Here is a 57,671-nt window from a genome sequence, read left to right as displayed (position 1 = left end):
GTCTATGATATTTCTATCTTTGTTTTGATGATAAATGCTTAACCATGAAAATTGCCACATGGAATGTAAATTCACTGAATGTCCGCGCGCCACAGGTACTGGAGTGGCTTAACACCGAAGCGGTGGATGTGCTGTGCGTGCAGGAAACCAAGATTGAAGACCATAAGTTTCCCTATACTGATCTGGCTAATATGGGCTATCAGGCTGTGCATCTGGGGCAAAAAACCTACAATGGCGTTGCGATTATTAGCAGGCATCCCATTGATGAGGTGCAATTTGATATTCCCAATCTGGAAGACACCCAAAAACGTGTCGTGGCGGCAACTATTCAGGGCATCCGGATTATTTGTGTGTATATTCCCAATGGGCAAAGTGTTGATTCAGACAAATATCAGTATAAGCTCAACTGGTTACAGGCGCTCACTGCCTACCTTGAACAACAATTAAAACAATATCCCAAACTGGCTTTGCTGGGTGACTACAATATTGCGCCCGAAGACCGCGATGTCTATGACCCTGAACGATGGAAAGGTAGTGTGCTGGTGAGTGAACCGGAGCGGGCAGCATTTAGACAACTGCACGCGTTAGGCCTGCATGACAGTTTTCGCCTGTTTGAGCAACCTGAAAAACTGTATAGCTGGTGGGATTACCGCATGGTGGCTTTTCGGCGCAATCTGGGCCTGCGTATTGATCATATTTTAATTAGTTCCGCACTGGTGCCAACAGCCAAGTCCAGCTGGATTGACCGTGCGCCGCGCAAACTGGAGCGGCCATCCGATCACACGCCAGTAATATTAGAGCTTGATGTTTAATCGAAAAAGACAATGCAAAATTCTGGCTAAACTAAGTCAAGCCTAGGCCTTGTTTGAACGTTTGAACTAAATTACTGGTCCAGCAAATGATTATCCTTGGGTAAGGTTTTTGCCATATATAAATGCTTTTGTTTGGAGACCAGAATCACTTCGCTGTGCAGCTCAAGCTCACCAAATTCTGGTTCTACTTCTACATAATGCAGGTGGCCATGCTGGTCGCGCACCCGTGCTTGTGCGCTAAATCCTGGCCGGGCATCGCCACGGCAAATGGTGGCAATGCGTCCCAGCAACTCAGGTTGACCAATGACCGGCATGGTGCGATCGCTGTACATGAGCTGGCTTAACCAGTGACCCAGAAATACAGTAAACAGCAGACTAATCAGCAGTACCGGAATAATTATCAGCCAGAGTGAGGCAAAGGCATCAGTCATGGCATAGCAGATAAACTGCAGCAGATAGCCAAATACGCCAGTGCTAAGCAAAAAAAGAATCGTTAGAATAAAAATTGGAAACTGGTTGGCATGCAGGCGTTTTAGGATATACACCACAATTCGCGGCAGACGTGCTTCAACCCATGCAGATGGACTAAATTTTAATGAAGTACCCAGTGTCTCGGTTAGCGCCATAATCAGCATGGCTATTAACGCCAGGGTAAACAGCAAAAATGGGGCTGAAAAAAAGATTGAACCTGTCATGGCTGTCCTCGCCAAACCTGCCAGTTTTATGTTGCGATAAGATTTATCAGTGCTGTCAGCAGGGAAACATTGATTAGGAAAACATGAAGTATTGCGTTATTCCACCAGATAAATGCCACCATCGGAATGCACGCTGATTTCTACTGCTGTCAAATGATCACCCTGACAAGGGCCAAAAATACAGCTGCCATCTTCTACCTGAAATAGCGCCCCATGGGTGGAGCAAATAATGTATTCACGGTCCATATCCAGAAACTGGTTTTCCTGATATTCCAGTTCCGTACCCAAATGTGGACAGTTGTTGAGATAAGCGTAAAATGCCCCATCACGCTGGGTAACCAAGATAGGACCCTTATCGGTATCAAAGCCGCGGGCTTCTCGTTCCGGGATATCTTCAGTATTACACAATCGTTGCATGATGGGTTGCATGGGTTATACCTTTACTAAAAACTTTAAACAGCAGACAGGTGGCGATTTGCTGAGCTGCTAAAAAATTAATCACCAGCAAACGAGCCAGCCTGCAAAATAGCCTGATATTGTTCAACTGACAAGCGCGGGCCGTACTGGCTCACCACTTTGGACGCCGTTGCTGCAGCAAGCTGTCCACAATTTTCTAGCGTATCACCGTTGTTCAGGGCATATAAAAATGCGCCGGCAAATGCATCGCCAGCGCCTAAGGTGTCAATTGCATTACATGGTACGGCATTAATATGCAGGTGTTCACCAGTCTGTGTGGCAATGTACGCGCCTTTTTCACTGAGTGTCACAACAACGGTCTTGCTAAGCTTTAACAGTGCAGCAATGGTGTCTTGCATGGCTTCGGTATGGGTATACATGCGGGCTTCATGTTCATTACAAAACAGCAGGTCTACGCCGTCGTCAATCAGGTCATCCAGCCCGTCGCGTGCATACTGCACCATGGCCGGATCGGACAAGGTAATGGCAATTTGTATGTTGTTGGCTTTGGCAATTTCACGGGCCTGCTTTACTGCAGCACGTGCACTTGGACTCGTGGCCAGATAACCTTCAATATATAAATATCTGGCTGTTTTTAAAGGTTCAAAGTCAATTTGTGCGGCGCTTAATTCTGCCGTAATGCCCAGATAGGTTTGCATGGTACGCTCACTGTCCGGCGTAACCAATACAACGCAGGTGCCAGTTTCCCCGTCACTCATGGAGCTGCTCGAGGTTTGGACATTGGCGCTGCTCAAGCCATTAAGGTAAAACTGGCCAAAGTCATCGGTGCCCACGCGGCAGGCATAAAACGCCGAGCCACCCATGGCGGTAAATGCCACCGTAGAGTTGGCTGCTGAGCCGCCACTGGCCTGTTCCTGCGCATGATAACTCTGGTTTAAGTGGGTAAGTAGCTGCTGCTGTGCAGCCTGTTCGGCCAGTTGCATGGTACCTTTAAGCAGTTGATGCTGTTGTAAAAACTGATCGTCTACACTGTATTCCAGATCAACCAGCGCATTTCCAATAACATACAAATCAACTGACATAAGCCTTGTTCCCTTCTTCCTTTGCTAGCATGGTGGGGTGATAAAGAAGTAAAGATTATCATGCCTTTATAGGGATAAATATATTTTTTGCCTTGAAATTTCTACAACTCAGCTTAACTTAAACTAATGCTGCGTGCTGTTTGAGGAATATTTACTTAATCGCACTAGGCCAAATCTGTACAGGATGCAGCATCGTAACTGATTAGCTGATATTCTTGATAAAATATTCGTTCTACCATTGTCTGGCTGTGCACAGGTTTATTATGCGTTCAGCCCAGATAAGTTAAAAATTGGAGTTTGCATGACTGCCGCGTTTTCAATCACTGATAAAAATCGGGTTCATCCTGCGTTTGAGTTAATCAACCAGCATTATATTCCTGCGCTATCGGCCGAATTTTTACAGTACCGTCACCGGGCAACCGGCGCGCTGCATTACCATCTGGCAGCCGACAATGATGAAAACGTATTTCTGGTGGCGTTTAGAACCCAGCCCATGGATTCGCGTGGGGTCGCGCATATTCTGGAGCATACTGCATTATGTGGCTCACAAAAATATCCGGTGCGCGATCCGTTTTTTTCCATGATCCGTCGTTCACTCAACACCTTTATGAATGCCTTTACCGCAGCCGACTGGACAGCCTATCCGTTTGCCACCCAGAACAAGACAGATTTTTATAACCTGTTGTCGGTGTATCTGGATGCGGCATTCTTTGCCAATTTGAATGAACTGGACTTTGCGCAGGAAGGCATCCGCATCGAGCTGGAAAATGACAAGCCGGTATATAAAGGCATTGTGTTTAATGAAATGAAAGGTGCCATGAGCTCGCCATCCGACCAGCTATATCACACGCTGGCGCATCATTTATATCCAGAAACTACCTATCACTATAATTCTGGCGGTAATCCAGCCGATATTCCTGACCTGTCGCATCAGGACCTGATTGATTTTTACAAGTCACATTACCATCCGTCCAATGCGGTTTTCATGAGCTTTGGCAATCTGTCACCCGTTGAATTACAAACCCAGTTTGAGGAGCAAGCACTCAAGAACTTCGGGAAAGGCGAAACGCTAAAATCGGTGCCTGAACAACGTCTGGCAGCGCCGGTTCATGTTGAAGATGTGTATGCAGTCGACAGCGAAGAGCTGGCCAAAAAAACCTACATCCAGTTTGCATGGCTATTGCCACCCAGCACTGACATTAAAACCCGTCTGGCCTTGCGCCTGATGGAAGGGGTGCTGATGGAGCATTCAGCATCACCATTGCGTCAGTATCTGGAAACCTGTGGTCTGGGTGAATCCACCTCGCCCATTATGGGGCTGGATGACAGTAATTTTGAAATGACCTTTTTCTGTGGGTTGCAGGGCAGCGAAGCCGATAAAGCGGATGAACTGGAAGCCGGGATTTTTAAGGTATTGCAAGATATAGTGAATAATCCGATTGACAGTAACCAGATTGAAGCCGTGTTGCACCAGATTGAGCTGCACCAGCGGGAAATCAGTGGCGACGGCATGCCGTATGGCTTAACCTTGCTGTTAAATGGACTGGGCAGTGCCATTCATGGTGCTGACCCGCTGGATGTTTGGCAGATTGAGCCGCATCTGGCTGAACTGCGTGAGCAGCTTAAAGACCCACAATGGCTGCCGCAACTAATCCAGCAATACCTGATTGATAATCCACATCGCGTGCGCCTGACTTTACGTCCTGATCCGCAAAAAAGTGCCCGTGACCAAGAGGCAGAGCAGGCCAGACTGGATGCTATTGCCCAGCAACTGGATGCTGAAAAACGCCAGCAGTTGCTTGAACAAGCCAAACTGCTGGAAGTCCGTCAGGCACAGGAGGATGACTTATCCTTGCTACCCAAAGTCGGGCTGGCTGATATTCCGGCTGATTTACATATTGTAGAAGGACAAACTACTAGCCTGAATCTGGCTGGGCAGGTCGCACCGTTTTATCAATATGCGGCAGGAACCAATGGCTTATATTACCAGCAGGTGCTAATCCAGATTCCTGAGGATGTATTGCAATCCCCATTGCTGGGAATTTATACCTCGCTGATCGGTGAAATTGGTGCAGGCAACATGAATTATCTGGACATCCAGCAAGCTCAGGCGCTGGTAAGTGGTGGCATACATTTAGGTGCCAGTTTCCGCTCCGATCTTCATAACCCTGAAAAAACCAGTAGCTATCTGGTGCTGGCTACTAAGGCACTCAGCGAAAAAACCGAAGCACTGGACTTGCTGAAAACAGCTTTTGATGAACTGCGTTTTGATGAAAAAGACCGCATTCTGGAGTTATTGCAACAACGCAAGGCACGCTGGCAGTCACGCTTGTCTGGAGCTGGACATAGCTATGCCTTGCAAACAGCCTCACGTCACATGAGTGCGCTAGCTCGCCGTGATTATTACAATACGGGCCTGCCGGCACTGGTCTGGCTCAAAAATCTGGTACAACATGTTGAGCAGAATGAGGGAGCAATGGATCAGCTAATCAATGACCTGCAACAATTGCATCAGCGTGTATTGAACTTGCCCAAACAGTTCCTGCTGGTGGCTGAACAGGAAAAAATGGCAGGCTTAAGTGAGCAACTGGCACAAGTCTGGCAGCAATCGAAAGTCATTACTGATCAAGTGGTATTACCTGTCACTCCACATCCGGTAGAGCAAAGTGATATTGCCTGGCTGATTCAGGCCAATGTGCAGTTTTGTGCTGCTGCGTATCCGGCTGTGGCGGTAGACCATGCCGATGCCTGCCCATTGATGGTACTAGGCCCATACCTGAAAAATGGTTTTCTGCATCGGGCATTGCGCGAGCAGGGCGGTGCATATGGTGGTGGCGCAGGCTATGATGGCAATGCCTGTGCTTTTCGCTTTCATAGCTACCGGGATCCGCGCTTGAGTGAAACCTTTAAGGATTTTTCTGCCAGCATTGACTGGCTGTTAAATGACAAACAGGAAGCATATCAACTGGAGGAAGCCATCATGGGGCTGATTGCCAGCATGGACAAGCCCGGATCACCAGCAGGTGAAGCTATTACCGCCTGTCATGCCCTGTTACATGGGCGTACACCTGAGTTTAGACGGCAAATGCGCAGTAACTTGCTGAATGTCACACTGGATGATCTAAAACGGGTGGCACAGCAGTATATTCAATCAAAAACCCCGGTTCGTGCAGTAGTCGCACCATATGCCAAGTCTGGCGAACTACAAGGCTTAAACTTTAAGGTCGAGCAAATCTAACAGGCTCTTCCAGACGGGTTTTTTAAAATAACCTTGCGGATGAAAAAATTTCCGCAAGGTTATTTTGTCTTATGTGCTCTAATAAAGTATTGCGGAAGGCACAGGATGTATAACAACAAAGGCTTTTGCTTTTTCATCTCATAGCTAGTGCTTTTTTGACACTGCCTGTTTATGCTATGGCCATCCGATAATGGCCTGTTTTTCATGTTTAAACCTGTTCAAGCTTCTACCCTGATGGGTCAAAAAACCTTTAGCAAAAATAAGATTTGTGGCGTACTGGCAATTTCACTCAGCGGAATGGTGCATGCTGAAACTGCAACCATACTGGCAACCGCACCTGCGTCTATCGCCCAGGTTACGCCCGCTTATCAGCCGACCACGCCTGAAAGCTGCATTACGCTAGAAAGCAATGCGGAGCGTTTGGACTGCTATGATGCATTTTTTAAGCGTCCGGCAACGCCTGTAGCCCAGCAGGCTGTCGTTGAAAAAATTCAAACTGAAAACCAGACAGCCACTGCGGCATCAGTTGCCAGTGATTCCCCTAAATCTCTTGGCATTTTGCAAAGCATTAATCCACGTGAGTGGTTTAGGGCAGCAGCACCGTATGATCCCACCATTTCTTTACTGGATCGTCGCTGGGAGCTTAGCCATACGGCCAAACTGGGTACGTTTCACCTCAAAAGCTACAAACCCAGTTATATCCTGCCGGTGTTTGTTACAGGTAATGTCAACGATTTGCCAGCCAGTCCAAATCCTGAAAATCAGGTTAGTGAGACTGAAGATATTAGCCGGGTCGAAGGCAAGTTTCAGCTCAGCCTGAAAACCAAGGCAATGGAAGGGGTTTTTGGCGACTATGGTGATTTGTGGCTGGGCTATACCCAGTCATCGCGCTGGCAATTATATAATGCCGGCAATTCGCGCCCGTTTCGTGAAACCAATTATGAGCCGGAAGCCAGCCTGATTTTTGGCACCAATTATAATTTATTTGGTTTAAATGGCCGTTTGCTGGGCCTGAGCCTGAACCATCAATCCAATGGCCGGGAGCTACCATTTTCCCGTAGCTGGAACCGGGCAATTGTTAACGTGGGCTTTGAGCGTGACAATTTTGCCTTAATGCTGCGGCCATGGTATCGCATTCCCGATAGTGATTCCCATAAGGACGATAATCCGGACATTGAAAATTATATCGGGCGTGGTGATTTGCAGGCATTTTATAAATACAAGCAACAGGAATTCTCGCTCATGCTGCGTCATAGCCTAAAAGGTGGCAAGGATAATCATGGGGCGGTGCAGTTTGACTGGGCATTTCCTATTAATGGCAGCCTGCGAGGCTATTTTCAGCTGTTTGATGGCTATGGTGAAAGCCTGATTGATTACAACCACCGTGCAACTTATGTTGGCGTGGGTGTATCCCTGCTGAACTGGTATTAATGGTTTTTTAAGTAGTAAAAAAGCGCAAGTTGAATGAAGAACCTGCGCTTTTTTTTATATCAAATTACTTTAAAAACAACTGATAGCCAGCATTTTGTGTGATTTCTTCATGCGGATAACCAATGGCATCAAGCGCAGCAGTAAGTTCCTGTGGTTGATGGTTGCCCAGTTGCAGGCCCATGAGTACACGGCCTTCCGCAGCACCATGGTTGCGATAATGAAATAATGAGATATTAAATTGCTGGCCGAGACGCTCAAGGAAGGTCAGTAGTGCGCCGGGTCGTTCTGGAAATTCTACCCGGAACAAATGCTCATCATCCAGACCTGCATGGCCACCAATCAAATAGCGGATATGCAGCTTGGCCACTTCATCATCGGTGAGATCAGTCACCTGATAACCCTGTAAATCCTTTAAAATAGCCTGATGTTCAACCGCCCCATTTTTAAGGCCAATTCCCACAAAAATATGCGCTGCACCATTCCCCTGACCCGACGCTGCCTGATAGCGATAATTAAATTCGGTAATGGCCCGGCCTTTCAGTGCGCGGCAAAAATCCAGATAAGCGCCTTTTTCTTCCGGAATGGTTACCGCAAAAATGGCTTCACGCTTTTCACCAATTTCTGTACGTTCAGCAATGTAGCGTAAGCGATCAAAGTTCATATTGGCCCCACAAACAATCGCCACCATGTTTTTATTTTCAATGCCTTGCTCAGCAACGTACTTCTTGATGCCTGCCAGTGCCAGTGCACCCGAAGGTTCAACGATCGTACGATTTTCCTCAAACACATCCTTAATGGCCGCGCAGATTTCATCGGTTGAACACGTCACTACTTCCGGTTCAATAATGGCGCCTGAACCATCTGATTTTTGCAGACGTAACACATCAAAGGGTAGGGCACCAATTTGTGCTACCGCCGTGCCATCGGCAAAAAGGCCCACTTGAGGCAGCTTGGCACGCTCATTACATTGCAACGCCAGTTTCAGGCAGGCTGACTCATCAGACTCAACAGCCACCACTTTCACATGCGGTGCCACCTCACCCAGATAAGCTGCAACACCGGCAATTAAACCACCACCACCAACGGCCACAAATACATATTCGACCTGCCGCCATTGTTTTAAAATTTCAGTAGCAATGGTTCCTTGTCCAGCAATCACCAGTTCATCGTCATAAGGCGGTACATAAGCCAGACCTTCCTGCTGGGCACGTTGCATGGCATATTGGTTGGCGACGTCAAAGCTGTCACCATGCAATATCACATTGCCACCCAGCCGCTTAACTGCATTAACTTTAATATCAGGCGTGGTGCTGGGCATGACAATAATGGTATCAATGCCCATTTTCTGCCCAGAATAAGCTACACCCTGTGCATGGTTGCCCGCAGAAGCACAGATCACGCCACGTTTTAATTGATCACTTGGCATCTGGCTAATGCGGTTATAAGCGCCGCGTAACTTAAAAGAAAAAACCGGTTGCAGGTCTTCTCGTTTCAAACGAATGTTATTATTCAGCCGCTCGGAAATTCGGGGAGCCAGGTCAAGCGGACTTTCAATGGCCACATCGTACACTGTGGCTTGTAAAATTTGTCTGACCCAACGTGAGAGCATGGCTGGTTTCACCTGTATAATGTAGACCCAACAGAGTATTGCAGCGCTGGCCGGGTTTCAAGGTTTAGCTGCAACAAATTGATTTTTTAAACCAAAGAGAGTGAATTATGGCAATACTGTCAGCTCAGGATCAAAAAAAACGTGCTGTCGCAGAAGCTGCTCTGGCACATTTGCCCAAAGGGGGCATTTTAGGGGTAGGGACTGGCAGTACCGTAAATTTCCTGATTGACCTATTGCCAAGTCTTCAGCTTGAAGCCGCCGTTGCCAGCTCCAAAGCCACGGAAGATCGCCTCAAGGCAATAGGCATTGAAGTCATTGATCTTAACCATGTTGGTAGCCTAGATGCCTATGTTGATGGGGCAGATGAAATTGACCGCCATTTACATATGGTTAAAGGTGGTGGCGCAGCCCTGACACGCGAGAAAATTGTGGCTTCAGTAGCGCGCGAGTTTATCTGTATTGTCGATGAATCCAAATGGGTTACACAACTTGGCCGTGCTTTTCCCATTCCGGTTGAAGTTATACCCATGGCCCGTTCCAGCGTGGCACGTAAAATTGTCGCTCTAGGCGGTGATCCGGCTTATCGGGAAGGGGTCGTGACTGACAACGGTAATGTCATACTGGACGTGTTTAATTTGAATATCTTAAACCCGATTGAAATGGAAACTTTAATCAACAATATTCCTGGCGTGGTTACCAATGGCATTTTTGCCCAGCGCGGTGCCAATCTGGCACTAATTGCCAGTGATCAAGGTGTGCGCACGGTTAAGCCTGAGTAGAAAATTGCTGGCCCGTGCCGATGCATGATCTTCCTGAAATTCAGCGACGGGTAAAAAGTAATGCCCGTCGCCTAAAACTACGTATTGAACATCATCAGATCTATTTGACAACACCGCCGAATACATCCGAGAAAAAGATTCAGGCGTTTTTAAAGGAATCCGAGCAATGGCTCATTACCACATGGAATAATAACTATGCCCATACTGCAAAGAGCTTAATACCCATGAATGGTGAGCAGATTAGTTTGCCACTACTACACAAAACCTATCACATTATTTTAAAAACAGACCAACTGGATAGTACAAAACACAGCCAAAACATGATAGTGCAGGACAATCTGTTGAGCGTAAATGCCCATCAGGCAGGAAGCCTATTAAAAGCATGGGTACGCGAGCAGGCCAGTATTTATTTGCCAAATCAGTTAAACCAACTGGCTATGCAACATGGTTTTATTTATGGTGGCTGTCAGGTAAGACATGCCAAAACCCGCTGGGGTAGTTGTTCCAGCCAAAAATCTATTAGCTTAAATGCCGCTTTATTATTATTGCCAATTGAGTTGGTTCATTATGTCTTGCTGCATGAGTTATGTCATACCCGGCAACTCAATCATTCAGCAAAGTTCTGGCAGGAAATGTTAAGGGTGGATTCTAACTACTTACAGCATCGCCAGCAGCTTAAACACTTTAAGCTGCCAGCATGGTGGTATGCCAATTAATGACGCACGAATATCAAGTCATCATTACGGTTTGATAAAGACAGGCTTAAAGTTTTTGCAGACCAGATCTTCCCGATCCAAGCCTGATTCTCCAGGAAATGGCTTGGCTTTAATATCATTTACAATGCCTGCTGTAGCAGATACAACGTTCTGGTTCGTTACCCGAATCTGGACAAATTCCGGTGGATTACGCTCTGCGGATGCCACATTGAGCAGGTAATCCTGTGTATTTGCCTGAAGACGGATAATGGAATCAGATTCATCGCGATTAATGCTGCTACTAACGGTTTTTTGCCCATTTGTGAGTTGTATATCGCCATTGAAATAAATAGTCAGCTTACATTGATTCTCACCAGTATAAGTACCTACCAGATTCTCGACCGCATTATAATACCCACTATTTGACCCATCAGCATTAGCACCAATTAAGCAATCAATATTTTTATACTCAGGAATATGATCTTTTTCTTCTGCATTTGGATCGCTAAAGCTTACTTCATTGCAACTGGAATTCCTGATCTTTTGTGCTGCTTTGGTCAATTTAATATTGCCGAGGCCAAAGGCATTTTTATAATTACCTGCACCAAGACTTCTAGGTAGCGGTACTGAAGGGATATTTTCATTAATGCTGGAATGTAATCCAGTCACAAAATCGACTTTGGCAAAGTAATCTTTGCCAGCAGCATCAGGATTGTTAAGTCTGGCAAATAAGGCTGCCATTGCCCCACCGAGTTGATCTTTATTAGCATCATTTTCTGCGCCACCCAGCCGTGCAGCATAACTCTCACGAACTGATTTTTGAGAGCTGGCTAGGGCTACCTGTAATTCTTTCTTGTCTGAACGATTATTATAGGTTGGATCATTATTAACAATCTGTTGGCTAATAATCGGATTTTCCAGAAATACTGTGCCGTTTTTACCTGCTCCAGCTAAAGTCATCCCATCCAGACTGCCATCACGTAGATCAGCACTAGCGCGCTTGGCAAAAGTGAGTAATGGTGTAGGGTCTGAAGGGTTTTCTATTTGCTGGAGTTTGATATGCCCCGTTGCATAAAATATATTCAGGTATTCTTCCGTAGTATTTGGTGGATCAATCACATCCTTGGTATCAATAATAAATTTGCTTAAGCTGCTTAGGCTATCAATCGCAGGTACCAGTTTTATAGGGTTAACCCGAAAAGTACTATAAACTTCACGATTGGCACTAGCAAAGCTATTGATGTCAATTTTGCTTAAATTTGGATTGCTGATATCCAGATTGTTGGCACGAACCAAAGTGCGTTGATAGGCAATTTCAGTAAATGGACTAACAATCGTACTGTTTTCTATAGGCAGCATTAAAAACACAGCATGCAGTGGCATATTCAGACTTGCCATTTGTTCTTTAGCAGGGTCAAAATAAAAGCTGGTATTGTCTTTGCCTGAAATTTCTGCAATTAGTAAACGTCCACCATCAGCATATGATGCTTTGATGTCAAAGCTTATTTCACTACCACTACTAATAGTTTTCTGGTCAATTTCCTTGCCAGTAATCGTATCTGTAATTCGTACTACTGCATTTTGTAGTTTGACCGGTGAGGTTACAGTAAGCTTATAAGTGGTTTCAGGCGTTTCTGCGCCGTCATCGGTATTAGTACGGGTAGTTGGCGAATCGCCGCCACAGCCAGTAAATAATAAAGCAGAACCAAGGCCCAAAATAATAGCCTGACCAAGTCTGGTTAAACGGTGCTTTGCTAAGCCATGCTTTACTGAGAAAGAATGAGGTGATAACGAGGGCATCCACGCGCTCCTGAGTTATTGTGTCTTTTGTCCTAGCCGCTATTTAAGAACAAAAAAAGCCATACGTCTACAACAATCGGTAGTTTTGTCGGGACAATCTTCCTGTCATACTATACGCCGTCAGATTTGCATGTGGAGTGATTGAATGATCTCGGTTGGTATTGTAGGTGGAACAGGCTATACAGGTGTTGAACTCGTTCGGATTTTACTGCGCCACCCGCATGTACAAATCAAGGCACTCACTTCGCGTACAGAAGCTGGCATGCGTGTTGATGCCATGTTTCCCAGTTTGCGTGGTCTCACTGACCTTGAGTTTTCCAATGTGGATCAGGATGTTCTCAATCAGTGTGATGTGGTGTTTTTTGCCACTCCGCATGGCGTTGCCATGAAGCAGGCACGTGATCTGGTAGAGGCTGGGGTAAAAGTCATTGATCTGGCTGCTGATTTTCGCCTGAAAAATACCGCAGAATTTGAAAAATGGTACGGCATGCCGCATGCTTGCCCGGATTTGCTGGCAGAGTCAGTGTATGGCTTGCCCGAAATTAACCGTGAAGCCATTAAAGCAGCACGCATTATTGGCAATCCGGGTTGCTATCCGACCACTGTGCAACTGGGCCTGTTGCCTTTGTTAAAAGCCCAAGAGCAATTGGTTCAGTTTGATACCTTGATTGTGGACGCAAAATCCGGTGTGTCAGGCGCAGGTCGCAAGGCAGAAACCAGCTTGCTGTTCTCAGAGGCATCAGACAACTTTAAGGCTTATGGGGTTAAAGGGCATCGTCATCATCCGGAAATTGTGCAGGGACTGGATGCCATGGGGCAGCAAAAAGGCTGGTTTGACCAGATGATTTTTGTGCCGCATCTGGTGCCCATGATTCGGGGTATGTTTACCACCATGTACCTGAAACTCACTGAGCAAGGCAAGCAGACTGACTTGCAAACCCTGTTTGAAACAGCGTATGCCAATGAGTTTTTTGTTGATGTGATGCCGGCAGGCAGCCTGCCAGAAACCCGTTCAGTGCGTGGGGCCAACCAGTTGCGTATTGCCCTATATCGCCCGAACGATGGTGATACACTGGTTATCTTGGTGGTACAGGACAATCTGGTGAAAGGTGCATCCGGTCAGGCTGTGCAAAATATGAACCTGATGTTTGGCCTGCCTGAGACTACCGGTCTGGAAGTGGTGCCTTTATTGCCTTGATTAGGAAGCTTCATCCAGTGGTCTTAAATAAAAATTTAAGCCCTAAAGCTTTTGAATCACTGTAGATTTTCTTGTTTGCTGGAACATCATTTTTTACAAACAGGCATTGATCAGCGCTGCATAACGCGTTTCAATGCCTGCTGTTGTTTTTGTCTAACCCTGTTTTTGCTGAACTATTGAGTAATTCCAAGATGAGTGATGTAGAGCAACCTCTAACAATAGAACGCAAATCGCCTTCTACTTTTAAACGGTTTATCCATTCAAATTTACCGATTGTACTGGGGGGAATCATTGTTGGTGGCGGCAGCCTGATACTGGGCTATTCAATTGGCCACCAGCAGGGTTTAACAGCGGTTGGATTTGCAGCAGATGCAGAGCAACTCAATGAAGTGGTGCAAGAGCAAAAGCAGGAAATCAATATTTTAAATACCACGCTGAACACGACGGTTCAGGAGCGTGATGTTGCACTGACCAATCTCAAGGAAATTACCGAAAGCTACCGTAAGGAAACTGACCTGCGTGAACAGGCCGAACAGCAGCGCGATATTTATCGTGAAATCCTGCGCTTGCGTGGTGGTGTGGCACTAACGGTACAAAATGTTGATATTAAGCCCCTTCCAGAAAGGGCATATGAATACCGTCTTGATTTAATGCAGTTGCAACCCAATAAACGTAGAGCCAGCGGTACTGCCCAGATTCGCCTGATTGGTGATAACAACAATATTCTGGTTGTGCCCATGTCTGACAATTCCTATGGTTTTGACAGTTTTCAGCGCCTGACAGGTCGCTGGACTATGCCTTCCGGTTTTACCCCGGAATTTATTGAAGTTCGTCTTCAGGGCAATGGCAGTCCGGTCATTAAACGCTATGCATGGGAACGTGGTGCACCTGTTAAGGACATGCCTGCAATTTTGTCTGAAATTCCGCAGACTGAAGCCAATGCCGACTAAACAGCAACCTGATGCTGTTAACTTAACTTTATCTGTATCAATGAGGTTCGATTAATGCTGGATGCGCAAAAACTGTTCAGACGCTCATCACGCAGCAAAGCGCAGCGCGACGTTTTGCGTAGCTCCAAAAATAAGTTGCGTGCCAAAAATTTACGTGACAGTAAGCAGGCATTCTTGCAACAGGGGCTGGTGGACTGGCATTTACCTGCATTTGAGGAAAATTTGGGTACTCAGCAGTTAACTCGCTATCCGTGCACGATAAAAGCGATTGATGAAAATGACGATCAGCATCAGGAGGGTTCACAGGACAACCTTGATGTTATGACCGCGCCGCCACAGCTAAAAAAACCGCCTTTTTATGCGGTGGTCTTGTTTAATGATGACTATACCCCCATGGAGTTTGTAATAGAAATATTACAACTTTATTTTGCTCTTGATCTTGACCGCGCTACCGAGGTAATGCTAACTGTGCATTATAGAGGTAAAGGGGTTGCAGGCATTTATCCCCGTGATATTGCCGAGACCAAGGCACAGCAGGTGAACAACTATGCTCGCTCGCAAGGCCATCCCTTACTTTGCCAGATCGAGCCGCAACCAGAATAGAGGTCAACATGCTCAGTCGTCATCTAGAAGTATCGTTACGCTTGGCCGTCAGTATGGCGCGCCAAAAACGCCATGAGTTTTTAACGGTAGAGCATCTGCTGTTATCGCTGCTGGAAAATGATTCAGCAGTCAGTGCATTAAAAGCCTGTGGTGCAGACATTGCCAGCTTAAGACGCGAGCTAGAAGATTACGTTGAGCAACATACGCCAAAACTTGGCGAGAATAATGATCAGGCTCCACATCCAACCGAAAGCTTTGATCGTATTTTGCAACGCGCCATTTTCCATGTGCAGTCTTCCGGCGGTGGTGACCGTCCGGTTGAAGGCGCAGATGTGCTGGTCGCCATGTATTCCGAGCGCGACAGCTTTGCCGTTTACTTGTTGAAAAAACAGCAGATTAATCGTCTTGATCTCACGCAGTACCTGTCACACGGTACACGTAAAGATGAAGAAATGAACCTCAATGAAGAAGAATTGTCTGATGATGAAGGCAAGGAAGATGGCGAAGAGGGCGGTATTAAGCGCGCTCAGGGGCCACTTGAGCTTTATGCGGTTAACCTGAACAAGGAAGCGCAAAAAGGCCGTACCGATCCACTGATTGGCCGTGAAAAGGAAATTGAGCGGACAGCCCAGATTCTGTGCCGTCGCCGTAAGAATAATCCGCTGCTGGTGGGTGATCCTGGTGTGGGCAAGACATCCATTGCAGAAGGGCTGGCCTGGTTGATTGTTAACCAGAAAGCGCCTGAACCGTTGCACGATGCTGAAATTTTCAGCCTTGATATTGGCGCGCTGGTTGCAGGCACTAAATACCGTGGCGATTTTGAAAAACGCATCAAGCAGTTGCTAATGGCTTTAAAGAAAAAGCCGAATGCCATTCTGTTTATTGATGAAATTCATATGATTATCGGTGCTGGTTCCAGCATGGGTAGCACCATGGATGCATCCAACCTGATCAAGCCTGCACTGGCCAATGGTAGCCTGCGCTGCATTGGCTCTACCACCTATACCGAGTATCGCTCTGTCTTTGAAAAAGACCATGCACTGTCACGTCGTTTCCAGAAAATTGATGTGAACGAACCGAGTGTACAGGATACGATTGAAATTCTGCGTGGCCTGCGTAGCCGCTTTGAGGAGTTTCATGGGGTAAGCTATACCGATGCTGCATTAACCTCGGCGGCTGAACTGTCGGCCAAGCATATTCATGAGCGTTTCCTGCCGGATAAAGCCATTGATGTGATTGATGAAGCCGGTGCCCGTCAGCGTTTATTGCCAGAGAGTGACAAGGTGATTGCTGTACCGGAAATTGAAGACATTGTGGCCCGTATTGCCCGTATTCCGCCCAAGACTGTTTCCAAGGATGACAAGAGTACACTTGAGCATCTGGAACGTGACCTCAAGCGCGTGGTATTTGGGCAGGATGAAGCCATTAGTACACTGGCTTCAGCAATCAAGCTGTCGCGTGCTGGCTTAAAAGCGCCCGAAAAACCGGTAGGCTGTTTTATGTTTGCCGGCCCAACTGGCGTGGGTAAAACAGAAGTAACCCGTCAGCTGGCCCGCTTGCTGGGTATTGAACTGGTACGCTTTGATATGTCTGAGTACATGGAACGGCATACGGTGTCTCGCCTGATTGGTGCGCCGCCGGGATATGTAGGTTTTGATCAGGGTGGTTTGCTCACCGATGCCATTAACAAGCAGCCGCATTGTGTATTGTTGCTGGATGAAATTGAAAAAGCCCATCCGGATGTGTTCAATATCCTGTTGCAGGTAATGGATCATGGCACACTGACTGATAACAATGGTCGCAAGAGTGATTTCCGTCATGTGATTCTGGTAATGACGACTAATATTGGTGCCGAAAGTATTGCCCGTGCCAGCATTGGTTTTACCATGCAGGATCATAGCAATGACAACAAGGAAGCCATGAAACGGGCATTCTCACCAGAGTTCCGCAACCGTCTGGATGGCATTATTCAGTTTAAACCACTGCCAGCAAGCATTATTGATTCGGTAGTTGATAAGTTCCTGATTGAACTTCAGGCCCAGCTTGATGACAAGAAAGTGGTGCTTGAAGTGGATGATGACGCCAGAAAATGGCTGGGTGAGCGTGGCTATGACCAGTACATGGGTGCGCGTCCAATGCAGCGCCTGATTCAGGATGAGCTGAAAAAGCCATTGGCCGAAATGATCCTGTTTGGTTCACTGGCCGAAAATGGTGGTTTTGTACATGTGTCGGTTGGTGACAAGGAGGATGGCGTAACTGGTCTGATTCTGGAAGTTGAAGACCAGACCGCAGAGCCCGCTTAATCCTTATTGTAAAAAAACCAGCATAACGCTGGTTTTTTTATATTTGATTGTTTTGATCAGCGAATATCTTGCCTTTAACGATTTCAATAGGCTCTGGAACTGTTTTTGATGGTTAGTGAGCTCGTCGAATTATGGTTAGTGAACTGGTCGAACTAAGGCTTAGGGAACAGGTTGAAATCATGCTTTCGAGCGAACTTTATTAAAATTTTACAGAGCGACAAAACGCATGTTTATTTTAAAAACCTTTGGCCTGTATGTTCTTACTGCATTGGCGGAAATTATCGGCTGTTATTTGCCTTATCTGGTATTAAAGCAAAACAAGTCTGCTTATTTATTTATTCCGGCAATATTGAGTTTAATGGCATTTGTCTGGTTATTGACCTTGCATCCAGCGGCGGCAGGAAGGGTATATGCTGCTTATGGTGGGGTTTATATTGCAGTGGCTTTATGCTGGCTATTTTTGTTAGATCGCGTCCATTTAACAGTATGGGATATTATAGGGGCATTAATTGTTACTTTAGGCGTTGCGGTAATCATGTTACAACCTGATTTTTCACCTTAAAATATTGCATTAAGCAATTGTTTTAAATAAAAATTAAAGTGATAAACTATCATTTAATAAAGTATGATCCAGAAGGAATCAAATCATATGAGCGAGGATGCATTACAGGAAAAACTGGTTAAGGTGGTGCTGGTACAGGAATATGAAGACAGCGATGAGGCAGACACAGAATCACCATGGGCGCTGGACTTGGGCAATCATCATTATCAGCTTAAAAACTTTCCCTTCTTTTTTTATGGCCTGTCTTATGATGATATTTTTGAGGCCAAGCCTTCGGCTGAATATGAGGATGATTCACGGCCTTATTTTACCAAAGTTATTCAAAAGTCAGGTCATCGAACTGCGCGTATCTTTTTAAAAAATTCAATTCAGAAGTCAGATGAAGCAGCACAGGTTTTAACTCAGCTTAGAGCACTTCATTGTGGTTATGAGGGCAATGGCAGTACATTTTTTGTGGTTAATATTCAGCCGCATTGTGATTTTGCAGCGGCTATGCATTTGATTGAAAACAGTACGGAAGTTGAAATGTGGGAAATGGCTGATCCTGTCGATGAGGGTGCTGATTAATCAGCTTCAAATCATAAATAAACTTCTTTCCCAAGTCATCACATTGCCTTCGACCATTTCGACAAGTCCTCGGTATGAGCTTGGTCAAATGCTCAATGACCGTCCTTCGACAGGCTTAGGAATTATGCTTTTGAAAGAAGTTTAATAAAAAAAGCGTGGCCTAAACCACGCTTTTTTATGCTTGAGTAAGCAGAATGAGCAACTGGTTTTAACCGTCTAGCGCGGCCATGGCGTCATCAGAAATATTGGCATTGGTATAGACGTTTTGCACATCGTCCAGTTCTTCCAGCATGTCGATCATTTTGATAATTTGCTTGGCCATGTCCGGGTCAGTAATATCAGCCTGTGTCGAGGGATGCATGGTGACTTCGGCATTGTCGGACTTCAGGCCCGCGTTCGCTAGCGCATCCTGTACATCACCAAAGCTTTCCGGAGTGGTAATAACCAGAATCCCATCTTCGCTGACATCAATGTCCTCAGCACCTGCTTCCAGTGCCACTTCCATGATTTTGTCTTCCAGCGCCACATCGTCAAAACGGATTTCACCACGCTTGGTAAACAGGTAAGCCACTGAGCCGGATGTGCCCAGATTGCCACCAGTTTTGGTAAAGCAGTGACGCACGTCCGGCACGGTACGGTTGATGTTGTCGGTCATGGTTTCAACCAGTACCGCGACACCACCAACGCCATAACCTTCATAGGTGATTTCTTTCAGGTTATCGTTTTCTTCATTGCCGTTACCACGCTGAATGGCACGGTTAATGGTGTCACGGGTCATGTTCACCGAGAGCGCTTTTTCTACCACAGCACGCAGGCGCGGGTTTTTGGCGGGATCAGGATCACCCTGTTTGGCGGCACTCACCAGTTCACGGATGTACTTGGTGAATAACTTACCGCGTGAGGCATCTACACGTGCCTTACGATGTTTGATGTTGGCCCATTTGGAATGTCCAGCCATGGTTGAGCTCCTGAAATCTTGACAAACAGTACCTTAAACACGCAAATGCGTTGTTAGGTTTAACCTGATTTAATTGGAAAAAATGAAAAGTGTAATCATGGCTACAAGTTTAGCATAGGCGCAATTTGGTCGGGAATTGCAATTGCAGCACAACTGCAAAATTTCGCGGTTCTGGATTTTCTTACGTGTGGTTTTTGGCGTTATATCCGGTAGTTTTACCAGCGATATTTATTCCAGTTTTCCGGGTTAGCCCAGTATTTGGAGTTAAGCCAGTCCGGCACTTGCTTATAGGACAAAATATTAAACTGCCAGATCACCAGATTTTGTGGCAACTGTTCAATCTGGCTAAAGCCCAGCGCGTGCAGGGTTGCAGCAAACTCGGGACTGGCCAGCACCAGCACACGTCTTGCCAGCAGGTCACGCAGGCGGGTAATGCCTTGTGCCAGTACCTGCTGGTTTTTGCAGGCATTTGGACTATCTGAATGATTTGTGGGCAGTTCAGGGTTGTTTGCTGTTAAATTATCTTCATAATAACTGCGATACAATGCAATGACAGCCAGATCATAGCGCCGCGTAAATGCCAGTGTTTCCAGCTCATGCAAGGCAATGGACTGCCATTCGCCCGGCCAGTGTGGCGTGGTTTGGTGCTTACCAATTAACAATCCCTGGGCAATGGGTTTTTCCTGTGCCAGGCGATGAATTAACGGCAAAATATCTACTGGCCAGTCTGTCACGGCTTATCCTTAACTCAATCAAAGAAGTTTTTAACAATGGAATATCAGGGCATTTGCCATAAAATGCGTGCCAAGCTGGGTCAGGCATTACCCACCAGCACTGGCGCTATGGCAGCAGCGGTTGAGTATAATCTGGTTTTAAATCCATTTGAATCGCCCTTTACGCAACTGGTGGGTAATTCGGTGGAATTACAATGGACTGGCAAAATTACCTGTGTATCCTGTGGCTCCAAAACCAGTAAGTCATTTGCGCAGGGCCATTGCTATAAATGCTTTAGTACCAAGGCATCTTGCGACTTGTGCATGATGAAGCCGGAAACCTGTCATCATCATTTAGGCACTTGCCGCGAGCCGGACTGGGCTGAAAAAGTATGTTTTAACGCCCATATTGTGTATCTGGCCAATTCCAGTGGGCTAAAAGTAGGCATTACCCGGCATAACCAGATGCCAACCCGCTGGCTGGATCAGGGTGCAACACAGGCCATTCCCATTTTTCAAACCCAGAGCCGTTTTTTATCCGGTGTGGTGGAAGTGTTGCTGGCGCAGCATATGTCAGATAAAACTGACTGGCGCAAGCTGCTTAAAGGCGAGGCTGAGCCGCTTAACCTGCTTCAGATACGTGATGATATTTTTAACCGTTATGAAGCCGACTTACTCAAACTCCAGCATGCTTATCCTGAACAGGTAGAATTGTTGCAGGATGAAGTGGTACGTGAGTTTGTTTATCCGGTAGAAAAATATCCTGTTAAAGTGAGTACACATAATTTTGATAAAACGCCACTGATTAAAGGGCGATTAAATGGCATTAAGGGACAATATCTGCTACTGGATACCGGCGTATTAAATATTCGCAAGTTTAGTGGCTATGAACTGGTGGTTCGTTTTTAGCTTGATTCATTACAATAGCTTTTAAAACAAGGATTAAAACAGGCACATGGCGCAATTTGCAATTATTGGACTGGGTAGTTTTGGCGGATCAACCGCGCGCGAGCTGATGCGCCTGAAGCATGAAGTGATTGGGATTGACAGGGAAGCCAAGCATGTTAACCGCATGGCATCTGTGATTACTTTTGCTGCGATTGCAGATGCAACTGATGAGCAGGTGCTCAAAGAGTTGAATATCCAGAACTGTGATGCCGTGGTGGTGGCCATTGGCGAAGATATTGAAGCCAGTATTTTGTGTGTGGTGCATTTAAAAAATCTTGGGGTCAAACAGATTCTGGTGAAGGCTAAAACCGATGCGCACCATATGATTTTGTCCCATTTGCAAGTAACCCGCATTATTCACCCTGAGGAGCAAATGGGCATCCGGGTGGCACAGGCACTGAATTATCCAATGGTAGACCAGTACATGTCGCTGGGAGACCAGCATTTTATCGTATCGGTTGAGGTAAAAAGCCAGTTGCATCAGGTGAATGCAGCCCAGTTAATAGCAGCGTATGCACCCGTACGGCTGCTAATGATCAAGCGGCAGGGCAAGATTATCAAGGATGTGGATGCAGGACTCATGCTGATGCAGAACGATATTATGGTACTGGAAGGGCATATTAATGAGCTTAACCGGCTGGCCCGCAAATTTGAAAATGACTAATTAGACTTCTTTTGATGATCTTGCCTTCGGCTATGTCGATACGCTCAATGAGCGTCTGTGAGCTTGTCGAGCTATATCAGCACGCTCAGGGAAGAGGTTAAAAGCGGATTGGTGTGCTTTGACAGGCTCAGGAACAATGGCTGGCGAGCTGGAAAAACCATGCGCAACCATAAGTTTGCACATAATCTAAAACAGGCGACATTCATAAGAGGCATGGCACAGGTTTGAAAGTATTTAACCGCTTTACCATTGATTTAAGCCCTCCCATAGTTTTGGCGGTTGGCTTCTTGAGTCTGATCATTATTGGTACTCTACTGCTTAAGCTGCCTTTTGTGAGCCATCATTCCATTTCATGGATGGATGCATGGTTTACTGCCAGCTCGGCAGTGACTATTACCGGTCTCAGCGCCATTGATATTGGCAGTAGTTTTAATCTGGCAGGCCAGCTCATTGTTGCACTTCTGATCCAGCTGGGTGGCCTTGGCTTTATGACCTTTGCTGTAGTGGCTGCATTAAGCCTTCGCTCAAAGATGGGGTTGGGGCAACAGTTGCTGGCACAGGAAGCCCTAGGGCAAACCAGTCTGGCCAGAGTAGGGCAAGTGGCGCGGGCAGTGGTTATTTACAGCCTTTTTTTTGAGCTAATTGGTTTTGTATTGCTGACGCTGGCATGGCAAGGCCAGTTTGGCTGGGGACAATCGGCATATCTGGCATTTTTTCACTGTATTTCAGCTTTTAATAATGCCGGTTTTGCCCTGTTTCCCGATAGCCTAATGAGTTTTGCCCATCATACAGCCATTAATTTTATCATTAGCGGCCTGTTTATTATTGGTGGGATTGGCTTTGTGGTGCTCATGGATGTGCGCCAGCACAGAAAGTGGAACTTGTTGTCACCCAACACCAGAATTGTGCTGATTGCTACACTGATCATCAATGTGGTGGCATTTTTGCTGGTATGGCTACTCGAAGCCCGTAACCCCGCCACACTGGCACAGCTCAGCACCAGCGACCAGATGCTTACTGCATGGTTTCAGGCCACGGTGCCGCGTTCGTCCGGCTTTAATACATTGCCTATTCATGAGCTTAATGATGCCACCACAGTGCTCATGCTATTGCTGATGTTTATTGGGGGTGGTTCGCTAAGCACAGCAGGTGGCATCAAGCTGGGAACTTTTGTGGTGCTGCTGTTTTCAACCTATACCTTTTTGCGCCGGCAGGAAGAAGTACGTATTTTAAAGCGTAGCATTAGCCAGCAAACTGTCATGAAGGCCCTGGCGCTGACCGTCATTACCATGATGATTATTTTTATGGGTATCTTTTTGCTGGCTGCTCTGGAGCACAAAAAAAGTTTTATTGATATTGCCTTTGAGGTGGTGTCAGCAGTGTGCACTGTAGGCTTGTCGCGCGGGATTACGCCCGAACTCGGTGATGTCAGCAAGTTTTTACTCACCTGTATGATGTATACCGGCCGACTCGGGCCACTGACACTGGCATATTTTATTGCCGTTCCGACCAAAAGCCAGTTACGCTATCCGGTAACCAATATTCCAGTTGGCTGATATTCATCGGGTTAAAAATGTTGATTAGCTGCATAAGCACCGCCAGAAATTCGTGCTGTATTTTTGTGCTATAGTAAAGGCGGCTGGACTTGTTGACTGTGTTAAATAAGCCAGTTGATGTTTGATTGCACGCTACATCACTTTACAAGTGGAGAGTACCTAAATGAGTCACATCACTGAAAAAGAGCTGCGTCATCTTGAAGAAGAAATTCCGCAGCATGCCCGCGAAGCACTAAAAAAAGCCCAGCAGGCTGCATTGGCGCGTGGTAGCCGCGTAATGATTGCCCGCCAGGGTCAACTGGTAGAAATTGATGCCCACGGCCATGAATCACTGGTGAAAGAAATTGAACAGCCGCTGCATTTTACGATTGGGCAAAAATTTAGCCGCGCCTGAGTAACGCATGAATGAAATGATTCCGCGATTGCGTATGTTTGCCGGGCCAAATGGTTCTGGCAAAAGCACGGTCATCAAGGAAGTCCTGCACCCAAAACTTCTGGGCATTTATTTAAATGCCGACGATATTGAAAAACAAATTAGGCAAACCCACATTTTTGAGCTGGCAGACTATCCATTTAATGTGAAAGCCAGTGAACTGATTGCGCATTTTAACCAGTCCGATTTTCTGGCCAGTGCCGGCCTGACAGCAGCGATTCCCCTTATTAAAGTGAGTCATCACACTGCACTTGATTTTAGCCGGATTCAGTTTAATTCGTATTTTGCCTCGGTACTGGTGGAATTCCTGCGCCTGCAATGCCTTAAATATCAGGTATCTTTTACCTTTGAAACAGTCATGTCATCCAAAGACAAGGTGCGCTTTCTGGCACAGGCGCAAGCGCTGGGCTATCGTACCTATCTGTATTTTGTGGCAACGGCTGATCCGGAAATTAATATCTCACGCGTTAATTACCGCGTGCTGACTGGCGGTCATCCGGTGCCAGAAGATAAAATCCGTTCCCGCTATTATAAAACCCTGCATCATTTGATTGATGCGATTAACTATAGCAACCGCGCCTATATTTTTGACAACTCGGCGGTATTTGACAGGCTGGCGGTACATGATAAAACTGGCTTGGTAGAACAGCATAGTTTTATTGCCGAAATTACCGAAGGCAAGGAGCTGGAAATAAAATCAGCACAGGTTCCCGGCTGGTTTAAAACCTATGTGCTGGATCGCTTTGTCTAACGTGTCATTCTTACAGAAAATCCTTCTCCAGTATTAATCCTGAGTCATTTTTTCAAAAGTATAGGCATGGGTTCGATACGGCATGTGGATAATGGCCTCGGTGTTATCCAGTTTGACATCTGGAAACAGCAGGATTTTTAATTCATCAACAAAGTGATTTTGCTGGTTTTGATCCAGTTGGGCAATAAAGCTGGTAGATAGCGCGCGATTGATGATTACATCCTGAATGCTGCCCTGATGCTCATGATGAAAAATGGCCTGGTCTTTTAAGCTAAAGCAGGAATTTTCCAGTACCTTTTTCCATGCACCGGACTGATGGCGCGGCGTGTCATTTTCATAGGTATTAATCAGTTGTACCATGCGTGAAACCCAGTCTACCGAGTCATCACGGCTATTCCAGATCAGGCCCAGCTTGCCATTGGGTTTTAGCACGCGTGCAATGTCAGTTAAGGACTGTGTATTGGCAAACCAGTGAAATGACTGGGCGCAAATTACCGCATCAATACTCTGATCAGCAAAGGGCAAGGCTGCTGCCGAGGCCTGATGCGCACTGATCTGTGGAAACTGTTGGCGTAATTGGCCCAGCATGGCTGGAGAGGGTTCTACCGCATGCACCTGACGGGTTAAAGCCAGCAGTTGTGGTAAAAACTTGCCTGTACCGGATCCCAGATCAACCACCGTACTATTGCCATGAATACCCACAGAATCTGTCAGCCATGCCTGTGTTTGCTGCGGATAGTCAGGGCGGCCCTTGCGATAAACCGGTGCGCCCATTTCAAAGCCTGTCATTGCCGTGGGATGAACAAAGGAAAAAGAGTCACCAGAAGTTGTCATAACTTAAGCCCAGCCTTAAATTGAATCAACCGTAAATATTTACATGATAAAGATAAAGTGTTTAGCCATTTTCACTATAGGGGTTTTGCAAAGCCGCGTATGCTTATGTAAAAGGCTAAAACGCGTTCTATTAACAGCAGTCTTGCCGTTAAAGATATAGTGCTTAAACTGTCCTAACAACTCGCCAGCACGATAATGACAGGTTAATAAACAGGCCCATGTTCATAATTTGGGCAAAAGCGCAGGACTCTTGATTGTATTCACAAAACTTAACCCCAAGTATCGGTTTACACCCTCTACAAATAAAGCCAGTGGCGCTATATTTTTCCCCATGTTTTTTTACCATTGGTAAAATACCCAATAAGGATTTTTGAATGAATATTGCCGTCAATCCAGAGCTGAATGAAAACAGCCATCAAACGATTTATCTGAAAGATTATACGCCGCCAAGTTTTGAAGTCCTTAGTATAGACCTGACGATTCAGGTGCATGATGACCACACGCTAGTGCACAGCAAGCTGGTGATGCAGCGTCTGACCAGCGGTGATTTGACCCTGTGCGGGCGTGATCTGGAGTTGCTGAATATTAGCCTTAATGGCAATGTTTTAACGCCAGACGATTACAATATAGACCCTGAGCAACTGATTATTAAAAATGCACCGGATCAGGCAGAGTTTAGTATTAGCGTTAAAATTCATCCGGAAAGCAATACCCAGCTTGAAGGGCTATATCAGGCTGGTAACCTGTTTGTAACCCAGAATGAGCCGGAAGGGTTTCGCAAGATTACCTTTTTTCCAGACCGCCCGGACGTTCTAACTGTATTTACTACCCGCATTGAAGCCGATAAAAAATATCCAACCTTACTGGCCAACGGCAATCTGGTGGAAAAAGGTGATTTGCCTGACAATCGGCATTTTGCTATCTGGCATGACCCTACCAAAAAGCCCAGCTACCTGTTTGCCGCCGTTATTGGTGATCTGGCTGTTCTTAAGGATAGCTTTATTACCATGGAAGGCCGCAAGGTTGCGCTGGAAATTTATGCATTGGCGCAGGATTTGCCCAAGTGTCATGTGGCCATGCAGGCGCTGAAAGATTCCATGAAATGGGATGAAGACGTGTATGGCCGTCCGTATGATCTGGATAATTATATGATTGTTGCGGTAAGCCAGTTCAATATGGGGGCGATGGAAAACAAGGGCCTGAATATTTTTAATACCGTTTGTGTGCTGGCTGACCCTGAAATTACCACTGACCCGGCCATGTTTTATGTGAAATCCACCATTGCGCATGAGTATTTTCATAACTGGACCGGCAATCGCATTACCTGCCGCGACTGGTTCCAGTTGTGCCTAAAAGAAGGTTTTACGGTATTTCGTGACCAGAGTTTTTCAGAAACCCTGCAATCTGCCGCCGTGCAGCGCATTGACGATGTGTCCAGCTTAAAATCGGTGCAGTTTGCAGAAGATGCCGGGCCGCTGTCGCATCCGCCGCGTCCTGATCATTTTGTGGAAATCAACAATTTTTATACCGCCACAGTGTATGACAAGGGGGCTGAAATCGCCCGCATGATGGCAAACCTGCTGGGGCCAGAAAAGTTCCGTCAGGGCACTGATGAATATTTCCGTCGCCATGATGGGCAGGCGGTTACTGTTGAGGATCTGGTGGATAGCCTGAGTGACGGCTCCGGTGTTGACCTGCATCACTTTTTACCGTGGTACAGCCAGCCGGGTACGCCGTGTGTAAAAGGCACGGGTCATTATGATGCCAGCGCCAAAACTTACACCCTGAAGTTAAGCCAGAGCACGGCAAAGCGGCCTAATTATCCAGAGCCGCAAGCATTGCCTATACCGGTTGGTGTTGCCCTGTTTGATAAAAATACAGGTGAACAACTGCAGTTACAGGGCAACGCCTTGCAGCAAAACGGGGTTAAAGATGGCTTGTTTGTGCTGGATCAGGCTGAGCAGACTATTGTGTTTGAGCAGATTCATACAGAACCCGTGGTTTCACTACTGCGCAACTTTTCCGCGCCGGTGCTACTGGATTTTGCGTATAGTGATGAAGACCTGGCATTTTTGCTGGCCAATGAAACCAATGGGTTTAACCAGTGGCAGGCGGCCCAGATGCTGCTAGAACGGATTTTACTGCAAGGTCATGATCCGGCAGTTTATCTGGATGCCATTGCGCAGGCTCTACCACAAGTAGCTGACACAGATGCTTTGTTGGCGTCGCGTTTACTGGATATTCCATCGGAGAGTTATCTGGCCAGCCGCATTGACCAGAATTTTAATCCTGCTGAAGTCCATGAAAAACGTGAAGTATTGCTAAAAGCGCTGGCTGATAAGCTAAAAACTTATTGGGCACAGGCTTATCAGGCGCTCCCAATTGTTGCCTTTGAAGACAACAGCGTGGAAATGGGTAAACGGGCCTACCGCAATGTGGTGCTGGGCTTTGCCGTGCGTGCCAATGTTGAAGGGGCACTAGATTGGGCTAGCCAGCAGTATGACAATGCAGTGTGCATGACTGAACGGCTTGGGGCACTGCGTCAACTGGTCTGGAATAACGCACCCGATGCGCAAGCCCGACTGGAGGACTTTTACAAGCGCTTTAAGCATGAAGACCTGGCACTGGATCAATGGTTTGCGGTGCAGGCAGGCAACCCGAAAGGCAATGTACAGCTAGCCCGTCAACTGATGCAGCATCAGGATTTTGACTGGAGTACACCGAACCGCATCCGCTCAGTGACTGGCCATTTTGCGGGTAATCCTATATTGGTCTGGACACAAGAAGGCATGCAGTTTTATACCGAAATTGCCAAGCGGCTGGATCAGCAAAATCCGGTGCTGGGTTCACGCATTCTGCAATTGCTAAGCCGCTGGTACACACTGGCTGAACCTATGCGTAGCGAGGCCAGAACTATCCTGCAAGCGCTTAAGGGACAGGTGAGTTCCAGCAGTGTTTGTGAAACCCTGAATAACCTGCTAAAGGCTGGTTAATGCAGCGCCAATAGCAGATAGGGTGCTTAAACCCCCTGCTGCTAAAAAACTGGAAAGGCTTATGCTTCGGTATAAGCCTTTTTTATAAAAATACCGCTATAAAAGCACAAGAACTCAACGATATAGCAGGCCTGCGCCGGTTTATCTTCAAAAGATTATTTTAAAAAAATTGAAGATCATTCATGCATCATAACGGTAGCCAGCAGGATAACGACATTGAACTTGAGCGCTCGGCGGATAGCTGGCTAAAGTCCATGGAACCGCGTGAGCCTTCGGAACAAAATCGCGGGGCGACCCCATTGGAGCTACTGTTTGATCTGGTGTTTGTGGTGGCTATTTCCATTGCGAGTAGCCAGTTGCACCATGGTTTAAGTGAGCATCATGTTGCAGAGGTATTGCCGCTATATATCATGGTGTTTTTTACCATCTGGTGGGCATGGATGAACTTTACCTGGTTTGCCTCGGCCTATGACAATGATGACATTGCCTATCGGCTAATTACCTTTATGCAGATTATCGGCTCACTGGTGCTGGCTGCTGGTGTGAATCAGGTTTTTACCGATCATGATTTTTCGGTGTGTGTGCTGGGTTACCTGATTATGCGTTTTGGACTGGTCATGCAGTGGCTGCGCGCCGGTTTTGCTGACCCTAAACGCCGCAAGACTGCATTTCGCTATGCCAAGGGTATTGTGCTGGTGCAAATGGGCTGGATTATCTATCAGCTAAAGCTGGTAACGTTTACTCAGCTAGAGTTTGTGGCGCTGGCTTTTATGGAAATGTGTGTACCAATCTGGGCCGAAAAAGCCAATGCCACCACATGGCATCCGGAACATATGGCCGAGCGTTATGGTCTTTTAACCATTATTGTACTGGGTGAAACGATCATGGCTTCATTTACAGCCATTCATACTGCCATTGCAGACCCCAAGATCAGTATTGATAATCAACTCATCTGCCTGACGGTTGGTGGCATGATTATGATGTTTAGTGTCTGGTGGAGTTATTTTGCCCGTCAGGCTCCGGAAATACTGACCAGTTCCAACAAGGCTTTTTATTGGGGTTATGGTCATTTTTTTATTTTCCTGAGTATTGCTGCCATTGGTGCCGGGCTTGCCGCGGGCGTGGATGTAATTACCGGTCATTCCAAAATTAGTGCCCAGCAGGCCGAATATGCCATTGCTATTCCCTTGAGTATTTATAGTCTGGTGGTGTGGTTGATTCATGACCTGCAAACTGACTATGGCTGGTACAAACTCTGGCATCCCATGACAGTGCTATTAATCCTACTGTTTCCATTGTGGGGCAATGTAGGCCATGTGACCTTGGCCATCGGGATTTTTTATGCGCTGTGCATTGTGTTCCGGCAGGTTTTTTTACTCAGAGGAAAGCCCAGCGGTTAAGCTCTAGTCTGATTGCTGCGGATTGAAAAGAATTTAAATGGCCTTGCTAAACTTGCCTGCATTTAAAATCAGCAGGCTAATAATACCCGCCATCAGGCCCCAGAATGCCGAACCAATACCCCCCAGTGACAAACCGGATGCCGTGACCAGAAAAGTAATCAGGGCAGCTTCACGCTCACGGTCTACAGCCAGTGCATTGGCCAGACTGGAGGCAATGGTGCCAAACAGGGCAAGCCCAGCAATGGCAAATACCAGCGCCTTTGGGAAAGCCAGAAATAGTGTGGTCACGGTGGCGCCAAACAGGCCAATCAGCAGATAAAATATGCCGGCAAATACAGCAGCTACATAGCGTCTGGCAGGATTGGGATGAGCTTCTGGCCCCAATGAAATGGCCGCGCTAATGGCCGCCAGATTAATGGTAAAAGCGCCAAAAGGCGCCAACAGGATCGTGGTAGTACCTGTCCAGCCTACTGCTGATGATGTGGGCGAGCGATAGCCAGCAGCCTGAATCATGGCAATGCCGGGCAGGTTTTGCGAAGCTAGGGTCACCACAAACAAGGGCAGGGCCAGACTGATAATCGCCTGCAACGACCATTGGGGCTGAATCCAGACTGGCGTGGTAAGTTGTAGCGCAACCTGTGTACTGTGCAGCTCACCCTGCATCAGGCTAATGCCAATGCCTACCACCAGCGCCAGCAAAATGGCATAGCGTGGCAGCAGGCGCTTGGCCAGCAAATAAAACAGCAGCATGGTTAACACCAGCAGGGTATTATCTTGCAGGGCCGTAAATACATTTAGGCCGAATTGCAGCAAAATTCCTGCCAGCATGGCCGCTGCAAGGCTTACTGGAATATGTTTTAAAGCACGTTCAAACCAGCCAGAAAAACCTGCAATGGCAACCAGCACACCAGCCACCAGAAAAGCCCCGGTTGCCTGATGGATATTAAATCCATTGGCTCCGGCAATTAAAATGGCAGCCCCCGGCGTAGACCATGCGGTGGCCACCGGAATTTTATAATACAGTGATAACACGATGCTGGACAGGCCAATGCCAACTCCTAGCGCCCACAGCCATGAACCCATTTGCTCCGGTGTGGCTGCAAAGCTTTGTGCCGCCTGAAACACCAGCACAGCCGAGCTGGTAAAGCCAACCAGTACTGTGACAAAACCAGCCACCAGTGCCGAAATGGAAAAATCTTTAAACAGGGAAAAAGGCGGCATCAAATAACAAATATCTGTTTTAAAACAAGGTGCAATAATCGCATAATTTCGTCAGACTCAATAGCTGAAATAATAGGAAAATAATGATGAGCGGGCGTTATCAATATGCAGGGTTTTGGGTGCGGTTAGGGGCGTTGTTAGTGGATACAGTGTTAATACTGCTGATCACCATTCCCTTGCTGATTATGTATTACGGTGTTGATACTTACTGGCAGGCTGCCCAAAATGGTGATTTTCTGGGCGTTGGCGAAGTCATTATTTCATGGCTATTGCCGATAGTAGCCACCATCTGGTTTTGGGTCAAAATGCAGGCCACACCGGGTAAGATCCTGTTTTCCCTCAAAGTACTGGATGAAAAAACTGGTCAGCCCATTAGCTTAAAACAGTCGGTCATTCGCTATCTGGGTTACTTTGTCTCAACCATAGTGCTGCTGTTGGGCTTTATCTGGGTTGCCTTTGACCGTAAAAAACAGGGCTGGCACGATAAAATGGCCAGTACCGTGGTGGTTCGCGATTATGGAATGGACGTGACGCCGGTACTGGTTAAGGAATAAAACCCATAAATGAAGGGGAGAATATTGAAACAACAAGATGATTTGGCTCTTTGATCTAAATAAAAAAGACGCTATCAGTGAGCGTCTTTTTTTATTGCTTGAATTCTGGTTCTAGCCGGGTTTTAAGCCTTGATTTCACCAATGCCAAAACTTTCACGCAACTGGTGCGACAATTGGTCACGTGCCTTGATAAAACCATCAATCCCCGCTTGCAACAGCGCATAGGCCATTTCATCGCGGTTTAAAAATTCTTCAAAGCGGCCTTCATCCAGTTCTACATAATCTACTGGTTCAGCCTGTTTGGCCAGTTCAGCGGAAAGCTGGGGCTGGATATGCTCATGGCGTTGCTGGAGTTCTTGCAAAATGGATGGCGCAATGGTGAGCAGGTCACAGCCAGCCAGTGCCAACACCTGTTCACTGCTTCTAAAGCTGGCGCCCATCACCTGGGTTTTTAGGCCATGCTGCTTGTAATAGTTGTAAATCTGCTTAACGGAATTGACACCGGGGTCTTGTTCAATCGGGTAGGAATCACGGTTTTCCTTTTTCTTGTACCAGTCCAGAATGCGGCCGACAAACGGAGAAATCAGCGTCACTTTGGCATCAGCGCAGGCAGAAGCCTGATGCAGGTTAAAAATCAGGGTCAGGTTACAGTGAATGCCCTGTTCTTCCAGATATCTTGCAGCCTGAATGCCTTGCCATGTGGCGGCAATCTTGATCAGCACGCGGTCTTTATTAATCCCTTCGGCCTCATACAGTTTAAGCAATTCAAGTGCACGGCTAATGGTGGCTTCGGTGTTAAAGGAAAAATTGGGATCAACTTCGGTGGAGACACGGCCTTCGACCAGTTTCAGGATTTCAATACCCAGTTTAACCGTCAGAATATCAATGGTGCGGTTCAGCAAGGGTTCACCGGACAGGCCTTCGTTTCGGGCTTGTTCATAAGCTGCTTCAATCAAATGAACATTTTCGGGCAGGCTGGCTGCGGCTGTAATTAATGACGGATTAGTCGTCGCATCTAAGGGACGAAATTGCTGAATGGCTTTCAAATCGCCGGTATCAGCCACTACGGTGGTCATCTGGCAAAGTTGCGCCAGCGCATTGTTAGCCTGAGCAGAAGTAGCTGTCGTTGCAGAAATGGTGCTGTTCATTTTAAGTTTTTATCCTAAGTTGCTGGTTTTACAAGAACTCTAGATTAGAGAGCTGATGATCAGGGAACGAGTAATCGAATGACTATGGGTTGCGTTACTGATCAAAGGTCTATTCATAACCAAAGGTTGAGGCTAAAGGAGCCAATCCGTTGTAGGCCAATGTAACAAATACAGTTTATGGCAGCATAGGCTTTTTTACGTATCCATAAACAATCTTGTACTGTTTGCTCTTTAATAAAAGGCAAAGTGGCATTTTTATGGACAAAAAATCAAACTGGATTGCGCTGGGTAAAGCTGGAGTGTCACTAAACAGCGGGAGATAAATAAAAAATTTCCAGCTTTTCTCAATCGGTTCAGCATAAGATTTGAGAAAAGCCGGAAAGTCTGGCTAGAGCCATCAGGAATTGACGGTTTTACGCTTTCCTCTAAGCCGGTACATGAGCTGTTGCAGGTCATCAATTAAGGTATAAACCACCGGAATCACTAGCAGTGATAAAAACGTACTGGTAATCAGGCCACCAATTACGGCAATGGCCATAGGTGAGCGAAAACTGGGATCCGTACCAATGCCCAGTGCAATAGGCAGCATCCCTGCACCCATGGCAATGGTGGTCATGATGATGGGCCGCGCGCGCTTATGGCAGGCATCCAGCAGGGCTTCAAAACGTGGCATGCCTTGATCCTTGCGAGCCAGAATGGCGTAATCCACCAGCAAAATGGAGTTTTTACTGGCAATGCCCATCAGCATTAGCAATCCAATTAGGCTGGGCATAGATAAAGTACTATTTGCTATTAAAAGCAATATAAATGCGCCACCTGGAGATAGGACTAAAGCAAAAAGTAAAGTGATAGGCTGTAGGAAGTCCTTAAACAGCAAGACCAGCACTACATAAATACACATTACGCCAGTTAACATGGCCAGACCAAAACTTGAAAACAGTTCAGCCATCACTTCAGCATCACCGATCTCAGTACGGGTAACCGAAGGCGGCAGGTTCTTCAAAATAGGCAGCTGGTCAATTTTGGCGGCAACATCACCCAGTTGCTGGTCATTTAACTCAATATTGAAGTTAACATTGCGCAGGCGGTTAAAACGGTCAATCTGCGATGGGCCGCTATCAATACTAATATCCGCAATACTGCCCAGCATTACAGGCCCACGGCTTCCATTGACCACCAAGCGGCCCAGCAGGCTAATGTCCTGTCGGGCAGAAACCGGCAGCTTGATGACAATGGGAATCTGGCGCTGCGACAGGTTAAGCTTGGCCAGATTCTGGTCAAAATCACCTGCTGTAGCCACACGCAGGGTTTCAGCAATGGCGGCTGAAGTCACGCCAAGGTCTGCGGCTTTGGCAAAATCCGGACGGATCACCACTTCTGGCCGGATCAGGGCCGTGCTGGATGTAATGCTGCCAAGGCCAGGAATTGTGCGCAACTGGCGTTCCAGTGTACGGGCTGTGGTGATCAAGGTATCCGGGTCATCCCCAGACAAAGCCAACTGGTATTTGCTGTTGGCACCAGCCAGACCAACCTGAATCCGCATGCCAGGCAGTACGCTTAAGCGTTCGCGCAGTTCTTTTTCTATTCCTTGCAGGCTAATGTCACGTTCGTTGCGCTCGCTGGTTTGAATGGTTAGCGTGGCCTTACGGGTTTCGGCACTGCTGGGCGAAAATGGATCGGAGCCTGCTGCACCTCCACCAATCGTGGTGTAAATGCTGCGAATTTGGGGGTGGTCCTTAATCAGGTGTCGGGCATATTCAGCTGCTGCCAAGGTTTCTGAAAACTCCGAGCCAGGCACCAGTTCCAGTCGTACCTGGGTTTGGCCTGTATCAGTTGCTGGAACAAACCCAGTAGGCAGTAATGGCACTAACATCATAGAGCCTATAAAAAATATAGTTACTGCTCCCATCACCGTTTTACGATGATGAATACACCATGCCACCGTGCGCAGATAATTGCGCATCACAAAGCCGTCGTTACTCTTGTCATCATACGGGAGGTTTTGTTGTGCCGGATGATCAACCAGCGCAGGCAGTGTATCCGTGTTGTCAGTTTCTTTTGCTACCCAGGGTTTTAGCAAATAAGCCGACATCATGGGTGTGAGCAGGCGCGCCACAATTAGCGAGGCAAAAATTGCCAGTGCTGCCGTCCAGCCAAACTGCACAAAAAACTTGCCGGCTATCCCGCTCATAAATGCAGTAGGCAGGAAGACAGCAATTAAGGTAAATGTGGTCGCAATTACCGCAAGACCAATTTCATCAGCGGCTTCCATGGCGGCTTCATAGGGGGTTTTGCCCATACGCAGGTGCCGGATGATATTTTCAATTTCGACAATGGCGTCATCCACCAGAATACCCACCACCAGCGACATGGCCAGCAAGGTTACGGTATTAAGGGTAAAGCCAAAATAATACATGCCAATAATAGCGGGTAAAATCGACAATGGCAGGGCAGTCGCCGCAATCAGGGTGGCACGCCAGTCACGCAGAAACAGCCATACCACCAGCACCGCCAGAATAGCGCCTTCATACAACAGCGACATGGAACCTTTGTAATCATCCACTACAGGTTTTACAAAGTTAAATGCCTGTGTGATTTTCAGGTCTGGGTGTTCCGCTTTAAGTTGCTCCAGCGCGGCTTTAACGCCTTCTTCCACGTCTACTTCACTGGCACCCTTGCTACGGGTAATTTCAAATCCTACTACTGGCTGGCCATTTAGCAAGGCCGCCGAGCGCCGTTCGGCAATGCCATCGCGCACGGTTGCCACATCTTCCAGCCGGATACGTCGGCCATCGCTCAGGGGAATTTCCATCTGGGCAATATCTTTGGCACTTTTGACTGTTGCCAGCGTGCGAATGGACTGCTCATTGCTGCCAATTTTAGTTTGTCCGCCCGAGGCTTCTTGCTGAACCTGCCGTAACTGGCGTGAGATATCAGCCGCCGAGGCATTTAAGGCCAGCAGGCGGGTAGGGTCCAGTTCAACATTGACCTGCCGGTTGACCCCGCCCACACGTGCCACTGCGCCCACGCCGGGTACTTTCAGCATGCTACGGGTAATGTCATAATCCACAAACCAGGACAGGGATTCTTCATCCAGCCGTGGCGACTGTACGGTATAGGTCAGGATAGGCGCACCCGACAGGTTTACCTTGCTGACAATCGGGTCGCGGACATCGGCAGGCAAATCACTACGCACCTGTGAGACCGCATTGCGTACATCATCCAGTGCTTCCTGTAAGGGCTTTTCCAGCCGGAATTCGGCAGTCACCGTAACCATGCCATCCTGAATGGTGCTGTACTGGTTTTTCAGGCCCTGAATGGTGGCAATGGAGTTTTCAATCTTGCGTGCCACTTCGGTTTCCAGTTGTGGCGGTGCTGCCCCGGGCAGTGCTGCGGCTACGGTAATCATGGGCAGCTCAATATCCGGGAACTGCTGTATTTTCATCCAGTGAAAACACAACAATCCAGTGAGGGCCAGCATGATAAACAGCAAAATGCTGGGTATCGGGTTGCGGATAGACCATGCGGAAAAATTCATGAATCATCCCCTGCGGCAAACTGGCGGTTTAGTGGCGTCTGCGGAATGGCCGTTGCCACTTTGACCGTATCACCATCCGTCAAAAATGCTGTACCACTGGCGACTATCCGCACATTGTTAGGCACGCCCATCACTTCAACCCGGTCACCCACACGGCGACCAGTTTCAATTTTTTGCTGCTGCACGCGGTTTTTTCTGTCTAGTGTAAAGATATAGGCAAAGCCATCACGCAGTAACAAGCTGCTTTGTGGCAGGGTTAGTGCATTTTGTGCTCCCAGTTGAAAAGTGCCCTTAACAAACATCCCCATGCGCAGTGCACTGGTGCGTGGCAAGTCCACATAAACCAGACCATAGCGGGTATCGGTGTTAATGGCAGGGGCAATCATGCGCACGGTGCCCATAATGGGGGGCTGGGCTGGATCAGCCGAAACAACACTGACTTTCATGCCGGGTTTTAAGCGGTACAGTTCCGAGGTGGTCACTTCGGCGCGCCATTCCAGCCGGTTATCACGAATCATTCGAAACAGTTCCTGTCCGGCTTGTGCCAGCGAACCTACTGTGGCTGTGCGGGCAGAAATGACCCCATCATCGGGTGCAACAATGCGGGCCTGTGCCAGACGTAACTGGCTGGATTCAATTTGCGCACGCGCCAGATCAAGCCGGGCCTGTGCCGTTTGCTGAGTGGTTAAATATTGTGCAGCTTCCTGCGCTGAAATGGCACCGGTATCCTTTAATGCCTGAATGCGCCTTGCATCAGCAACCGCATCATTCAGTACAGCCTGCGCTTCAGCAACCGTTGCCCGTGACTGGGCCAGTTCAGCCTGAATGGTATCCGGGTTAATTTGTGCCAGTAACTGACCACGCCTGACCACATCACCTACATTCACATTCACTTGGGTAATGCGCAGGCCAGACAGTTCACTACCAATCACCACTTCCTGCCAGGCTGCAATGTTACCATTGGCTTCGAGCGTTTTTTCCCAGTTCCTGTTTTCAAGCTGGGTTGCCGTGACAGTCAGCGCTGTTTGCGTTTGGCCATTCTGGGTGGTATTGGTAGCCTGTGACGTGTCTTTATCTTTATTGGAAAAAATCACAAACAAAATAACAAGCAAGGCCACTATCAGCAGCGCAGCCAGAATCATCCAGCGTCTGCTCTTTTTTACAGGAGGATTGGGCATGTTGGGTTGCGGGTTGACGGGATCAAAACCTGCATTTGGGGTAGATGACATTATAAGGCCTTTCAACCGGATAGGGACTGAGTGATTTTTATAAGACCTTGGCCTGTAATGCAACTCTTTATCAACTATCTCTTATAAACCGTGTATACTTTGGCGCTTGATACAAGGTAGCAAGAGCAAAAAATACCATGGCAGCAACGGACGATAATGACTGGCAAAATTCAGGGCTAGCCCCTTCGCTGGATCAGTTACGACAGGATATTGATCAGGTTGATCAGCAAATTCACCGTCTTTTAAACCAGCGTGCCCGGCTTGCCGAAGGTGTGGCAAAAGCCAAGTTTGCAACCGATTCAAATCCGGTCTTTTATCGTCCCGAACGGGAAGCGCAGGTGTTGCGCAATGTGATGGCCCGCAACGAAGGCCCACTGGAAAATGAAACCGTAGCCCGGATTTTTCGTGAAATCATGTCAGCCTGTCTGGCCCTTGAAGCGCCGCAAACCATTGCTTTTTTAGGGCCAGAAGGGACTTTTACCCATGCTGCTGCCCTCAAGCACTTTGGTCATCAGGCCGTTGTCCGTCCACTGGCTACCATTGATGAAGTTTTTCGTGAAGTTGAAGCCGGTAGCGCACATTATGGCGTAGTGCCGGTTGAAAATTCCTCCGAAGGGGTGGTCAATCACACACTGGACTGTTTTATCGGTTCACACCTGCATGTCATTGGTGAGGTAGAGCTGCGTATTCATCACCAGTTTCTGATATCGCCAACCACCAAGCAGGACAGCATTACCAAGATTTATGCGCATCAGCAGACGCTGGCGCAATGCCGCAAGTGGCTAGATGCCCATTATCCGGCTGCCGAGCGTGTAGCACTCACCAGTAATGGTGAAGCGGCCAAACGTATTCGCAGTGAGTGGCACTCAGCTGCCATTGCCGGGGAAACAGCCGCCGAACTGTACAACCTGACTGTGCTGCATAAAAATATTGAAGACAACCCCAGCAATACCACACGGTTTTTAATTATCGGGCGTGACGCCATTGCAGCCAGTGGGCAGGATAAAACATCCTTGCTGGTGGCAGCGCATGACCGGGCGGGTGCCCTCATTGAAATCCTGGCACCCTTTGCCAAGCACAACATTAGTCTGACCAGTATTGAAACCCGTCCTGCATTGCCTGAAAAATGGGCCTATGTGTTCTTTATTGATTTAAATGGTCATGTGTCTGATAGCAATGTGGCTGCTGCACTGGAAGAAATCCGGCCATTGGTTAAGGAAGTGCGTGTGCTGGGTTCCTATCCCAAGGCAGTGCTTTAGATGATCAATTTTTAATTTTATTATTTAATGTCAGTTTTTAACTGATGTATTTTGACCTTAAGGTTTTTAATTTACTGGTTCAACCTGTTTAGCAAGAGAACGTGCCATGTCTACCCAGTCCAGCTTTTTAATTCCACCTGCCAATGACGGGATTTGTCACATTGCGCCTTATCAGCCGGGCAAGCCCATTGATGAGTTAAAGCGCGAACTGGGTCTGGATGACGTGATTAAACTGGCCAGTAATGAAAATCCACTGGGTTGTTCGCCACAAGCCAAAGCTGCCATTCAGCAGGCGATTGATGAAGTAGGCCGTTATCCGGATGGCAATGGTTTTGCACTCAAGCAGCAAATTAGCCAGCAGTTTGGCGTTGAAATGAACCAGATTACACTGGGTAATGGTTCCAACGATATTCTGGAGTTGGTGGCACGTACTTTTGTTGCAGCGCAGGATGAAGTGATTTATAGCCAGCATGCTTTTGCGGTCTATGCGCTGGCAACGCAAGCGGTCGGTGCGATTGGTGTGGAAGTGCCTGCCAAAAACTTTGGCCATGATTTGGTTGCCATGGCAAATGCCGTAACAGACAAAACCCGGGTAATTTTTATTGCTAACCCCAATAACCCAACGGGAACATGGTTTGAAGAAAGCGAATTTAGCCAGTTTATGCAACTCATTCCGCAGCATGTGTTGGTAGTGCTGGATGAAGCCTATGTGGAATATTTCCCGGAAAACTTCAATAGCCTGAAATTTTTGACCCAATATCCTAATTTGCTGATTAGCCGCACCCTATCCAAGGCATTTGGCTTGGCTTCGTTGCGTGTGGGCTTTGGTTTGGCCAGTGTTGAAGTCACCAATTTACTCAATCGGGTGCGCCAGCCGTTTAATGTCAGCTCATTTGCCTTGGCGGCGGCCGTTGCTGCATTAAAAGATACTGACTTTATTGAGCAAAGCCGTGAACTGAACAAACAGGGTATGGCACAGCTTGAGCAGGGATTTGCCAAGCTGGGCTTACACTGGATTGCCTCGCGCGCTAATTTTATTGCCGTTGACGTGCAGCGTGATGGCGGACAGGTATTTAATGCGCTACTTAAAAAAGGCGTGATTGTGCGCCCGGTTGGTGGTGGCTATGCCATGCCGCAACATATTCGGGTATCTATTGGTTTACCGGAAGAAAATGCCCGTTTTCTGGAGACATTGGCGCAGGTTCTGGCTGAGATTCCAGCCACTGAGGCTGCCTGATGCAAAAGCCTGTTGATCAGTGCAGCAATGATGAACCTGCCTTTTTATTTGAAAAAGTTGCGTTTATTGGTCTTGGGCTAATTGGCTCTAGCCTGTGCCGGGTCATTCGTGACAAAAAACTGGCAAAACAGGTGGTAGCCAGTACACGCTCAGTTCAAACCTTACAGGATGCTCAGGATTTAGGTCTGATAGATGCCGGGTTTACCAGTCCGCAAGATGCTGCCAGAGATGCTGACCTGATTGTGCTGGCCTTGCCAGTGCGTGCCACTGAAAAAGTGCTACAGGCCATTCAGCCAGTGTTAAAACCAGATGCCATTATTAGCGATGTCGGCAGTACCAAATGTAATGTGGTAGAGGCCGCCAAGGCGGTATTTGGTGAAAACTTGCCCAGCGGATTTGTGCCGGGCCACCCGATTGCAGGTAGTGAACACACGGGGGTACATGCAGGCCGTGCCGATTTATTTGCCCACCACAAGGTGATTCTAACGCCGCTGCCCAGCAGCAATCCGCAAGCTGTTAAAAAACTGATTACACTGTGGCAAGCCACACAGGCCGAAGTTATTTGTATGAGTGTGGCCGAGCATGATGAAATTCTGGCACAGACCAGTCATTTGCCACACTTACTGGCTTTTAACCTGATTGAGCAATTAGCCGCTAGCCGTAATAATCTGGATATTTTTCGCTATGCCGCGGGTGGGTTGCGTGACTTTAGCCGGATTGCCGCCAGTGACCCGCAAATGTGGCATGACATTTTTCTAGCCAACAAGGTATCGGTGCTTAAGGCCATTAATGCCTTTGAGCAACAGCTGGGCCAGTTGAAGCAATTGATTGAACAGGAAAATTCTGAGCAGCTTATTGGTTTGCTGGGCCGTGCGCAGGCCGCGCGTCAGCACTTTAGCCACATGCTGGCAAAAACTCCCTATATGCAAAAAAGCATGCAAAATCGTACTCAAAATCTGGACAGGAACAACAACGTGACCGAGCAATTTATTATTCAGGCTGGTGGAAAATTAACAGGCACTTTTACGGTTGCTGGCGATAAATCGGTATCACATCGTTCTATTATGCTGGGCGCGCTGGCCACTGGCACCACCCACGTAACTGGTTTTCTGGAAGGTGAAGACGCGCTGGCGACCCTGCAAGCTTTTCGTGATATGGGCGTTAATATTGAAGGCCCTAAAAATGGTGAAGTCACCATTCATGGGGTTGGCCTGCATGGTTTAAAGGAACCAGCCGGTGCGCTTTACATGGGTAATTCTGGCACCAGCATGCGCCTGCTGTCCGGTATTTTATCAGCCCAGAAATTTGATAGTGTGATGACGGGTGATCCATCACTCACCAAGCGTCCCATGGAGCGTATTGCCAAGCCATTGCGTCTTATGGGTGCCAAAATCCAGACTACCGGCGAGCGCGGTACGCCACCGGTAAGCATTAGTGGTAATCAGCCGCTTAAAGGCATTCACTATGATTTACCCATGGCATCAGCACAGGTCAAGTCGGGTATTTTGCTGGCGGGTTTATGGGCAGCGGGCACAACCTCAATCACTGAGCCGGAACCCACCCGTGACCATAGTGAGCGCATGCTGCGTGCGTTTGGCTATGAAGTTAAGACCGAAGGCAATACCATTAGCCTGCAAGGTGGCGGTACGCTGACTGGCACGCATATTCAGGTGCCTGCTGATATTTCCTCGGCTGCTTTTTTTATGGTGGGCGCTGCGATTGCACAGGGTTCTGATGTCACACTGGAACAGGTGGGCATTAACCCAACCCGAACCGGGGTTATTGAAATTTTAAAGCAAATGGGCGCAGACATTAGCCTGTCCAATGAAAAAATGGCAGGCGGTGAACCCGTTGCTGACATCCGTATTCGCGCCAATACCCTAAAAGGCATTCATATTCCTGAAGATCAGGTGCCGCTAGCCATTGATGAATTCCCGGCAATCTTTATTGCAGCGGCTTGTGCCACTGGCCAGACCGTGCTGACTAGTGCGGCTGAACTGCGTGTCAAGGAATCTGACCGCATTCAGGTGATGGCTGATGGCCTTAAAACACTTGGCATTGACTGTACGCCCACAGAAGACGGGATTATTATTGAAGGCAAAGGAAACACCAGTGAGTGGCAGCCAATATTTGGTGGTGGCACCATTGAAAGCCACCACGATCATCGTATTGCCATGAGCTTTGCCATTGCCGGTTTGCGTGCCAGCCAGCCGATTACCATTGATGGCACTGAAACCGTTGCGACCAGTTTTCCCAATTTTACCCAGTTGGCAAAGCAGGCTGGTTTGCAGCTTGAGGTCAATACAAATGGCTAATGCTTTTTAAGCATTAATAATGCTAAATTGCCGTCGCTCAAACCATATTTTGGGCGACGTTTTTTTTGGTTCTGCGTTCTGGTTTGCTGTTCTAATTTTATTTTTTTTTGATTCATCTGGTTTTAGGCGTAGTCAATCCCATGCTCAAACAACTTGGCAAAGCAACTTTTAAACTTTATGGCTGGACCTATCAATATGACCCGGCTTTACTCAGTGACAAGCAAGTAGCAATCGGTTTTGAGCATACCTCAAACCGCGATGCAATTTTATCTTTGGCGCTGTTTCAGATTATGGGGCTTAAAATCCATACCCTGATCAAGAAAGAGCTGTTTAAGGGGCCTTTAAAGCCTTTACTTGAAGCGCTGGGCGGTATTCCGGTAGACCGTAATGCCTCCAAAAATATTGTCACCCAGATGGCTCAACAGTTTGCAGATCACGAAAAATTTACGCTGGTCATTGCACCCGAAGCAACCCGGGCTAAAGATGGTGAAACCCGCAAGCCCATTAGAACCGGATTCTGGCACATTGCCAAGGCAGCCAATGTACCCATTGTGCTGATGTTTTCAGATGTGAAAACCAAACATGGTGGCTTGCTGGGAAAAATCATGCCCACTGACCTGGAAAGTGATTTGCTGGAAATCCAGCGCTACTACCGCACAGTTGGGATTGAAGTGCTTATCCCTGAGCGCAAATAAATCAGGTAAGGCTTGACTCAAGCCTACGGCAAAAGCTGTGCTTAAGCAGCGGTAAAGCACAGCAACACTTTGTCATGCCAAAAAATGATAAGCCAAGCTTAGTAAGGTTAAAATCAAGCTGTTTCAATTTATAAAACTGCATTGTTTATTCTGAGCTTAAAATTTTAAATAGCTAAAATGCGTCAGGCCTTGTCGCGTTTTGGCTTTTGTCCAGTGCTTTAAAAAGGCAGCCTGTGCAAAAAGCTGCTAAAATATAAAACCTGAAAATCGCCCTTTTTGACGCCATATCGTCTATTTCATGCAGCACATCCTTCTATGCAGCACATTTTTTTATGAAACAATCCACCGCACTGAATATTTTAAAATCCGGCAAAAATGTCTTTTTAACCGGCTCTGCCGGGGCAGGTAAAACCTACACACTCAACCAGTACATTGAGTACCTTAAGGCGCGCAAGGTGCCCGTTGCCGTTACAGCATCCACAGGTATTGCCGCCACTCACATGAACGGCATGACCATTCATACCTGGTCTGGCATTGGCATCAAGGATGTCCTGACTGATCACGACCTCAAAAATCTAAAAGACCGCAAATACCTGCGTGACCATATTGAAAAAGCCCAAGTGTTGATTATTGATGAAATTTCCATGCTTCATGCGCGGCAACTGGATCTGGTCAATCAGGTTTTAAAATACATCAAGGATACTGATGAGCCATTTGGTGGCATGCAGGTCATTGTCGCGGGTGACTTTTTTCAGTTGCCGCCTGTTGGCAAATCCGGCGAAACTAACCGTGACAAGTTTGCTTTTATGTCGGCGGCATGGCTGGAAGCCGGTTTTAGTATTTGCTATCTCAGTGAGCAGCATCGCCAGCAGGACAACCAGCTTAATATTATTTTAAATGAAATCCGCTTGGGTCAGATTAGCCCGCATAGCATTAAAACCTTGCAAAGCACTCAGCAGCAGGCATTGGATAGCGATATCACCCGTTTGTTTACCCATAATGTAGATGTCGACCAGATCAATGAGCAGCATCTGGAAGGGCTTAAAGGCAAGGCGCATCATTTTTATGCCCAAACCGAAGGCAATGAAAAACTGGTGATGACCCTGACCAGTTCCGTTCGTGCGCCGCAAGACCTGATGCTTAAAAAAGGCGCCAAGGTGATGTTTGTAAAAAACAACTTTGAGGAAGGCTATATTAACGGCAGCTTGGGTGAGGTCATCGGCTTTATTAAAGATGAAGAATTTGGCGAGTTGCCTGAAGTGAAACTGCGTGATGGCACAAAAATGGTGGTGTCGCCTGCCGAATGGTCGATTAATAATGAACAGGGCAAGGCCATTGCCAGCTTCAAGCAGATTCCACTGCGGCATGCATGGGCCATTACTGTGCATAAAAGTCAGGGCATGACCCTTGAAGCTGCTGAAATTGACCTGAGCCAGACTTTTGAAAAAGGGCAGGGCTATGTGGCATTGTCACGCTTGAAAACATTGGATGGCTTGCGTTTACTGGGCTTTAACCAGAATGCGCTGGAACTTGACAGTCTGGCCATGAAAGCCGACCAGCGTTTCCAGCAGCTCTCAAATGATGCAGAAAGTGTATGGCAAGATCGGGATACCACGCTGGTACATGAAGATTTTATTAAAAAATGTGGCGGCACCACCAATCCCAAGGATATTGCCCGTTATGAAAAACGCCTGAAACAAAAGGCAGGGGCAAGTATTTCGGCCAGCACGTTAGAGCAAACCCGCGAGCTTTATGAAAAAGGCTTGGATATTGAGGAAATTGCACTGGCACGTAGCCTGACTATTGCTACCGTCATTAATCATCTGGCCAAACTCTATGAGCAGGCCAATAGCAAAACCAGTGGCAAAGTAACTAATAGCAAAGATACCACTATTAAGGATACAGGCATTGGCAGTGAGTTGAACTTTGAGCGCATTAAACCGCAAAAAGAAGTGTTGCAGGCCGTGAGCCGCGCAGTGAAACAGGTGAAAAAGCAAAACCTGCCAGAAAGCTTTAATGAAGATGGCAGTATCCGGTTAAGGTCACTGGTTGAGGCCTTAAATGGCGAGATGGGCTATAACGATGTGCGGCTGGCACTAATGTTTATTTAATAAAACTAGAGATTTTGATGACATTAAAAGCAGAAATACGTTCTTTGTTAATTCAGGAAAGTGTAGGGTTACTTTCTAAAGAAGCGTTAATTGCGAAGGTAGATCAGAAGCTAATTGATATTTCAACTCCCCCAAGTTGGCTTCTTGACTTATCACTTGGAGATTACCCTAGCTTCGAGGGCAATTTAGACATCATTACTTTTCCTATTCAATACTATGAATTATTAATATTGATTCCTGATATGACTCAACGCTTCAAAACAGGCCAGTTAAATTTTGATTTATTGATTAAAAGTGCATACTTAATTTTAAATCTGCTTTCTGAAGATACAGATTTATATGATCTATTGAACTGGATTACAGATGAAGCTGAATTTTACTATACAGGTATGATGAAAAAACAAGATGTAGTTCAGAAAATTAATGAGGCATTAGCAGAGTTTATTAATACTGATAGTTAATTTTAATATTTAAGAAGCAAATGAATTGAAATTTATTAAAGAGATCATATATCTATTCCCCCAGTAAGCATAATCCAATGCTTTAAAATGCCAGCCTATAAATTTTAAAGAAGTGATTCAAAGCATTTGTTATTTTTAGTCGAAATAAATTTTAATTGATAAATTCTACGCGCTGAATTGATGCAATGGCTACAATGGCGAGCTTTTATGTTTGCTATATGAATGAAACTGCTGTTTTAGGAAAAATTATGTCTGTAGCTGAACAATCTAGGCAATCTGATCACCTCGTCATGGCGCGTGACCGCTATAAATTGTCACGCCTAAAGCAGGGTAAGTTTAAGGACGAACAGGCATATCAGCAGCTTCTGGAAAAATCACAGCAAGCCGTGCAGACGCGCGTTGACCGCTTACCGGATATTAAGCTCAATGAAGACCTGCCGGTGTCACAAAATGCCGAACGCTTGATTAAAGCAATTCAGGATCATCAGGTGATTATTGTGGCTGGTGAAACTGGTTCGGGTAAAACCACCCAGTTACCTAAAATTGCCATGCTGGCTGGCCGCGGTTTAACCGGGATTATTGGGCATACCCAGCCGCGTCGTTTGGCAGCGCGTAGTGTGTCGCAGCGTATTGCCGAGGAGCTGGGCGAGCCACTGGGCAAGTCGGTGGGCTTTAAGGTGCGCTTTAATGAAACGGGTGACAGCAACGCATTTATCCGCCTGATGACTGATGGTATTTTGCTGGCTGAACTGGGCAATGACCGTTTTTTAAATAAATATGACACCATTATTATTGATGAAGCACATGAGCGTTCATTAAATATTGATTTTTTGCTGGGCTATATTCGCCAGATTTTACCCAAGCGCCCCGATCTAAAAGTTATTGTTACTTCTGCCACACTGGACGTAAACCGATTTAGCCAGTATTTCAACAATGCCCCCGTATTTGAGGTGGAAGGCCGCAGCTATCCGGTAGAGGTTCGCTATCGCCCAGTATCCGAACTGGCCGTAGCAGGCAGTGAAGATGACGCCTTTGACGATGTTGAAGAAAACCTGCCGCGTGCCGTTGTCGCTGCTGTGGAAGAGTGCTATCAGGATGCCATCAATAAAGGCCATCCAGAGCATGCCGACATTCTGGTCTTTGCTAGCACCGAACAGGAAATCCGTGACTTACAGGAAACCCTGTACAAATTTGGCCCCAAACATACCGAAATTTTGCCACTGTATGCACGTTTGGCCTTAAGCGAACAACAGAAGATTTTTAACCCATCCGGCAAGGGCCGCCGTATTATTATTGCCACCAACGTGGCAGAAACGGCGCTTACCGTACCCAATATCCGCTATGTAATTGACAGTGGTTTTGCACGGATTTCACGTTATTCCTATCGCTCACGGGTGCAGCGTCTACCGATTGAAGCCATTTCTCAAGCCGCTGCCAACCAGCGTAAGGGGCGTTGCGGCCGTATTGCGCCGGGGGTTTGTATTCGCCTGTATAGCGAAGAAGATTTTTTAGGCCGTCCAGAATTTACCGAACCTGAAATCAAGCGTACCAATTTGGCATCGGTGATTTTGCAAATGGAGAGCTTGGGATTAGGTGATTTGGATCACTTTAATTTTATCGAGCCGCCTGATCATCGTTTGGTGAATGACGGCAAAAAGCTGCTGGTTGAACTGGGTGCGCTTAGCGAGAGGAACGGCGATTCCAAAAAAGAAGGGAGTAAGCTTACCAAGATTGGCCAGATGATGGCAAAAATGCCAATTGACCCCCGTCTGGCCCGCATGATTCTGGGCGGTGCGCATTTTGGTGTATTGAATGAAGCACTGATTGTGGTCAGTGCCCTGGCAGTACAAGACCCGCGTGAGCGTCCAGCCGACAAGCAAACACAGGCTGACCAAAAACATGCCTTGTTTAAAGAGCCAGATTCCGACTTCTTATTTTATATCAAGCTGTGGAACACCATTGCAGCGCAAAAAGGCCAGCTTACTGAAGGCCAGCGCCGCCAGTTTGCCAAGCAGCATTTTTTAAGCTGGTTACGCCTGCGTGAATGGCGGCAAACCCATCAGCAACTGGTGGAACTGGCCGAGCAACTGAAGCTTTCATTTGAACGACCGTCGGGCAAGGATCAGCCTGCCAGCTATGAAAACCTGCATAAAGCATTGCTCACCGGCTTATTGTCCTTTATTGCGCAAAGAACTGATGAAAAAAATATCTATCAGGCGGTGCGTCAGCAAAAAGCCCGGATTTTCCCAGCCAGTACCTTGCATAAACAGGGCGCGCCGTGGCTGATGGCTTTTGAGATGGTAGAAACCTCACAGGTGTATTTGCGCACACTGGCTAAAATTGAACCGGAATGGATTTTGCTGGCCGCCCGTGATTTGCTCAAGTATCACTATTTTGAACCACACTGGTCGAAAAAATCCGGCACAGTGAATGCCTATGCACAGATTTCACTGTTTGGTTTGATTGTTCAGCCCAAGCAGCCGATACAGTATGAAAAAGTGAATCTGGTCGAAGCGCATGAGATCTTTATGCGTGATGGACTAGTCACGGGTCAATTGGGCATTACCCCACCATTTTTAAAACATAACCTGCAAAAAATTGAAGAAGTCGAACGCATTGAAGATAAATTGCGCCGTCGGGATTTGCTGGTGGATGAAGAAACCCTGTACCAGTTTTATGCAGGCCGCATTCCAGAGCATATTGCCAGCCGCCGTACCTTTGAGGACTGGCGCGCCGAGGTTGAAGCCAAGAATCCGCGTATCCTGTTTTTAACTGAAGAAGATGTATTACTGGATTCGGCTCCGACCACGCAGCAATTTCCGGATTACTGGCAGGTGGGGGCTTTGCGTCTTGCCACGCGCTATGTGTTTGATCCCAGCCGCGAGGATGACGGGGCAACGGTCAGTATTCCGATTCAAGCCTTGCCTCAAGTTGATGGCAATGCCTTGTCATGGAGCGTACCCGGCTGGCGGCAACCTTTGGTAGAGGCGTTGTTAAAGTCTTTGCCGAAAGACAAGCGTCGTTTGTTTGTTCCCATTCCTGATACTACCAAAAAACTGTTGACTCAGTTAGACCCGCAAAAAGGCAATAGCCTGATGGAGCAACTGGCCTTTTTGCTGCGCGGTGAGCAAATTCAGGCTAAAGATTTTGATATTAATAGCGTGCCAAATTATTTACGTCCCATGATTCAGGTAATTGATGACAAGAAACGGGTGATTGCGCAAGGGCGTGATCTGGAGGAGTTACAGGCACGTTGCCGCGTTGCCACACATCAGCCTGTTAAGCAACAGCAAGGTGAACTGCTGGAATTTCCAGCCAGCTTTGCATTTGAAACCCAAAAGAAAGTTACCGGCCTGCTGGTCAATCAGTATCATGCCTTGGTGCCCATTGAAGCTGATGCAACTATAAAGCAGACTGATGGCTCTAAAATCCAGAACCAGAACGGCGTTGTGGTTCACACCTATAATGATGAAAATGAAGCCAAGCGGCATCATCGTCAGGGGTTGCTGCGTCTGGCCAGTTTGCAATTGGGTGATTTAAGCCGTCAGCTCAAAAAACAGTTGCCCAAATCGCTCATTCTGGCTTTTGCCCCTTTGGGCGATAAAACCCAACTGGAAAACATGCTGATTTATGCCACGCTGGATGTGTCATTTGAAGGGCTGGCTTATGACCAGCAAACCTTTGAGCAGAAGCTGACAGCAAGCAAAGCCCAGTTTTTAACGCATGGGCAAAAGGTACTGGCTGACCTTAATGAAATATTTACCTTATGGCAAACCATCCGCCGGCAGATGCTAACCATTGATGTAGACATATTTGCCCGTAATCTGGATGATATCGAAGACCAGCTCGACGGCTTGCAACTGGCCAATTTTGTCTATCAGGTGGATGTACAGGCCTGGCAGGAATATCCGCGTTATTTAAAAGCCCTGAATATCCGTCTGGAGCGTTTGCCCAATAACCTGAAGCGTGATACGGAAGCGGTGGCACAAATTGATCCATTCATGGAGCGCATGCTGAAGTATGATACGCACAAGGCCATGGAAAGCAGTTCATTTCAGGAGTTTCGCTGGCTAATGGAAGAGTGGCGGGTATCATTGTTTGCCCAGCCGATGAAAACCAAAGTACCTGTTTCAGTAAAGCGGCTGGAAAAAGCATGGCAGGATATTTAAGCTTAAATCCTGCCGTTTTTAACTTTCAGTGGTAGTGTCCTTATGCTGTAAACAGCTTAGCCTTTTCGCTACTGGACAAATACAGGGGATGGGTAGACACTACTGCTGACTTTGTGGCAACTCATTTTGGGCTAAGTTTTTAAAGCCAAATCTGAAATATTCATTTACTATTGGGTGCAATGCAAGTAACACCACAATAAATGACAGGAGTGATTCATGAGCATTCGTATTACAGGAACTGGGCTGTACACGCCACCAGAGTCAATCAGCAATGAAGAACTGGTAGAAAGCCTGAATGCTTATGTCGAACACTACAATCAGCAGAATGCCGCTGAGATTGAAGCCGGAATACTGACTCCAAAGCGTGGTTCATCGGCACCCTTTATCCAAAAAGTATCCGGCATCAAGTCACGTTACGTGGTGAATAAGGAAGGCGTGCTTGATCCCAAGCGTATGACGCCCATCATTCCAGAGCGCGCCAATGAAGAATGGTCGATTCAGGCAGAAATGGGCACCGCTGCGGCTAGGCAAGCCATTGAAAATGCCGGTTTAACCCCGGATGATATTGATGCTGTCATTCTGGCCTGCTCAAATATGCAGCGGGCCTATCCAGCCGTTGCCATTGAAATTCAGGCTGCCCTTGGCATGACCCATGGCTATGCCTTTGATATGAACGTGGCGTGCAGTGCAGCCACCTTTGGCCTGCAACAGGCAGTTGATGCCATCAAGGCAGGTTCAGCCAGGCGGGTTCTGGTAGTCAATGCTGAAATCACCTCTGGCCACTTAAACTGGACTGATTACAGCAGCCATTTTATTTTTGGCGATGTAGCCACTGCCATTGTGGTAGAAGACACAAACTCCAAGCCGGGCTTTGAAGTGCTGGGCACCCAGTTACTCACCCAGTTTTCCAATAATATCCGCAACAATTTTGGTTTCTTAAACCGTGGTGATGAATCTGGTGTGGGCAAGGCGGATAAACTGTTTGTGCAAAATGGCCAGAAGGTTTATCGCGAAGTATCGCCACTGGTCGCCAAAACCATTACCGAGCACTTGGGCAAGCTGGGTTTGAATGTTGAGGACGTAAAGCGTTACTGGCTGCACCAGGCCAATGAAAATATGAACCAGTTTATTTTAAAAATGATTCTGGGCAAGGATACCGAGCGCGAGCGTGCACCCATTATTCTGGATGAGTATGCTAATACCAGTTCAGCAGGATCTATCATTGCTTTCCATAAACATTCCAAAGATTTGCTGGACGGCGATTTAGGGGTTATTTGCTCCTTTGGTGCTGGTTATTCAATTGGCTCAATTATTGTTAAAAAAGTCAGTTAACTGTAGCTTAAGTCAGCATAAATCAGCGTCCGTCAGGGCGCTTTTTTTATGGATAACCTTTCAAACTTGGCAGCTAAACTGTTATGACAAATTCAACCAAAAATTACTCAATTGCAGCCTAAACAGGCATAAATACCAACCTGACCTTCAAGAACCAGACAATAAATCTGCCACACTACGCGCATAATAATGTTTTGAGGATAACGCCATGCAGCGCTATTTGATTGCTACAGCAACTGGTATTCTGGTATTAACGCTGGGTGGCTGTGCCGTAACCCCAATTGATGAAAATTCCAACCGTAATCATCGTCATGATGGTTGGAATAAAAATGGCTGGGATAAAAAAGACTGGAAAAATGACCGCGATCATGACCGTAGAAATTGGGATCGCAATCGTGATCGCGACAGGTCACACTGGGATCGCAAGCATGATCGTGATGGCCGTCATGACCGTGATGACGACCACCACGATCATGATGACTAGTTAAAGACCTTGATAGTTACGGCTAATACGGTTAAGTAGCAAGGCTAAAGCGCTGTTTTTATGGCTGCTTCCAATTTTTTAACCCTGTACTTTAAATTTACAGATGTTTTATAAGTGCTGTTCAGTCATATGGTGCCTATCAGGAATGGGCACAGGACTGCGCAGCTTTTTCGTGTCTAAGCTTTTAAAAAACCAAATATTTAATGCTACACTGCCGCCATTACAGGTTTAGGTTTGTCGTACACAGTGAGCACAACCCCTATTATTTCCAATCCAAAAAATAGCCAAGATCAGCAAACCTTAACTTCAATGGGACAGCAAACGCAGTCTCAGGCGCTTGGCAAACCTTTACGTATTGGCATTGTGGTGGGCGAAGTATCGGGCGATACGCTGGGGGTTGCCCTGATCAAAGCCTTTAAGGCACAGGGGATTGATGCCATTTTTGAAGGGATTGGCGGCCCGCAGATGATTGCAGAAGGTTTCCAGAGCATCTATCCCATGGAGCGGCTGGCAGTGATGGGGCTGGTTGAAGTGATGGGTCGGCTCAAAGAGCTATTTGCGATTCGTGATGATCTGGTTGCCCGCTGGAAAGCCAATCCGGTAGATATTTTTGTGGGGATTGATGCCCCTGATTTTAACCTGCGCCTGTCCAGTCAGTTGAAGCCATTGGGCATTAAAACCGTACAGTATGTCAGTCCATCGGTATGGGCGTGGCGTCAGGGCCGGGTGCATGGCATTCGCGCTGCGGTTGATCTGGTGCTATGCCTGTTTCCATTTGAAGTAGACTTTTATTTAAAGCATGAAGTACCCGCAGTCTTTGTCGGTCATCCACTGGCACAGGAAATTCCGCTACAGCATGATCTTGCACTGGCCAAGCAACAATTAGGCCTTGAACCAACCCAAACGCTAATTGGCATTTTGCCGGGCAGCCGTTCTGGTGAAGTATCACGGCTTGCCCCGTTGCTGTTTGATAGTGCATTCAAGCTGTTGCAAACCCGGCCAGACCTCAGGTTTCTGGTGCCTGCCATTAATCAGGCCCGTTTTGAGCAAATCCAGCATATTCTGGCCAGTTATCCTCAGGCATTGAGCAAGGCGGTGCAGGTCATTCATGCACAGGAAAGCAAAAGTAAAGTCGGGCGAGATGTTATGGCGGCAAGTGATCTGGTCCTGCTGGCTTCAGGCACGGCAACGCTGGAATGCCTGCTGTTTGGGCGGCCTATGGTGGTGGTATACAAGCTACATTGGCTGACCTATTTGATTGCCAGTTTTATGGTGAGGATTCCCTACAAATCACTGCCCAATATTCTGGCCAGTCGTGAAGTGGTGCCGGAACTGATTCAGTACGATGCCACACCTGCTAAAGTGCATCAGGCCGCCATGGGATTACTACAAACATCAAAAGGCCAAAGCCAGCAGCAAGCACTGATGGCAATTCACCAGCAATTACAGGGACAGCAAGCCATAAATCCGGCATTGGCCGTACTGGGTTTGTTAAATAAAGTATGCTAAAACAACAGGTAGCTCATCAGTAGTTTTTAAAGGCTGTATCTTTAAAACTGGTGGCAAATTTCCAGATGCGCATTTTAATTGTAAAGTTTAAGCCTTTACGTTGAACAATAACTTTAACAACAAATTTTAGGACATCCCATGCAGATTATTGCAGCAACCCCAGACATGCAGGGCAATATTGCCGATTTGATGTATAGCGCTGGCCCTGAACTTTATGATTTTATCTATAAAACCACGAAGCATCGTGCACAGGATTTTATTCAGTTTGAATTTGAATCCGGTAAAGGTTTTTGCGGTTATCGCAATGTCACTGTCGCCATGGTCGATGGCAAAGTTATTGCTACGGGCTGTTTTTTTGATGGCAGGATTTATCCTAAATTAACCTTGGCTACCTTAAAAAACATATTTCGTTTTTATGGCCCACTCAATGTCTGGCCGATACTGTTACGTCTCAAGCATGTGGAAAGTGTCATGCAACAGCCCAAAAAGACTGAGCTTTACCTATCCAATTTTGGTGTAGAGCCAGTTTTGCGGAGTACAGGTATTGGCAAGGCCATGCTGGAGCATAAAATAGCTGAAGCTCGCCAGCAACAGTACCGGATTTTTTCGCTGGATGTGGCTGATAGTAATCCGCGTGCGCAGGCATTGTATGAACGGATGGGATTAAGGGCCGGTTTGCTTAAAAAATTCTCAGGCAAAAGGTCAGGCATCAAGGTTCCCAATGCCATTAAAATGGAACTGGTTTTATAATACTTTTTGCTGGCAGGCTGATCCAGTCAGTCCATGTTTATATGAATTCAGTATATAAGCAGCTTACTGTTTATCAAAACTTGCAATTTATTCATAATTTTTAAGGAAATGGTTATGCCACTGCTGGTCAATCTGGACACTAGCTCACCACGAATTCTGGCATGCTCTGCATTGAATCCCAACCTGATATTGCCCGCCGCATCATTGCTGGTTGCCGGAGTCGATGAGGCAGGGCGTGGGCCATTAATTGGCTCTGTGGTCACAGCGGCGGTAATACTAGACCCTGACCATCCGATAGAAGGATTGAATGACTCCAAAAAACTGTCAGAAAAAAAGCGTGAGCACCTGTTTGTACAAATCCAGCAACATGCTCTGGCCTGGTGTATTGCCGAGGCCAGCCATGATGAAATTGATAGCTTGAATATTTTACATGCCACAATGCTGGCCATGAAACGCGCTATTGAGGGGTTGGTTATTGTACCCAGTATGGCGCTTATTGATGGCAATCGATGCCCTGATAGCAGTATCTCCTGTCGGGCGATTGTCGGCGGGGATGGTTTGGAGCAAAGTATTGGTGCTGCGAGTATTTTAGCCAAGGTAACCCGGGATCAGCAGCTACAGGAACTTGATCGCCAGTATCCACAATATGGCTTGGCCAGGCATAAGGGCTATCCCACCAAGGCCCATCTGGAAGCCATGGCGCTGCATGGTATTTTACCTGAGCATCGCAAAAGTTATGGTCCAGTTAAAAAATATTGTCTGGATATGGCTTTATAATTTATGCTTAAGGTTGAGTAATAAAAATAGCCTGCTTTTTAGAAAAACAGGCTATTTAGTGACAATAAATATTTAAGCGTGCGATTCTGCCGGCGGTGCTGAGCCATATAAACGCGCCATATCATCAACACTTCGGGTTTCATGCAGCCACAACTCCTTGAAGTATTCAATGCGTTTTACCTGTGCCTGTGCCGATGGGCTATCATCTTCACCGTGAAAGCTAAACAGTAGCGGATCACCCACTTCTTCGCCATTTTCAACCAGTGTCATGAAATAGGCATTTAATAGCGGATCAATCCCAATGATTGCTTCACGCCGATGCTGGGGAGAGAGTCTGTTTGTCATCATTTATTCCTTCTATCCATTTTCGACAAAACCTGAAGGGCTGCCATGGCAAACCCTTGCCTATATTAAGAGCGTTGTATTGTGTTAACCGCATATTGCCCATTAACCAGAGCCGGGCGACATAATCCTTCATGCATAAGCAAACCGTATAGCATGAAAAATAGCCGTGTTTTTTAGCATATTTATTGTCGAGATGGATTTTGAAGGATTTTTTAAGAAAATCTAAACGTAGCCGATTGTTTTTGCTAGTTTTTAAGTGAAATAATTTGTTGCGCTTTCTTTTTTAAAAAAGATAGTAACTGTAAAAATTAATGTATTTTTAAATGAAAGCGAATATTTGATTTGGACTACAGATTAAAATAACAGGTCCAGTCGCTATTTTAAGAAAAAGCCGCAATATAATTTCAAAACACGCTGCTACCATCAAAATGAAACTAAAACTCAATAATACGGAAAATTAAAATGACCATTACCGGAAAAACCAGAATTCTAGCGCTAATTGGGGATCCTGTAGCACAGGCCAAAACACCAGCGCGCATCAATCAACTGCTGGCTGAGCAAGATCAACAGGATGATTATGTACTGGTTCCCATGCACGTCAGTAGTGGCAATTTACACGCTGTGATGAGTGGCTTACGTCATATGCAGAATTTTGCCGGGGCAGTGATTACCATGCCACACAAGGTTGCCATATGTGCCTTACTGGATACATTAACGCCCGAGGCACAAACTACTGGCGCAGTTAATGTCGTTTATCGGGATGCGCAAGGCAGGTTACATGGCCATATTCTGGATGGGGCAGGCTTTGTGAATGGGTTACTGGCTGCAGGATATAAAGTGCAGGGCAGTCATTGTTTAATGCGTGGGGCTGGCGGGGCTGCATCAGCAATTGCATTTGCACTGGCACAACATGGGTGCCAGTCCTTACGGATTTATAATCGTAGTGTTAAAAAAGCCGAATTTTTAAAAGACCAGCTTTTGTTAGCCTATCCAGAGTTTAAAGTGACTGTGGCAGCTGATGATGAACTGGTTGATAATACAGGAACTCAGACAAACCCACTGCTGTTTCAAAGGGACATTGATATTGCCATCAATGCCAGTAGTCTGGGAATGCAGGGGCAGGATAACCTGCCGTTTTCATCAAATATAATCAAGCACTGTAAACTGGTGGCGGAGTGTGTGATTGCGCCGGAACAAACTGCCTTGCTGCAACTGGCAAATAGTCTGGGCATAAAGACACACGTAGGGTTAAATATGCTTAATAGCCAATTGGCGCTCATGCTGGAGTTTATGACTCGGCCAAGCCCAAAATAAAAGCGGCCTAAGCCGCTTATAAAATACCTGCATGATGACCTGAACGGTTACATCAGGAATAATCGCCTAATATATAATTAGCGATTATAGCTATCATCATCAAACGATGGCTGATAATCCTGCTCCAGATGCTGTAAATGTTCATGCATGGCGCGCTCGTGCTGAATGCGCTGGTAAATCTCTTCGCGATGTACCGACACTTCTTTGGGTGCATTGACGCCAATACGCACCTGATTACCTTTAACGCCCAACACTGTGACGCTAACTTCATCCCCAATCATCAGGGTTTCCCCGACGCGGCGGGTCAGAATAAGCATTCTCTTCTCCTTGTATCAACCTTTCGAGCATACCTGATTTATATTATCAGTATCGCTTAAAGTTATTTTTCCGAATAGCCTTATCTACATTTTTTTGTAAAACAAACAGTGGCTTTTATATTCCGTTTATTTTACATGGAATGATTTGCAGCTGTTGCAAGCAACTGTGATCAATTTAACATGAAACAGTTGCTTTTGCTGCATGCTTTTATGCAAATATTCCATGCTCAAGCACTAATATTGTTTATGCACGGGCACTGCTTTCGCCACTGGCACGGTCAAGGCCAAATGCGGTATGCAGGCTGCGAACGGCCAGTTCCAGATATTTCTCATCAACCACAACAGAAATCTTGATCTCGGAAGTTGAAATCATCTGGATATTGATGCCGTCTTTGGCAAGCGCAGTAAACATCTGGCTGGCCACACCGGCATGGGAACGCATGCCAACACCCACAATAGATACCTTGACAATGCTGTCATCGCCAATCACCTGACCAGCGCCAATATCCTTGCCAATGGTTTCAAGCAGGTTCAGGGCCTTTTTGAAATCAGTGCGGTTTACGGTAAAGGTAAAGTCAGTGGTGCCATCAGCAGCAATGTTCTGCACAATCATGTCAATTTCAATGTTGGCATCACCAATTGGCGACAGAATACGTGATGCAACGCCCGGCTGGTCAGGTACACCGCGAATAGTCAATTTTGCTTCGTCACGGTTGAAGGCGATACCAGAGATAATAGGCTGTTCCATAGTATGTTCCGATTCAGTGGTGATTAAAGTACCAACATTGTTTTTAAAGTCTTCGTCAAAGGCGCCATCGGTGTCATTGTCAAAGCTGGACAGTACACGTAGAGGCACCTGATATTTGCCCGCAAACTCCACAGAGCGGATTTGCAGGACTTTTGAACCCAGACTGG

The 57,671-nt window shown here is 46.8% G+C and carries 47 protein-coding genes (1 of these 47 only partly in view); 32 read left to right on the top strand and 15 right to left on the bottom strand.

Annotated elements, in window-relative coordinates; genetic code table 11:
• Positions 1-44 precede the first annotated feature (44 nt).
• Complete coding sequence (gene xth / locus BKE30_RS00490) at positions 45-812, top strand: exodeoxyribonuclease III (protein WP_076876703.1); 768 nt, start codon at positions 45-47, stop codon at positions 810-812.
• 71 nt (positions 813-883) lie between these two features.
• On the opposite strand, the gene BKE30_RS00485 is transcribed toward xth, so the two are convergent.
• The 3 genes from BKE30_RS00485 to BKE30_RS00475 form a co-directional block, all read right to left on the bottom strand.
• Positions 884-1,507 carry an OB-fold-containig protein gene (locus tag BKE30_RS00485; RefSeq protein ID WP_076876702.1) on the bottom strand — a complete coding sequence of 208 codons (624 nt, stop codon included), beginning with the start codon at positions 1,505-1,507 and terminating at the stop codon, positions 884-886.
• A gap of 96 nt (positions 1,508-1,603) precedes the next feature.
• Positions 1,604-1,924: a Rieske (2Fe-2S) protein gene (locus tag BKE30_RS00480; protein ID WP_076876734.1), complete on the bottom strand. Its 321-nt coding sequence runs from the start codon at positions 1,922-1,924 to the stop codon at positions 1,604-1,606.
• Positions 1,925-2,001: 77 nt separating this feature from the next.
• Entirely contained in the window at positions 2,002-3,006 is a 1,005-nt protein-coding gene (locus BKE30_RS00475; protein ID WP_076876701.1) for an adenosine kinase, read from the bottom strand.
• A gap of 301 nt (positions 3,007-3,307) precedes the next feature.
• On the opposite strand from BKE30_RS00475, the gene BKE30_RS00470 reads away from it, so the two are divergent.
• Both BKE30_RS00470 and BKE30_RS00465 read left to right on the top strand, forming a co-directional pair.
• Complete coding sequence (locus tag BKE30_RS00470; protein ID WP_076876700.1) at positions 3,308-6,244, top strand: insulinase family protein; 2,937 nt, start codon at positions 3,308-3,310, stop codon at positions 6,242-6,244.
• Positions 6,245-6,478: 234 nt separating this feature from the next.
• The gene (locus tag BKE30_RS00465) at positions 6,479-7,675 is read left to right on the top strand and encodes a phospholipase A (RefSeq protein WP_076876733.1); all 1,197 of its coding nucleotides are present in this window, start codon (positions 6,479-6,481) and stop codon (positions 7,673-7,675) included.
• 64 nt (positions 7,676-7,739) lie between these two features.
• Here BKE30_RS00465 and ilvA read toward each other — a convergent pair whose 3' ends face one another.
• The gene (gene ilvA / locus BKE30_RS00460; RefSeq protein ID WP_076876699.1) at positions 7,740-9,284 is read right to left on the bottom strand and encodes a threonine ammonia-lyase, biosynthetic; all 1,545 of its coding nucleotides are present in this window, start codon (positions 9,282-9,284) and stop codon (positions 7,740-7,742) included.
• A gap of 107 nt (positions 9,285-9,391) precedes the next feature.
• Here ilvA and rpiA point away from each other — a divergent pair, with 107 nt between their 5' ends.
• Both rpiA and BKE30_RS00450 read left to right on the top strand, forming a co-directional pair.
• On the top strand, positions 9,392-10,063 hold the full coding sequence (gene rpiA, locus BKE30_RS00455) for a ribose-5-phosphate isomerase RpiA (protein ID WP_076876698.1): 672 nt from the start codon (positions 9,392-9,394) through the stop codon (positions 10,061-10,063).
• Positions 10,064-10,083: 20 nt separating this feature from the next.
• Positions 10,084-10,779 carry a YgjP family zinc-dependent metalloprotease gene (locus BKE30_RS00450; protein WP_076876697.1) on the top strand — a complete coding sequence of 232 codons (696 nt, stop codon included), beginning with the start codon at positions 10,084-10,086 and terminating at the stop codon, positions 10,777-10,779.
• Between the two features lie 24 nt (positions 10,780-10,803).
• Here the strand turns inward: BKE30_RS00450 and BKE30_RS00445 are convergent, their stop codons facing one another.
• Positions 10,804-12,558, bottom strand: a complete 1,755-nt coding sequence (locus BKE30_RS00445; RefSeq protein ID WP_076876696.1) for a hypothetical protein — start codon at positions 12,556-12,558, stop codon at positions 10,804-10,806.
• A 145-nt stretch (positions 12,559-12,703) separates the two neighbouring features.
• On the opposite strand from BKE30_RS00445, the gene argC reads away from it, so the two are divergent.
• The 6 genes from argC (at position 12,704) to BKE30_RS00415 (ending at position 18,741) form a co-directional block, all read left to right on the top strand.
• Positions 12,704-13,756: an N-acetyl-gamma-glutamyl-phosphate reductase gene (gene argC, locus BKE30_RS00440; RefSeq protein WP_076876695.1), complete on the top strand. Its 1,053-nt coding sequence runs from the start codon at positions 12,704-12,706 to the stop codon at positions 13,754-13,756.
• A gap of 191 nt (positions 13,757-13,947) precedes the next feature.
• Positions 13,948-14,706 carry a DUF6776 family protein gene (locus BKE30_RS00435; RefSeq protein WP_076876694.1) on the top strand — a complete coding sequence of 253 codons (759 nt, stop codon included), beginning with the start codon at positions 13,948-13,950 and terminating at the stop codon, positions 14,704-14,706.
• A gap of 114 nt (positions 14,707-14,820) precedes the next feature.
• On the top strand, positions 14,821-15,309 hold the full coding sequence (gene clpS / locus BKE30_RS00430) for an ATP-dependent Clp protease adapter ClpS (protein WP_076876732.1): 489 nt from the start codon (positions 14,821-14,823) through the stop codon (positions 15,307-15,309).
• Between the two features lie 8 nt (positions 15,310-15,317).
• On the top strand, positions 15,318-17,612 hold the full coding sequence (gene clpA / locus BKE30_RS00425; RefSeq protein WP_076876693.1) for an ATP-dependent Clp protease ATP-binding subunit ClpA: 2,295 nt from the start codon (positions 15,318-15,320) through the stop codon (positions 17,610-17,612).
• Positions 17,613-17,838: 226 nt separating this feature from the next.
• Positions 17,839-18,174, top strand: a complete 336-nt coding sequence (locus BKE30_RS00420) for a YnfA family protein (RefSeq protein WP_076876692.1) — start codon at positions 17,839-17,841, stop codon at positions 18,172-18,174.
• A gap of 87 nt (positions 18,175-18,261) precedes the next feature.
• Positions 18,262-18,741, top strand: a complete 480-nt coding sequence (locus tag BKE30_RS00415; RefSeq protein ID WP_076876691.1) for a DUF4265 domain-containing protein — start codon at positions 18,262-18,264, stop codon at positions 18,739-18,741.
• Between the two features lie 208 nt (positions 18,742-18,949).
• On the opposite strand, the gene BKE30_RS00410 is transcribed toward BKE30_RS00415, so the two are convergent.
• Together BKE30_RS00410 and BKE30_RS00405 are read right to left on the bottom strand one after the other, a co-directional pair.
• On the bottom strand, positions 18,950-19,699 hold the full coding sequence (locus BKE30_RS00410) for a YebC/PmpR family DNA-binding transcriptional regulator (RefSeq protein ID WP_076876690.1): 750 nt from the start codon (positions 19,697-19,699) through the stop codon (positions 18,950-18,952).
• A gap of 215 nt (positions 19,700-19,914) precedes the next feature.
• A complete protein-coding gene (locus BKE30_RS00405; RefSeq protein ID WP_076876689.1) occupies positions 19,915-20,433 on the bottom strand; it encodes a DUF6231 family protein in 519 nt (172 codons plus the stop codon).
• 36 nt (positions 20,434-20,469) lie between these two features.
• On the opposite strand from BKE30_RS00405, the gene BKE30_RS00400 reads away from it, so the two are divergent.
• The 5 genes from BKE30_RS00400 to BKE30_RS00380 all read left to right on the top strand — a co-directional run bounded on the left by BKE30_RS00400 (position 20,470) and on the right by BKE30_RS00380 (position 24,764).
• Positions 20,470-21,321 carry a DUF2797 domain-containing protein gene (locus BKE30_RS00400; RefSeq protein ID WP_076876688.1) on the top strand — a complete coding sequence of 284 codons (852 nt, stop codon included), beginning with the start codon at positions 20,470-20,472 and terminating at the stop codon, positions 21,319-21,321.
• Positions 21,322-21,367: 46 nt separating this feature from the next.
• A complete protein-coding gene (locus BKE30_RS00395; protein WP_076876687.1) occupies positions 21,368-22,024 on the top strand; it encodes a potassium channel family protein in 657 nt (218 codons plus the stop codon).
• Positions 22,025-22,248: 224 nt separating this feature from the next.
• Complete coding sequence (locus tag BKE30_RS00390) at positions 22,249-23,580, top strand: TrkH family potassium uptake protein (RefSeq protein ID WP_076876686.1); 1,332 nt, start codon at positions 22,249-22,251, stop codon at positions 23,578-23,580.
• A gap of 163 nt (positions 23,581-23,743) precedes the next feature.
• The gene (locus BKE30_RS00385; RefSeq protein ID WP_076876685.1) at positions 23,744-23,974 is read left to right on the top strand and encodes a hypothetical protein; all 231 of its coding nucleotides are present in this window, start codon (positions 23,744-23,746) and stop codon (positions 23,972-23,974) included.
• Positions 23,975-23,981: 7 nt separating this feature from the next.
• Positions 23,982-24,764: a zeta toxin family protein gene (locus tag BKE30_RS00380; protein WP_076876684.1), complete on the top strand. Its 783-nt coding sequence runs from the start codon at positions 23,982-23,984 to the stop codon at positions 24,762-24,764.
• Between the two features lie 33 nt (positions 24,765-24,797).
• Here BKE30_RS00380 and BKE30_RS00375 read toward each other — a convergent pair whose 3' ends face one another.
• Positions 24,798-25,598, bottom strand: a complete 801-nt coding sequence (locus tag BKE30_RS00375) for a class I SAM-dependent methyltransferase (RefSeq protein WP_076876683.1) — start codon at positions 25,596-25,598, stop codon at positions 24,798-24,800.
• Positions 25,599-25,972: 374 nt separating this feature from the next.
• Between BKE30_RS00375 and pepN the strand changes: the two genes are divergently transcribed.
• Positions 25,973-28,591, top strand: coding sequence for an aminopeptidase N (pepN, locus tag BKE30_RS00370; RefSeq protein WP_076876682.1), 2,619 nt, complete (start codon positions 25,973-25,975; stop codon positions 28,589-28,591).
• A 182-nt stretch (positions 28,592-28,773) separates the two neighbouring features.
• Positions 28,774-29,991: a low temperature requirement protein A gene (locus BKE30_RS00365; protein WP_083698369.1), complete on the top strand. Its 1,218-nt coding sequence runs from the start codon at positions 28,774-28,776 to the stop codon at positions 29,989-29,991.
• A 33-nt stretch (positions 29,992-30,024) separates the two neighbouring features.
• On the opposite strand, the gene BKE30_RS00360 is transcribed toward BKE30_RS00365, so the two are convergent.
• A complete protein-coding gene (locus BKE30_RS00360; RefSeq protein ID WP_076876681.1) occupies positions 30,025-31,212 on the bottom strand; it encodes a benzoate/H(+) symporter BenE family transporter in 1,188 nt (395 codons plus the stop codon).
• 86 nt (positions 31,213-31,298) lie between these two features.
• Here BKE30_RS00360 and BKE30_RS00355 point away from each other — a divergent pair, with 86 nt between their 5' ends.
• Entirely contained in the window at positions 31,299-31,766 is a 468-nt protein-coding gene (locus tag BKE30_RS00355; protein ID WP_198938024.1) for an RDD family protein, read from the top strand.
• 122 nt (positions 31,767-31,888) lie between these two features.
• Here BKE30_RS00355 and tal read toward each other — a convergent pair whose 3' ends face one another.
• The 3 genes from tal to BKE30_RS00340 form a co-directional block, all read right to left on the bottom strand.
• The gene (gene tal / locus BKE30_RS00350; RefSeq protein WP_076876679.1) at positions 31,889-32,914 is read right to left on the bottom strand and encodes a transaldolase; all 1,026 of its coding nucleotides are present in this window, start codon (positions 32,912-32,914) and stop codon (positions 31,889-31,891) included.
• A 397-nt stretch (positions 32,915-33,311) separates the two neighbouring features.
• Positions 33,312-36,452, bottom strand: coding sequence for an efflux RND transporter permease subunit (locus BKE30_RS00345; RefSeq protein WP_076876678.1), 3,141 nt, complete (start codon positions 36,450-36,452; stop codon positions 33,312-33,314).
• On the bottom strand, positions 36,449-37,630 hold the full coding sequence (locus BKE30_RS00340) for an efflux RND transporter periplasmic adaptor subunit (protein ID WP_076876730.1): 1,182 nt from the start codon (positions 37,628-37,630) through the stop codon (positions 36,449-36,451). The genes BKE30_RS00345 and BKE30_RS00340 overlap by 4 nt, the downstream gene beginning before the upstream one ends.
• A gap of 188 nt (positions 37,631-37,818) precedes the next feature.
• On the opposite strand from BKE30_RS00340, the gene pheA reads away from it, so the two are divergent.
• The 12 genes from pheA (at position 37,819) to rnhB (ending at position 54,780) form a co-directional block, all read left to right on the top strand.
• Positions 37,819-38,940 (top strand): prephenate dehydratase, encoded by a 1,122-nt coding sequence (gene pheA, locus BKE30_RS00335; RefSeq protein WP_076876677.1) that lies wholly within the window; start codon positions 37,819-37,821, stop codon positions 38,938-38,940.
• 106 nt (positions 38,941-39,046) lie between these two features.
• Positions 39,047-40,177, top strand: coding sequence for a histidinol-phosphate transaminase (gene hisC / locus BKE30_RS00330; protein WP_076876676.1), 1,131 nt, complete (start codon positions 39,047-39,049; stop codon positions 40,175-40,177).
• Positions 40,177-42,492, top strand: coding sequence for a bifunctional prephenate dehydrogenase/3-phosphoshikimate 1-carboxyvinyltransferase (locus BKE30_RS00325; RefSeq protein WP_076876675.1), 2,316 nt, complete (start codon positions 40,177-40,179; stop codon positions 42,490-42,492). The genes hisC and BKE30_RS00325 overlap by 1 nt, the downstream gene beginning before the upstream one ends.
• Before the next feature lie 140 nt (positions 42,493-42,632).
• Complete coding sequence (locus BKE30_RS00320; RefSeq protein WP_076876674.1) at positions 42,633-43,187, top strand: 1-acyl-sn-glycerol-3-phosphate acyltransferase; 555 nt, start codon at positions 42,633-42,635, stop codon at positions 43,185-43,187.
• Positions 43,188-43,519: 332 nt separating this feature from the next.
• A complete protein-coding gene (locus BKE30_RS00315; RefSeq protein WP_076876673.1) occupies positions 43,520-45,298 on the top strand; it encodes an AAA family ATPase in 1,779 nt (592 codons plus the stop codon).
• Between the two features lie 17 nt (positions 45,299-45,315).
• Positions 45,316-45,759: a hypothetical protein gene (locus BKE30_RS00310; RefSeq protein WP_076876672.1), complete on the top strand. Its 444-nt coding sequence runs from the start codon at positions 45,316-45,318 to the stop codon at positions 45,757-45,759.
• A 248-nt stretch (positions 45,760-46,007) separates the two neighbouring features.
• Positions 46,008-49,928, top strand: coding sequence for an ATP-dependent RNA helicase HrpA (hrpA, locus tag BKE30_RS00305; protein ID WP_076876729.1), 3,921 nt, complete (start codon positions 46,008-46,010; stop codon positions 49,926-49,928).
• Between the two features lie 216 nt (positions 49,929-50,144).
• Positions 50,145-51,260, top strand: a complete 1,116-nt coding sequence (locus BKE30_RS00300) for a beta-ketoacyl-ACP synthase III (RefSeq protein ID WP_076876671.1) — start codon at positions 50,145-50,147, stop codon at positions 51,258-51,260.
• Positions 51,261-51,468: 208 nt separating this feature from the next.
• Entirely contained in the window at positions 51,469-51,744 is a 276-nt protein-coding gene (locus BKE30_RS00295; protein WP_076876670.1) for a hypothetical protein, read from the top strand.
• 309 nt (positions 51,745-52,053) lie between these two features.
• Entirely contained in the window at positions 52,054-53,253 is a 1,200-nt protein-coding gene (lpxB, locus tag BKE30_RS00290; RefSeq protein WP_076876728.1) for a lipid-A-disaccharide synthase, read from the top strand.
• 138 nt (positions 53,254-53,391) lie between these two features.
• Positions 53,392-54,003 (top strand): GNAT family N-acetyltransferase, encoded by a 612-nt coding sequence (locus BKE30_RS00285; RefSeq protein WP_076876669.1) that lies wholly within the window; start codon positions 53,392-53,394, stop codon positions 54,001-54,003.
• Between the two features lie 204 nt (positions 54,004-54,207).
• Complete coding sequence (gene rnhB / locus BKE30_RS00280) at positions 54,208-54,780, top strand: ribonuclease HII (RefSeq protein ID WP_076876727.1); 573 nt, start codon at positions 54,208-54,210, stop codon at positions 54,778-54,780.
• Between the two features lie 72 nt (positions 54,781-54,852).
• On the opposite strand, the gene BKE30_RS00275 is transcribed toward rnhB, so the two are convergent.
• Positions 54,853-55,128, bottom strand: a complete 276-nt coding sequence (locus tag BKE30_RS00275) for a hypothetical protein (protein WP_143253608.1) — start codon at positions 55,126-55,128, stop codon at positions 54,853-54,855.
• A 459-nt stretch (positions 55,129-55,587) separates the two neighbouring features.
• On the opposite strand from BKE30_RS00275, the gene BKE30_RS00270 reads away from it, so the two are divergent.
• The gene (locus tag BKE30_RS00270; RefSeq protein WP_076876667.1) at positions 55,588-56,439 is read left to right on the top strand and encodes a shikimate dehydrogenase family protein; all 852 of its coding nucleotides are present in this window, start codon (positions 55,588-55,590) and stop codon (positions 56,437-56,439) included.
• A 77-nt stretch (positions 56,440-56,516) separates the two neighbouring features.
• Here the strand turns inward: BKE30_RS00270 and csrA are convergent, their stop codons facing one another.
• Together csrA and BKE30_RS00260 are read right to left on the bottom strand one after the other, a co-directional pair.
• On the bottom strand, positions 56,517-56,756 hold the full coding sequence (gene csrA / locus BKE30_RS00265) for a carbon storage regulator CsrA (protein ID WP_076876666.1): 240 nt from the start codon (positions 56,754-56,756) through the stop codon (positions 56,517-56,519).
• Positions 56,757-57,000: 244 nt separating this feature from the next.
• On the bottom strand, positions 57,001-57,671 hold the 3' portion of the coding sequence (locus BKE30_RS00260; protein WP_076876726.1) for an aspartate kinase. Its footprint extends 610 nt past the window's final position; only the last 671 of its 1,281 coding nucleotides appear in the window; its start codon lies beyond the right edge, outside the window; it ends in the stop codon at positions 57,001-57,003.

Origin of the sequence: Alkanindiges hydrocarboniclasticus (genome assembly GCF_001982605.1) — a bacterium.
GTDB lineage: Bacteria > Pseudomonadota > Gammaproteobacteria > Pseudomonadales > Moraxellaceae > Alkanindiges > Alkanindiges hydrocarboniclasticus.
This window is presented reverse-complemented; position numbering and strand designations above follow the sequence as displayed.

What these genes read in the sequence shown, in the direction of transcription:
- xth (WP_076876703.1), top strand. Translation starts at nt 45, where the DNA reads ATGAAAATTGCCACATGGAATGTAAATTCACTGAATGTCCGCGCGCCA.
- BKE30_RS00485 (WP_076876702.1), bottom strand. Translation starts at nt 1,507, where the DNA reads ATGACAGGTTCAATCTTTTTTTCAGCCCCATTTTTGCTGTTTACCCTG.
- BKE30_RS00480 (WP_076876734.1), bottom strand. Translation starts at nt 1,924, where the DNA reads ATGCAACGATTGTGTAATACTGAAGATATCCCGGAACGAGAAGCCCGC.
- BKE30_RS00475 (WP_076876701.1), bottom strand. Translation starts at nt 3,006, where the DNA reads ATGTCAGTTGATTTGTATGTTATTGGAAATGCGCTGGTTGATCTGGAA.
- BKE30_RS00470 (WP_076876700.1), top strand. Translation starts at nt 3,308, where the DNA reads ATGACTGCCGCGTTTTCAATCACTGATAAAAATCGGGTTCATCCTGCG.
- BKE30_RS00465 (WP_076876733.1), top strand. Translation starts at nt 6,479, where the DNA reads ATGGGTCAAAAAACCTTTAGCAAAAATAAGATTTGTGGCGTACTGGCA.
- ilvA (WP_076876699.1), bottom strand. Translation starts at nt 9,284, where the DNA reads ATGCTCTCACGTTGGGTCAGACAAATTTTACAAGCCACAGTGTACGAT.
- rpiA (WP_076876698.1), top strand. Translation starts at nt 9,392, where the DNA reads ATGGCAATACTGTCAGCTCAGGATCAAAAAAAACGTGCTGTCGCAGAA.
- BKE30_RS00450 (WP_076876697.1), top strand. Translation starts at nt 10,084, where the DNA reads ATGCATGATCTTCCTGAAATTCAGCGACGGGTAAAAAGTAATGCCCGT.
- BKE30_RS00445 (WP_076876696.1), bottom strand. Translation starts at nt 12,558, where the DNA reads ATGCCCTCGTTATCACCTCATTCTTTCTCAGTAAAGCATGGCTTAGCA.
- argC (WP_076876695.1), top strand. Translation starts at nt 12,704, where the DNA reads ATGATCTCGGTTGGTATTGTAGGTGGAACAGGCTATACAGGTGTTGAA.
- BKE30_RS00435 (WP_076876694.1), top strand. Translation starts at nt 13,948, where the DNA reads ATGAGTGATGTAGAGCAACCTCTAACAATAGAACGCAAATCGCCTTCT.
- clpA (WP_076876693.1), top strand. Translation starts at nt 15,318, where the DNA reads ATGCTCAGTCGTCATCTAGAAGTATCGTTACGCTTGGCCGTCAGTATG.
- BKE30_RS00420 (WP_076876692.1), top strand. Translation starts at nt 17,839, where the DNA reads ATGTTTATTTTAAAAACCTTTGGCCTGTATGTTCTTACTGCATTGGCG.
- BKE30_RS00415 (WP_076876691.1), top strand. Translation starts at nt 18,262, where the DNA reads ATGAGCGAGGATGCATTACAGGAAAAACTGGTTAAGGTGGTGCTGGTA.
- BKE30_RS00410 (WP_076876690.1), bottom strand. Translation starts at nt 19,699, where the DNA reads ATGGCTGGACATTCCAAATGGGCCAACATCAAACATCGTAAGGCACGT.
- BKE30_RS00400 (WP_076876688.1), top strand. Translation starts at nt 20,470, where the DNA reads ATGGAATATCAGGGCATTTGCCATAAAATGCGTGCCAAGCTGGGTCAG.
- BKE30_RS00395 (WP_076876687.1), top strand. Translation starts at nt 21,368, where the DNA reads ATGGCGCAATTTGCAATTATTGGACTGGGTAGTTTTGGCGGATCAACC.
- BKE30_RS00385 (WP_076876685.1), top strand. Translation starts at nt 23,744, where the DNA reads ATGAGTCACATCACTGAAAAAGAGCTGCGTCATCTTGAAGAAGAAATT.
- BKE30_RS00380 (WP_076876684.1), top strand. Translation starts at nt 23,982, where the DNA reads ATGAATGAAATGATTCCGCGATTGCGTATGTTTGCCGGGCCAAATGGT.
- BKE30_RS00375 (WP_076876683.1), bottom strand. Translation starts at nt 25,598, where the DNA reads ATGACAACTTCTGGTGACTCTTTTTCCTTTGTTCATCCCACGGCAATG.
- pepN (WP_076876682.1), top strand. Translation starts at nt 25,973, where the DNA reads ATGAATATTGCCGTCAATCCAGAGCTGAATGAAAACAGCCATCAAACG.
- BKE30_RS00365 (WP_083698369.1), top strand. Translation starts at nt 28,774, where the DNA reads ATGCATCATAACGGTAGCCAGCAGGATAACGACATTGAACTTGAGCGC.
- BKE30_RS00360 (WP_076876681.1), bottom strand. Translation starts at nt 31,212, where the DNA reads ATGCCGCCTTTTTCCCTGTTTAAAGATTTTTCCATTTCGGCACTGGTG.
- BKE30_RS00355 (WP_198938024.1), top strand. Translation starts at nt 31,299, where the DNA reads ATGAGCGGGCGTTATCAATATGCAGGGTTTTGGGTGCGGTTAGGGGCG.
- tal (WP_076876679.1), bottom strand. Translation starts at nt 32,914, where the DNA reads ATGAACAGCACCATTTCTGCAACGACAGCTACTTCTGCTCAGGCTAAC.
- BKE30_RS00345 (WP_076876678.1), bottom strand. Translation starts at nt 36,452, where the DNA reads ATGAATTTTTCCGCATGGTCTATCCGCAACCCGATACCCAGCATTTTG.
- BKE30_RS00340 (WP_076876730.1), bottom strand. Translation starts at nt 37,630, where the DNA reads ATGCCCAATCCTCCTGTAAAAAAGAGCAGACGCTGGATGATTCTGGCT.
- pheA (WP_076876677.1), top strand. Translation starts at nt 37,819, where the DNA reads ATGGCAGCAACGGACGATAATGACTGGCAAAATTCAGGGCTAGCCCCT.
- hisC (WP_076876676.1), top strand. Translation starts at nt 39,047, where the DNA reads ATGTCTACCCAGTCCAGCTTTTTAATTCCACCTGCCAATGACGGGATT.
- BKE30_RS00325 (WP_076876675.1), top strand. Translation starts at nt 40,177, where the DNA reads ATGCAAAAGCCTGTTGATCAGTGCAGCAATGATGAACCTGCCTTTTTA.
- BKE30_RS00320 (WP_076876674.1), top strand. Translation starts at nt 42,633, where the DNA reads ATGCTCAAACAACTTGGCAAAGCAACTTTTAAACTTTATGGCTGGACC.
- BKE30_RS00315 (WP_076876673.1), top strand. Translation starts at nt 43,520, where the DNA reads ATGAAACAATCCACCGCACTGAATATTTTAAAATCCGGCAAAAATGTC.
- BKE30_RS00310 (WP_076876672.1), top strand. Translation starts at nt 45,316, where the DNA reads ATGACATTAAAAGCAGAAATACGTTCTTTGTTAATTCAGGAAAGTGTA.
- hrpA (WP_076876729.1), top strand. Translation starts at nt 46,008, where the DNA reads ATGTCTGTAGCTGAACAATCTAGGCAATCTGATCACCTCGTCATGGCG.
- BKE30_RS00300 (WP_076876671.1), top strand. Translation starts at nt 50,145, where the DNA reads ATGAGCATTCGTATTACAGGAACTGGGCTGTACACGCCACCAGAGTCA.
- BKE30_RS00295 (WP_076876670.1), top strand. Translation starts at nt 51,469, where the DNA reads ATGCAGCGCTATTTGATTGCTACAGCAACTGGTATTCTGGTATTAACG.
- lpxB (WP_076876728.1), top strand. Translation starts at nt 52,054, where the DNA reads ATGGGACAGCAAACGCAGTCTCAGGCGCTTGGCAAACCTTTACGTATT.
- BKE30_RS00285 (WP_076876669.1), top strand. Translation starts at nt 53,392, where the DNA reads ATGCAGATTATTGCAGCAACCCCAGACATGCAGGGCAATATTGCCGAT.
- BKE30_RS00275 (WP_143253608.1), bottom strand. Translation starts at nt 55,128, where the DNA reads ATGATGACAAACAGACTCTCTCCCCAGCATCGGCGTGAAGCAATCATT.
- BKE30_RS00270 (WP_076876667.1), top strand. Translation starts at nt 55,588, where the DNA reads ATGACCATTACCGGAAAAACCAGAATTCTAGCGCTAATTGGGGATCCT.
- csrA (WP_076876666.1), bottom strand. Translation starts at nt 56,756, where the DNA reads ATGCTTATTCTGACCCGCCGCGTCGGGGAAACCCTGATGATTGGGGAT.